The organism is Duganella sp. GW821-FHT07G03 (assembly GCF_059418605.1).
Window position 1 is genome coordinate 1 of record NZ_JBWKQE010000028.1, and the last position, 57,671, is coordinate 57,671.

The window sequence follows — 57,671 nt, forward strand, 5'->3', positions numbered from 1 at the left end:
GATCGACACGCTGCTACCGTTTCCAAACTCTACGCAGAACTAGCCTTGTGTGGAAGGTGGAGCGGCTGGACGCTTACCGTTCTCCTTGTGCGTTTGGTCTTGTTTTGTCTCGTTCTGTCTCGTTAGACCTTGTGCGCTGCACAAAGTTCAAACGAGTCAAAACGAGACAGAACCGGACAAGCAAACGAGCACGAATGCCGCAAGGGTCGAATTTCGGACCCCCCGCCTATACTGGCGGCATGAAATCCGACGGGGCTACGGTGCGGGAGCGAGTCGCAAGTTGGCAAGGATGGCGGCGTAAAGTTCCGGCGTGAGTGCGCCCGACAGGCTGTAAACATCGGGTGCGTTATCGACGACCAGGTAGGCATATTGGGAACTCGGCGGCGCGGACTGAATCCAATATGCATGCACCTTGTCGCGCGCGGTGTGGGTGTAACGGATGGCGTTGTCCAGGCCTTCTACCCTTCTGATTTTTGCCCATGGATCGGTGCTACTCACCGGGTGGCCCAGTTGCTCAAGGAACTGGTTCGCAGATAGCTTTTGCCTATACTTGTCCACCAGTTCCCGTACCGACGTGGAGGATAGGACGACGTCATGTCTGGGGTCTCCGTCGGGAGGAATCAGATGCACGGACGGGGCCATGCGGGTAGCGATAAAGATCTTGCTGACAAGTGCGGTCGGCAATTGTATTTCCAGCATTCCGAACTGGAGCACCGCGCAGCCGCCGCAGGCTGCGTTGCGTGGCCATTCGACTTGTTCCAGAACGACAGGGCTTACCCCCTGCGCAGGAGTAAGCCAACTGACCGCCGTCAGCAGCAATAGCGCGGAAGTAGGGCGTGTCAGACGCATTGTGACGACCTTGATAATAACCTCGAAGAGGCGATGCCGAGTGCCGCCAGGTCCAAAGCCGTTCTCCACTTGTAAATCACTGCACGAGCGCAGGTGAATGACAACCTTTTTCGATATGCGTTGAAAAGGCCGCGACCTAGCTGACGGATCAACCATGTAATGGATGCTTGGCCGCCGGGCGGCGAGGGGATCCAGCCAAACGCAGATGAACACTTTTGTGTCTCTGTCAGCATCATGCCAAATACTTTCGCGACGTCTTCGTTGACGTCGCCGTCCCAGACCGGCAGAACATTCGCGTACCGGTAAAGTGATTGAATCATTCCCTTGATTTCAGCCTTCTCAGCGTCTGTTGCCATTTTAACTCCCCATCTCGTCGGTCAATTCCAGCGGAATCTCCACTGTAGGCAGGTGCTTGGCGAGGATGTTGAGCGGAGTTAAAGACGCAGATAGTTGCGCACCGCGGATCGCCAAATGAAAACGCCCTGCCGGGCGGCAGGGCGTTGGGCTTAACGCGGCTTGCACCATCAGGCGGCGACGTCGCGCCCGCTCCTGGCCGACCAGCGGTACAGACCCCACACCATCGCCACGCCGAGGATCAGCGCGATGACCATGGCCTGCGCCTCGCTCAGCGAGTTGGCGATGGCCAGCGGCTCGCCCTTGCCGGAGACCACGATCAGGCCGGCCAGCGCGACGTTGAACAGGCTCTCGCCGACGATGAAGCCCGACATCACCAGCACGCCCAGGCGCTTGGCGGTGTCGCCGCCGACCTTGTGCTCCATCGCGCGGTCGAACAGGTAGCCGGCCACGGCGCCGATGCACACCGGCGTGATCACGGCGCTCGGCAGGTAGATCGCCAGGCCCACGCCCAGCGGCGGCAGCGAGTACTTGCCGTTGCTGGACTTCTTCAAGGCGAAGTTGATCGCCACCAGCAGCAGGCCGACCAGCGCGCCGTAGCCCAGCAGGTCCCAGCGCAGCTGGCCGCCGATGACGCCCTTGGCCAGGGTCGAAATCAGCAGCGCCTGCGGCGCGGCCAGCGGCTGGTCCGAGATCGAATTGAGGTTGGGCGCGCCGACGAAGCCGTTCGCATGGTTGAGCAGCTCGAGCACCGGCGGCACCACGCACGAACCGGCGATCACGCCGATCAGCAGGCCGACCTGCTGCTTCCACGGCGTGGCGTCGACCAGCTGGCCGGTCTTCAAGTCCTGCAGGTTGTCGTTGCCGATCACGGCCACGGCCAGCACCACGGTGGTGACGAACAGCGCATAGGCAATCAGCGCCTGGGCCACTTCAGGACCCATGATGCTGCGGCCGACCATGCCCACGCTCAGCGCGGCGCCGAGGATGGTCAGGATGGCGATGCCGGACACCGGCGAATTCGAGGAGCCGATCAGGCCCGCCATGTAGCCGCAGACGGCGGCGGCGAACATGCCGGCGATCAGGATGTAGCCGATGCCGACCGCCACCAGCGGCAACGCCAGCGACGCCAGCGGGCCGCCTTGCAGGAAGCTGGCCAGCAGCCAGCCGGCCGGCACCATCGACAGCAGCGTGACCAGGCCGACCACGAAGATCGGCAGGTCCTGTTCGGTGCGATCGAGCACGCCGCCATTGAGCTTGGCCTTGCGCGCCGAATCCATCGCCGACTTCAGGCCGCCGAAGATAGGCTTGGCCAGGCCGGCCAGGGTGATGATCGCGGCCATGCCGATCACGCCGGCGCCCATCATGCGCACTTCCTTGGACCAGATGCCCAGCGCGTGGGCGGAGGCGTCGACGCCGGCAGCGGCCGGGGACAGGGACGTCATCAACGGCACCATGATGCCCCAGGCGATGACCAGGCCGGCCAGCATCGCGATGCCGACCGTGATGCCCATCAGGTGGCCGGCGCCGATCAGCGCCAGCGAGCTCGATGCGCCGATGCCGGTGGCGCCCGCGTTGGCGCCGGCGCCGGTGCGGAAGTAGATCGCCACTTCGCCGGCCATCAGCTTGACGGCGGCGCCGGCGGCGAATACCGCGGAAGCGGTGCTGCCCCAGATCACGGCCCACAAGCCGGCCTTGCCCTCGGCGGCGCCGGCGCGCGAAGCCATGCCGACCTTGAGCACTTCAGCGGCGGCCACGCCTTCCGGGTAGGGCAGGTCGGACTGCGACACCAGCGCGCGGCGCAGCGGCATGGTGTACATCACGCCCAACACGCCGCCGATGGCGCAGGCGCCGAAGGTCGGCCAGAACGGCACCTTGGCCCACCAGCCTATCATCAACAGGCCAGGCAGCACGAAGATCACCGACGCCAGCGTGCCGGCGGCCGAGGCGATGGTCTGGACGATGTTGTTTTCCTGGATGGTGGCGTCCTTGAAGGCGCTCAGCAGCGCCATCGAGATGACGGCGGCCGGGATCGAGGTGGCGAAGGTCAGACCCACTTTCAGCCCCAGGTAGACCTGAGCCGCCGTGAAGACCAGCGTGATCAGGATGCCCAGGATGATGCCGCGAACGGTGATTTCCTTGGGGTTGGACGGTGCAGCTATGCTCATCTTCAGCACTCCGGTGGAGAATAATATTGTTTATATAATCAGAAAAAGGGAAAAGCGCCTCATGATATCCGAAGTCCAGTCGGGCCAGCAGGTAAAATAGCGGATTGTCAGAACGATTTTGAAGGTCACAGCATGTCGATACAATGGTACCCAGGGCATATGAACGCCGCCAAGAAAAAGGCGGCCGAGCAGATGGAGAACACCGATCTGGTGATCGAGGTGGTCGACGCGCGCCTGCCCGAGGCCAGCACCAATCCGATGGTGGAGGAGCTGCGCAAGTTCCGCCAGCGTCCGTGCCTGAAGATCCTCAACAAGATCGACCTGGCCGATCCGGCCGCCACGGCGGCCTGGGTGGCCTATTACAACGCGCAGGAAGGCGTGACCGCGTTCGCGATGACCACCAAGAAGCCGGCCGACGTCACCCGCGTGCCGGAACTGGCCAAGCAGCTGGCGCCGCACCGCGGCGTGCCGACCAAGCCGCTGCGCATCATGATCATGGGGATACCCAACGTCGGCAAGTCGACCCTGATGAACGCGCTGCTCAAGCGCAAAGTGGCCAAGGTCGGCGACGAGCCGGCGGTGACCAAGCAGCAGCAGAAGCTCTACCTGGACAAGAACACCATCCTGGTCGACACGCCGGGCATGTTGTGGCCGAAGATCGCGCTGCCGAGCGACGGCCTGATGCTGGCCGCCAGCCACGCGATCGGCTCGAACGCGCTGATCGAAGAGGAAGTGGCGGTGTTCCTGGCCGACGAGATGTTGAAGTACTACCCGCAGCTGCTGGTGGCGCGCTACGGCTTCAAGGATATCGAGAGCTTCGACGGCATCGCGGTGGTGGAGGGCGTGGCGGCCAAGCGCGGCTTCCGCCAGAAGGGCGGCGACCTCGATTTCGAGAAGGCCTCGCACACCTTCCTGGGCGACTACCGCAGCGGCATCCTGGGCCGCATCTCGCTGGAGACCCCGGCCAGCCGCAAGGGCCGGCTGGAAGTGCACGACGCCGAGATGGCCGTCAAGAACGCCGAGAAGGCCGCCATCGCCGCCGCCAAGGCCGCAGCCTACGCCAACGGCAAGCGCGGTACTTGAACCCGGATTAGCCGAAACGGAAGCTGGAGACTGCCAGCGCTCCCATGAACGCCTCCTCGTGGTAGGGCACGGCCGCCTGGTCGTTCTCCGCCGCGCCCAGCGCCACCATCAGCGGCAGCAGATGCTCCTCGCGCGGATGCGCCATGCGCGCGGCCGGCGCCTGTTCCCATTCCAATAAGCGCGCCGTGCGCTCCTGCGGCGGCAGCGCCATGGTCGCGCGCAGCCAGCCGTCGAACGCGTGCGAGGCCGCCGCGCCCTGCGCGTTGAAGGCGCGCAGGTTGTGGTAACTGAGCCCGCTGCCGACGATCAGCACCCCCTGCTCGCGCAAGGGCGCCAGCAAACGGCCCACTTCCAGATGCGTCAACGGATCGAGGCCGCGCTTGAGCGACAGCTGCACGATCGGCACCTGCGCATCCGGATAGATCGGATACATGGCGCTGAAGGTGCCGTGGTCGTAGCCCCGCTGCGCGTCCAGCCGCGCCGGATGGCCGCCCGCTTCGAGCAGCTGCCGGACCTGCTCCGCCAGCTCCGGCGAACCCGGTGCGCTGTATTGCACCTCGTAGGTATGCGGCGGGAAGCCGCCGTAGTCGTAGATCATCGGCGGTTTGGCCGACGACGACAACGTGAAATCGCGCTCCTCCCAATGCGCCGTAATCACCAGCACCGCCTTCGGCGTCACGCCGAGCTGGCGCGGGATGTCGCGCAGCGCGGCGTCCAGTTGGCCGTACAGATGGCCCACCTGGTCCATCATGAACGGCCACGGACCGCCGCCGTGGGAGAGGAAATAGCTGGGCAATGCATGCATGAAAAGCTCCGGTTTGAGTATGACCTCACTATAAGCACCGTCGCCGTTGCGATCAATGCACGAAATATAGATAGGTCCTATCTAAAATGTTAATGATCCGGGGCGCCCGCGTATAATGCCGGGGTTCTGGTGCTTGCCCATGTGCTCACATGCGCAGTTAAACGGGAAACACAAGGCCGCCCGCGCCCACGGCGCGACGGCCAAGGTGTGCTGCCCCCGCAACGGTAACGCGAGGCGTCGTTCAGCCTTGCCAGCCCGGATATCGGCCAGACTGGGGGGAGCGCGCAGTGACTACGTCCGCGCGGCTTCCGTACACTTCCAGCCTGCGGGGACGCGGGCGGATGTCTCTTTTGAAAATGACCTGACATGCAATCCTCCGCCTTCCAACCGCGCCTGCTGGCCGCCGCCGTCTCCCTGTGCTTCGCCGCCGCCGTTCCCGCCGCCGCCCAGATATCCGAGGTGCTCGCACCGGTCGTCATCACCGGCTCGCGCTTCGACGCCAATGCCGCGCTGACGCCGATCGGCGCCGTCGTCATCACGGCGGAAGAGATCCAGCGCGCCGGCGCCAACGACGTCAACACGGCGATCCGCAAGGTTGGTGGCGTGTACGGCCGCCAAAGCCTGGACGGCAGCCCGGACTTCAGCCTGGACCTGCGCGGCTTCGGCACCAACAGCGCCCAGAACATGGTGATCGTGCTCGATGGCGTGCGCCTGTCGGAAAATGAACTGAGCAACGCCATCCTGTCGACCATCCCGATCGACACCGTGGACCACATCGAAATCACGCGCGGCGGCGCCAGCGTCTTGTACGGCGACGGCGCCACCGGCGGCGTGATCAACATCGTCACCAAGCGCCCGGTCAAGAATACCCGTCGCGGCAGCGTGTTCGTCGAGGGCGGCCAGTTCCGCGCCGGCGAAGCGCGCGTCTCCGGTTTCCAGGCCTGGGACGGCTTCGCCGCCGACGCCACGCTCGACACCCAGCGCACCGACAACTACCGCGACAACAACGAATTCAAACAGACCCACTTCAGCGGCGGCGCGCAATGGTTCGACAACGCCGGCCGCGTGGGCTTCCGTTACGAAGGCGCGCGTCAGGACATGCACTTCGCCGGCGCGCTGGCGGAGGATCAATACAAGGCCAATCCGCGCCAGTCCACCACGCCGAACGACAGCGGCAAACTCGATAGCGACCGCTTCACCGCCTTCGGCCAGCGCCGCATCGGCGCTTACGAGCTGGCCGCAGACCTGTCGTTCCGCAAGAAGACGGCCGACGCGACTTACGTCAGCGTCAAAGGTCCGTCGACCTACACCCTCGACAGCAAGCAGACCCAGTTCTCGCCGCGCGTGCGCCGCCTGGGCGAGATCGGCGGCCTGCTGAACGAGATGGTGGCAGGCTTCGACTGGACCGTATGGAACCGCGCCGCCAGCGACACCAAGCTGTCCTCGGCGGCCGACGCCACCCAGCACTCGAAGGCGCTGTACGTCCGCGACGAGCTGCGTTTCGACGCCGCCCATGAAGGCCGCGTATCGGCCGGCGTGCGCCGCGAAATCTTCAACAAGGATTTCAACGATCGGCTCAACACCTATGGCCCCAACGCCTACAAATTGGCGCAAGGCCTGAACGCCTGGGAACTGCAGGCGAGCTACATGCCGGTCGCGCACCTGACCGTCTACAGCAAGACGGGCCAAAGCTACCGCGTCGCCAACGCCGATGAAAACGGCTACACCGTCGACACCAACAAGGTGCTGCTGGTGCCGCAGCAGTCGCATGACCTGGAGCTGGGCGTCAGCTACGGCACCGCCGCGCAGAAAATCACCGGCCGCGTATTCCGCCACAACCTGACCAACGAGATCTTCTTCGATCCGACCCTTAACCTCGGCTATGGCGCCAACACCAACCTGGCGCCGACCCGCCGCGAAGGCTTCGAAGTCGACGCCCAGCAGCGCATCAACGCCGACTGGAACCTCACCGCCCACTACCAGCACGTGGACGCCAAGTTCACCGAAGGCGCCAACAACGGCAAGCAGATGGTGCTGGTGCCGAAGAACACGCTGACCGCGCGCCTGAGCTGGACCCCGGCCAACGGCCACACCGCCGATGTCGGCGCGCAGTGGGTGGACAGCCAGCGTTACGGCGGGGACTTCAGCAACGACTGCTCGGCCCAGATCCCGTCCTACACCACGCTCGACGCGCGCTACGCCCGCAAGCTGGGCCGCTGGGAGTTCGCCGTATCGGGCCAGAACCTGGCCGACAAGCGCTACTTCTCGGAAGCCTACGGCTGCAAGTACGGCATCTACACCGCCGACGGCCGCCAGCTGAAACTCTCGGCCCGCTACGAGTTCTGATGCGCGCGGTGACCACGTCCATCCGCTGCACCGTGCTGGTGCTGGTGCTGGCGCTGGCTTGCGCGCCGCTGTGCGCGCAGGCCGCCATCACCGTGCAGGACGACGCCGGCAACAGCGTCGCCGTCGCCAAGCCGGCGCAGCGCATCATCTCGATGGCGCCGCACATCACCGAGCTGCTGTTCGCGGCCGGCGGCGGCGAGCGCGTGGTCGGCGTGATGAACTACAGCGACTACCCCGAAGCGGCCAAGCGCATCCCGCAGGTCGGCAGCAACGCCACCATCGACATGGAGCACGTGCTGGCGCTGCGTCCGGACCTGCTGGTGGTCTGGAAGAGCGGGAACACCGCGCGCCAGCTGGAGCAGCTGAAAAGCCTGGGCATCCCGATCTTCTACAGCGATCCGCAAAAGCTGGACGAAGTGGCCACCAGCCTGACCCGCCTGGGCCAGCTGATGGGCACCGAGGCCGCCGCCCACAAGGCGGCGCAGGACTATCGGCAGCGGATCGCCAAACTGACGGCCAGCTACGCGCAACGGCCGACGGTGCGGGTGTTCTACCAGATATGGGAAAAACCCATCTTCACGCTCAGCGGTGAGCACATCGTCAGCGATGCGATCCGCGTCTGCGGCGGCCAGAACGTGTTCGCCGCGCTCAAGCTGCCGGCGCCCACCGTCAGCACCGAGGCGGTGTTGCAGGAGAACCCGGAAGCGATCTTCGGCGGCGACCAGCACGACGCCGAATCCGGCATCAACATCTGGAAACAGTACAAGGGCATGCTGGCGGTCCAGCGGGGCAACCTGTTCACGCTGGACGGCGAACAGCTGGTGCGCGCCACGCCGCGCATCGCCGACGGCGTCGCCGCGCTGTGCGAACGGCTGGAGACGGCGCGCCGGCGCCGGCCCTGAAGCTTAACGCCGCCGTCATTTGCACATCGCGGAAAAGGTGGTAATCTCGCGGCGTTTGCCATTTACCTTGTTGAAGGACAGTTATGCGTTTCCTGAACTTGCTGCGCCCCCTGATTGCCACCGCTGCCTTCATGGCCTTCGCTGCCGGCGCCCACGCCGCCGAATTCAAGAACGGCGTCGATTTCACCACGCTCGACGCGACCACCCGTCCGGAGACCGGCAAGAAGGTCGAAGTGCTGGAAGTGTTCATGTACCACTGCCCACATTGCAACGCGCTCGAGGCGCCACTGGCGGACTGGGTCAAGAAACAGGGCGACAAGATCGTGTTCCGCCGCATGCACCTGGGCGAGGACGCGCAAGCCAAGGCCTTCTTCACGCTGGAAGCGATGAACGCGCTGGGCAACGGCTTGCACGAGAAGTTCTTCCACGCCGTGCACGTCGAGCACAACCGCCTCAACACCGACCAGTCCATCCTGGACTTCGTCGTCAAGAATGGCGTCGACAAGGCCAAATACCAGGAATTTTTCAACTCGTTCGCGGTCCAAACGAAGATGAAACGTGGCGTGCAACTGGCAAACCAGTATAAACTCGACAGCGCACCGGCCCTGGTGATCAATGGCCACTATACGACCTCGCCAGCCATCGCCGGCCACGGCCTGGCGACGGTTCCCGAGGCGCACGCCGCCATGTTTGCGGTGATGGACAACCTGGTTGCCAAGTCGGCACAGGAACGCGCCACTAAGAAGTAAGGAAAGCTATGAAAGAAATCAGCGATGAACGCAAGGCGGCCGAAGGTGAGGTCATGAAGATCTACAAGGAGTCCTCGCCGGTCATCGAAACCCTGTTCGAATGGGCCTACATCAACCACGTGGCATGGACCCTGGCGATGCTGGCGCTGGGCTTCATCGTCTGGCTGCTGATCGCCTTGAGCAATGCCGAGAACCAGCGCAACGCGCTGATGACCAAGCAGTGCGCCGATCCCGTCTTCAAGGGGGAGCTCGACAAGAAGTGCCTGCGCACCGTGCATTCGCGCGAGCATTGGTGGGAGCACGTAGGTTACGCGCTGACCCACGTCAGCCCGGAAAAATAAGCATGAAAAAATAAGCATGACCCCAGCCCGCAGCAGCGGGCTTTTTTCTGTGATAAGGCATCCGATGAAACAAGTGATACTGGTCACCGGCAGCAGCCGGGGCATAGGCGCGGCGACGGCGCTGATGGCGAGCCGCCGTGGTTATGCGGTGTGCATCAACTACCTGCGCGACGCGCAGGCGGCCGCGCAGTTGCGCGCGCAGATCGTCGCCGAGGGCGGCGAGGCGATCGCCGTGCAGGCCGACGTCAGCGTGGAGGCCGACGTGCAGCGCCTGTTCGAGACCATCGACGAGGAACTGGGTCCGCTGACGGCGCTGGTCAACAACGTCGGCATACTGGAGCAGCAGTGCCGCCTGACCGAGATGTCGGTGGAGCGCCTGCAGCGCGTGTTCAGCACCAATGTGATCAGCTACTTCCTGTGCTGCAAAGAGGCGGTCAAGCGCATGTCGACCGCCGACGGCGGGCAGGGTGGCGCCATCGTCAACCTGTCGTCCGGCGCGGCCCGGCATGGCGCGCCGAACGTCTACATCGACTACGCCTCGTCCAAAGGCGCGATCGACGTGATGACGCTCGGCCTGTCGAAGGAAGTGGCGGCCGAGGGCATCCGCGTGAACTGCGTCCGCCCGGGCATGATTTATACCGACATCCACGCCAGCGGCGGCGACCCTGGCCGCGTGGCGCGGCTGGAGGCCAACGTGCCGATGCTGCGCGGCGGCCAGCCGGAGGAAATCGCCGAGACGATCTTGTGGCTGCTCAGCCCACAATCGTCCTACGTCAGCGGCGCCATCATCGATGCCGCCGGCGCGCGCTAGTAATCCTTAGCCGCGGATCACCACCGTGCAGGTGGTGCCGGCCACCAGCTCCAACCCTTTCGGCTGCTGGTCGATGTGGATGCGCACCGGCACCCGCTGCGCCAGCCGCACCCAATTGAAAGTCGGGTTGACGTCGGCCAGTAATTCGCGGCCGGTGTTGGCGTCGCGGTCGGTGATGCCGTGGGCGATGCTCTCGATATGTCCTTGCAGCTGGGCCGCGCCGCTCATCAGATGGACTTCGACGGCGTCGTTCACCTTCAGCAGCGGCAGCTTGGTCTCCTCGAAATAGCCGACCACGTAGAACGAGGCGCTGTTGATCATCGCCAGCTTGGCCGCGCCGACGGCGGCGAAATCGCCCGCGTGCACGTTCAGGTTGGTGACGTAGCCGGTGACGGGCGCGCGCACCACCGTGCGTTCCAGGTTCAGCGCCGCCAGGTTGCGCGCCGCCAGCGCGGCCTGGTACTGCGCCGCCGCCGTGCCGACCGCGAATTCCGCCGTCTCCTTGCTCTCGGCCGAGATGATGGAATTGTCCAGCCCCGCGCGGCGATTGGCCTCCTTGCCGCGCCGGCCCTTCTCCACCTGCTGCGACGCCAGCACGGCGTTGGCCTGCACCAGCGCGCTCTGATAGCGCGCCTTGTCGACCACGAACAGCACCTCGCCCTGCTTGACCAGCTGGTTATCGCGCACCATCACCTCGGTGACGGTGCCGGCGACGTCGGCGCTGATGGTGACCACGTCGGCCTTGATGCGGCCGTCGCGGGTCCAGGCGGACTCCATGTAGTGGTCCCAGGCCGAACGTCCCATCCACAGGGCGGCCGCCAGCAACAGCATGGTCAGGAAAAAGCGGAAGATTTTGGAGGCACTCACGGCGGGCTTTCTGATTGAATTGAGTTTATTTGTACAGCGTGACCAGCAGGGCGCTGAAGATGCAGACGAACAGGCACAGTCGGACCAGCGCCGGATGCCAGCTGCGGCGGTAGGCGCCGAGGTGGCTCAGGGCGCTGTCGAGCGCCACTTGCAGCACCAGGCTGACGAGGAACAGCGGCAGCACGCCGGGCAGCAGTACGCCGAAAAAATCGATCTCACGCGGCATGGCCGGCTTCTCCTGTAGTGATCTGGTCCAGCAGGGACGTGTAAATGGAATGCAGGTCGGTCAGCGCGGTGTGCAGGCGCAGCTGGCGTTCCGGCGTGGCGGAGGGCAGGGCGGCGCGCACGCTGGCGCCGGCATCGAGTATCGATTGCAGCGCCGTCTCGCCGCTGGCGCGCGCCGGCGCCCGCAGGTAGGCGGCCAGCTGGCGCACCACCAGCTTCAGCGCCACCGGCACCGGGCCTGGCTGCGAGCTGGCGATCAGCTGGCGCAGCTCGATCACGGCGTGGCCCAGTTCCAGCAAGGTCAGGCCCTGGCGCACCACGGCGCGCGCGGCGTCGTTGGGCGCCGGGCCGGAGGCGGCGTTCAGTTGGCTGAGCAGGTCGCGCACGCGATTGTCGAAGCGCCGCTTCAGCCGGTATATCGACGCAGTGCAAGCGCCTTGCGCCTCGCGCCACAGCGCGGCGGCCACGTGGTCCTTCTGGCCCATGGTGTGCTCCGGCAGCACCACCTTGAACATCAGGTAAGCCACCGCCACGCCCATCGTCAGCGACAGTTCGCTGCTGATGAAGCTCTCGACGTCGTAGTGCATCAAGTTGGTCGGCACCACCAGCGTGGCGCAGAACATGCAGATGCCGATGCCCACGCCGGCCCAGCGCGGGCTGGTCATCAGATAACTGCCCAGCACGAAGATGGGCAGCGCGGCGATGATCAGCGTCGGGAAGTCGTTGGCGCGGGCGACCAGGAAGAATTCGGTGGCGAAGGCCAGCGGCGTGGCGAGCAGGAAGCCGATCAGCACCTGCCGCACCATGGCCGTCGGCCGCGGCGACGACGAGGCCAGCGCGCAGAAGATGGTCGCCATCAAAATGGCGTTGCCGAGAAAGGGCCACGCCAGCCAGTACCACACGCCGGCCGTCAGCAGCAGCGTGACGCCGGCGCGGAAGCCGCTGGCGACGATGATGGCCGGCGGCGTCTTCGGCGTGTAGGCGCCGGGATCGCTGACCTGTTGCCGCTTCTCCTGCGCCAGGCCGAGATACAAGCCGGCGAAGCCTTCCATGTCGCGCACATAGCGTTCCAGCAGTTCCACCGCCGTGTCGAAGTCGATCTGTTGCGCGCGTTCGACCGCCGCCGCCAGCTGGGCGCGGGCGGCGGCGATGTCGCTGGCCAGGCCGGCGCGCATCCGCGCCATGCGCTGCGGCGTCAGCTCGTCGCCCATGGCTTGCGCCAGGTGCGCGTGCATCGGCTCCACCAGTTCCAGCACCGGCCGCGCATGCGCCGGCGCCGCGCCGCGCAGGCGGTGGATCAGGCGATGCAGCGTGTAGAAGGTGGTCAGCACCGTCATGAAGGCGGCATTGAAGGCATGCAGCTGGCGCGTGTGCGAGCGCGGATGGTCGGCCTCGAAGAAGGCGGCGGCGCGACCTGATTCCAGCGCTGCGATGTCGGCGGCGAACTTCAGGTGGTTGAGTTCCGTCTCGGCCGGCGTCAACCGCTGCTCCAGCACCTGGGTGCAGAAGGTGATGAAGCTGGCGTAGCGCGCCTGCACGGTGCGCATCACGGCGCGCGAATGGCGGCGCGGGAAGACCACGTCGTGCACCACGGCGGCGCAGATGATGCCCAGTCCGACCTCGGTCACGCGCGTGACGGCCAGCGTGAACACGCGGTCCGGCGCGTCGATGGCGGGGACGGCGATCATGCAGGCGGTGTAGCCGGCCAGGACGAAGCTGTACGATTGCTGGTTGCGGTGCATGGCGGCGCCGCCGGTGCACAGGGCGATCCAGACCGCCACGCCGAGCAACAGCAGCGGCGGCGATTGCGGGAACAGCGCCACCAGCAGCAGCGAGGCCGAGCAGCCGACCAGCGTGCCGAGAAAACGGTAGAAAGCCTTTTCCAGCACCATGCCGCTGCTGGGCAGGGCCAGGATCACGGTGGTGGCGAGTGCGGTGTAGGGGGCGTCGAGGCCGAGGCGGAAGGCCAGCCACAGCGCGGAGAAGGACGCCAGCATGGTCTTGGCGACGAACATCCAGCGCTCGCCTTCGGTGTTGAACCAGTCGGCGGTTTGCGCCGCCAGCCAGCGCAATGTTCCCTTTGCCGCGCTGGGGTCCTGTTGGGGAGTGGCGGCTAGGGGAGGGTTCATGGCGTCAGTTCAGGCTATGTGAGTGCTTCGAGATTATCCAGCTGCCGTTTGAGCAGCGCTTCAAGTACTTTAACTTCTTCAGGGCTGTAGCCGTCGTAGGCGCGGGTGGTGGTCGCCCAGACTTCCGGCAGCACTTTGGCGGCCAGATCGCGGCCGGCGTCGGTCAGCGTGATCATCACGCAGCGGCGGTCGCCGGGGCGGTTGCCGCGCGAAATCAGGCCTTGCGACTCCAGGTCGTTGCATACGCGCGTCAGGTTGGCCGGCTTTTCCATGCAGGCCTCGCCCAGCGTGGATGCCGTCGATGTCTCGTCGTCCGAGCCGTACAGCACGGCCAGCACCATGTAACTGGCGTCAACCAGCTCATATTTGCGCAGCGCCGCGTTGCTCAGGTCTTTCATCCTTTTTTGGATGTGGTAAGTCATGCGCAGCACGCGCATCAAATCCTCGGGGAACTCCGGCATTCGGGCATGGATGTTTTTCAGGCGTTTTTTAGTCGCTTCAAAACTGCTCATTGCCTGCTCCTCACACTGTTTTTCAAAGGCTTTGATTGTACTATCTAAGCATCATGGCAATTCCAGTTTTATGCCGCCACCCAGCGCGGTCATCAACAATGTGTAGTTATCTAGTTGTTTGCTAGCCACTTGCGCCATCTGCTGTTCCTCGTTCAATAAGGTCAGCTGCGCATTGATCACGTTCAGCGCGTCGGTCATGCCGGCGCGGTAGGCGCGCTCCGCCAGCGCCTGCTGGCGGCGGGCCGAGGCCAGGGCGCGCCGCGCCAGCTGGTCCTGCTGCCTGACCGAAGCGATGCGCACCACCGCGTTGGCCACGTCGGCCATCGCCTGCACCACGGTGGCGTTGTACTGCTCGACCGCGCCGTCGTAGAGCGCGGTCTGGTTGCCGAGCTGACTGCGCAAGCGGCCGCCTTCGAAGATCGGCAGGCTGATGGCCGGCGTCACGCCGCGCATCGCCGAATTACTGTCCAAAAAATGCGTGAACCCCAGCGACTGGACGCCGACAAACGCCGCCAGGTTGATGTTCGGGTAAAAATCGGCCTTGGCGCCGGCGATGCGGGCGGTCGCCGCTTCCATCCGCCAGCGCTGGGCCGCGATGTCGGGCCGGTGGCCGACCAGTTCCGCCGGCAGCGAGGCGGGCACCGCTCCGCCATGGCCGGCGTCGAGGGCCAGCATCGGCCGGGCGATCGCATCGCCGTCGCCCGGTCCTTTGCCGATCAGTGCCGCCAGCTGGTTGCGCAGCAGGGCGATCGATACGCCGATCTGCTCATGCTCGCGGCGTCCGGCCGGCAGCGTGGTTTCTATGCTCGCGACGTCGATCTCGCTGGCCAGCCCCGCGGCCTGGCGCTTGCGCGTGATGTCCAGGATGCGCTGGCGCTGCGCCAGGTTCTGCGCCACGCTGTCCTGCAGCGAGTATTCCAGCGACAGCTGGATGTAGCTGCGCACGATGGCCGATTCCAGCGTCAGCCGCGCCATCTGCGATTCGGCCGACGCCATGTGCACCTCGTCCAGCGCGGCGGCCAGCGCATCGCGGTTGCGGCCCCACAGATCGAGGTCGTAGGTGCCGGACAGCGCGGCCGTGTTCTTCCAGGCGTAGTTGCCGGCCAAGGGAGCGGGCACGGTGCTGTGCGCGGAATACAGTTCACGGTCGGCACTGGCGGAGGCGCTCACCTGCGGCAGCGTGCCGGCCTTGGCGATGCCGGCCAGCGACTCGGCCTGGCGCACGCGCGCCTGGGTGGCGCGCAGCGTCGGGTTGTCGGCCAGCGCGGCGGCTACCAGATTGTTCAGCTGCCGGTCATGCAGCGCTTCCCACCATTGCTGCTCGGGCCAGGCCGCGGTGGCGCTGGCGCTGGCGATGGCTAGACCGGGATTGAGTTCGGCCGGTTTCAGCGCCACCGCCTGCGGCTTGATCTTGCCCATGTCGGCGCAACCGGCCAGCACCGCCAGCACGCAGGCTGCGAGGGCGAAGGACTGGACGGCGCGTGGCGATTTCATGGCGTTTGGTTCCAATGAAGGTTCCGATTACTTGACGGTGTGCTTCTTGGTCTGGGCGACATCCATGTCGGCTTCGGTCTCGATCAGCGTGCCGTTCTTGCGCGCTTCGAGGAACTCGGCCTGCACTTGGGCGCGGGTCAGGCCAACTGCTTGGGCTTTGGTGGCGGTGGCCAGCGCGCCGTTGGCGACGGCGGTTTGCGCGGCCGTGGTGGCGGCGGTGGTGTTGGCCGAGGTGGCCGCAGCCGGCGCGGTAGTCTGCGCAAACGCACTGGTGACGGTGGTGGCCGTGGCGGCGATAGCAAAGGCCACGGTGGCGGCGGCGGCGATCAGGTTCTTAGTCGTGATACTCATGGTGCTTCTCCTTGGGTGGGCTGCGGTATGAGTTAACTATAGAGATGAATAGTACACTTGTAAAGTAAAAAATTCCTATCGGCACGATAGCCTTTATGCGTGGTCGCGCACGGAACGGCCACGGCGGCGGTGGTCAAATAGGGGTTTTCATAGGGAGGGCAGATCATGTCTGACAGTACCTTGGACCCGGACAACATACCGGTAGGCACCGACCGCACACTGGGGCGCGGCCATGGAACGCGGGCGCTGGGCCCCAGCGACAATTCCGACAGCGGCAGCGATGTCCCCGGCGAACCGGACATCGGCCTCGATAGCGATACCGACGCCGAAGGCACCGGCGAGCGCGCCGGCGTGGAGATAGAGTCGCTGCGGGCGGATAGGGACATCGGCTTCGATCACATCGAGACGATACCGGTGGTGGACGGCGCCTTCCGCGACGATGCTCCGGACGAACGCCCGGAGCGGCGCGACTGGTCGCGGACCAATTAGCTGGCCTTACTTATGGCTGGACGATCCGGCCCACAGATTGATGGCTCCTTCCTTGGCCAGTGCATCGATGTCCGCCAGCTCCCTGGCGCTGAAGGCCAGGTTCTGCAAGGCCGCCACATTCTCGCGGATCTGCGCGCTGCTGCTGGCGCCGATCAGCGTGGACGTGACGCGCGCATCGCGCAGCACCCAGGCCAGCGCCATCTGGGCCAGCGTCTGGCCGCGCGTCTTGGCGATCTCGTTCAGGCCGCGCACGCGGTCGAGGTTTTCTTCGTTCAGGTGCGCCTTCTGCAAGGAGCCGCCGCCGGGACGATTCACGCGTGAATCTTCCGGAATCCCGTTCAGGTATTTGTCGCTCAGGATGCCCTGCGCCAGCGCGGTGAAGGTGATGCAGCCCATGCCCTGCGCGGCCAGCGTGTCGAGCAGGTCTTCCTCGATCCAGCGGTTCAGCATATTGTAGGACGGCTGGTGGATCAGGCACGGCACTTTCCATTCGGCCAGCAGGCGCGCCGCCTCGGCGGTCTTCTCCGCCGAATAGGACGACACGCCGACATACAGCGCCTTGCCCTGCTGGACCGCGTGGGCCAGCGCGCCCATGGTCTCCTCCAACGGGGTGTCCGGGTCGAAGCGGTGCGAGTAGAAGATGTCGACGTAGTCGAGGCCCATGCGCTGCAGGCTCTGATCCAGGCTGGCCAGCACGTATTTGCGCGAACCGCCGCCCTGGCCGTATGGGCCGGGCCACATGTCCCAGCCGGCCTTGGTGGAGATGACCAGCTCATCGCGGTAGGGTTTGAAGTCTTCCTTGAACACGTGGCCGAAATTGGTTTCGGCGGAACCGTAGGGCGGGCCGTAGTTGTTGGCCAGGTCGAAGTGCGTGATGCCCAGGTCGAAGGCGGTGCGCAGCATGTCGCGCTGCGAGGCGAGCGGATTGGCGTCGCCGAAGTTGTGCCACAGGCCGAGGGACATCAGCGGCAGTTTCAGGCCGCTGCGGCCGCAGCTGCGGTATTGCATGGCGTCGTAGCGTTGCGGCGATGCGAGGTAGCTCATGTTGTGCAGACTCCAGGAGGGAAGGGGGCGTCGGGGATTATAGGCATGCCGGTGAAATTTTGCTGTGCAATCCAGTCGTCGATTCCTGCAAATCGTCGCCGCTGCTGGCGTTTCGTCGCATTCCGGCGGCTTGCCGGGCCAGGTTTGGGCATGCTGCCCTTTTTATATCGGACGCGGCGCGATGTTCAGACTATCGGTTTCCATGTTGTTGCGCGACTGGCGCGCGGGCGAGTTGCGGTTCTTGCTGGCGGCGCTGATGCTGTCGGTGGCGGCGCTGTCGTCGGTGAACTTCTTCACCGCGCGCATGGGCGCCGGCATCGCGCGCAACGCCAACCAGGTGCTGGCCGCCGACCTGGTGCTGGCTTCCGACCAACCCTTGCCGGCCGACGTACGCGCCGAAGCGCAGCGGCGCGGCCTGCGCAGCGCCGACACGGTCGCCATGCTGAACATGGCCGTCGTCGGCCGGGACGAGCAGGGCATATCGATGCTGGTGGCGTTGAAAAGCGTCAGCGATGCCTACCCCTTGCGCGGCCACCTGAAGCTGCGCCGCGACGGCCAGCCGGACGCCGTCGCCACGGCCATGCCCGCGCCGGGCACCGTGTGGGTGGACGCGACGCTGGCGGCGGCGCTGAACCTGCACGCCGGCTCCATGCTGCGCATCGGCGACCGCAGCCTGACGGTGGCCGGGGTGATCGCCTCCGAGCCCGATGCCGCCGCATCCTTCCTGACGCTGGCGCCGCGCGCCATGATCTCCAGCGCCGACCTGATGTCCACCAAGCTGCTGCAACAGCATGCCATCGCCACCTACCGCCTGCTGCTGGCGGGCGAACCGGCGCAGGTGGCAGGCTTCGAACAATGGCTCACGGCGCACATCGCCGCCACGCCCAAGCTGGGCATCGAAATCAGTTCGCTGGCGTCGATGGGCAAGGATAGCCAGTCCATGCAGGATCAGGTGCGGCAGTTCCTGTCGCTGGTTAGCTTGTTGTCCGCGCTGCTGGCCGGGATCGCGGTGGCGATGGCGGCCGGCCGCTTCATGCAGCGCCACCTCGACGCCTGCGCCGTGCTGCGCTGCCTGGGCCAGACGCAGTCGCAACAGACGCGCATGTATTTGTTGGAGTTCCTGCTGCTGGGCGTGGCCGGCAGCGTGGCCGGCGTGCTGCTGGGATTTTGCTGCCACTTCGTGCTGTTGGAATGGCTGGGCAAGCTGGTCGACGCCGACCTGCCGCCGCCCGGCTGGCAACCGGCGCTGCAGGGACTGGCGGCGGGACTGGTGCTGCTGCTTGGCTTCGCGCTGCCGCCGCTGCTCCAGCTGCGCAATGTGTCGCAGGTGCGATTGCTGCGCCGCGAGCAGGAAGCGCCGCAGGCGCGCACCGTCGCAGCCTATGCGCTGGGCGCCGCCGCCTTCACCGCCTTGCTGGTGTGGCAGACCGAGGATGTGATGCTCGGCCTGATGGCGGCGGTCGGCTTCGCGCTGTGTGGAGGTGTGTTTGGCCTGGTGGCATGGCTGGGCGTCGGGTCGCTTGCGCGGCTGCGTCGCCTGTTCAATCATCCCGCCTGGCGCTTCGCCATCACCGACATGCGCCGCCGCCCGGCAGCCAGCGTGACGCAGATCGTCGCGCTGGCGCTGGGCCTGACCGCCTTGCTGCTGCTGACGGTGGTGCGCGGCGACCTGCTGGCGGCCTGGCATCAAGCCACGCCGGACGGCGCGCCGAATCACTACATCATCAACATCCAGCCGGACCAGCAGCAGGAGCTGGCGGCGCGCCTGAAAAAATACGGCCAGCCGCAGATGCATGTGCTGAGCCGTGGACGGCTGATCGGCATTAACGGCAAGCCCGCCAAATCGGACGATCCGCGCGCGAAGGAAATGATCGAGCGCGAACTCGAAATCGAGCAGGCCGACCAGCTGCGGGCGCCCAACACCATCACCGCCGGACGTTGGTACGACGGCGGCGCGGCGGAGGTCTCGGTTGATAGAGGGATCGCCGAAATCCTCGGCGTCAAACTGGGCGACACCCTGAGCTTCGACGTGGCCGGCGAAACGCTGCAGGTCAAGGCCACCAGCCTGCGCAAGATCGATTGGCGCTCGCACCAGGTGGGCGCCGCGTTCGAGGTGGCGCCCAAGCTGATGGCCGGCATGCCGATGACGCTGGCGACGACGGCGCACGTGCCGGCCAACGACCGGCGCTTCGCCTACCTGCTGGCGCGCGACTATCCGAACCTGAGCGTATTCGACATCAGCGCCTTCATCCAGCGCATGCAGGATACGCTGGCGCAGGTCAGCGCGGCGGTGGAATTCCTGTTCGGGTTCACGCTGATATCGGGATTGCTGGTACTGTACGCTGCGATGGCGGGATCGCTGGATGCGCGCAAGCGCCAGGCGGCCCTGCTGCGCGCACTGGGCGCCACGCGCAGGCAGCTGTCGCAGGCCCAATGGATAGAACATCTGCTGACCGGCGCCCTGGCGGGCTTGCTGGCGGCGGGCGGCGCAACGGCCGCCAGCTGGGCGCTGGCGCGCTTCAGCTTTCACCTGGAATGGCAATGGTCGCCGCTGTTGTGGATAGCCGGCCTGGCCGCCGGTGCGCTGTGCGCGCTGTTCGGCGGCTGGGCGGGTCTGCGCGGCGTGTTGAACCAGCCGCCTTTACTCAGTCTTCGGGAAACTTAGGAGTAGCAATGACCAATATGAATCTCGCCGCCAGCCTGCTGCGGCCCGCGATTGCTGTAAAAAACCTGTGCAAGCGGGTGGCCGACGCCACCGGCGAGCTGACCATCCTGCATGACGTCGACCTGACGGTGCAAGCCGGCGAGACGCTGGCCATCGTCGGCGCTTCCGGCTCCGGCAAGTCGACGCTGCTGGGCATACTGGCGGGGCTGGACCTGCCGACCAGCGGCACGGTGGAGCTGGAGAACACCGACATCTTCCAGCTCACCGAGGATGGCCGCGCCGTGTTCCGGCAGCAGAACGTGGGCTTTGTGTTCCAGTCGTTCCAGCTGCTGCCGCATCTGACGGCGCTGGAGAATGTCATGCTGCCGCTGGAGCTGCGCGGCGAAGGGCAGGCCAGCGAGAAGGCTGCGGCGATGCTGGAGCGGGTAGGCTTGTCGGCCCGCTTGCGCCACTATCCCAAGTACATGTCCGGCGGCGAGCAGCAGCGGGTGGCGCTGGCGCGCGCCTTTGTCTGCGAGCCGCCGCTGCTGCTGGCCGACGAACCGACCGGCGCGCTCGATGCCGCCACCGGCGCGGCGGTGATCGAATTGATGTTCGCGCTCAATCGCGAGCGCGGTTCGACGCTGGTGATGGTCACCCACGATCTGTCGATCGCCGCGCGCTGCGGCAGAACCGTTACGATGACCGCGGGCCGCCTGCGCCACGCTTGAGAAAGAGGAACGTATGCGTTTGTCACACCTGATGTTGATCCCGGCGCTGGCGCTGGCCGGCACCGCCCGCGCCGACGGCCTGGCCGACCTGAAGGCGGCGCTGGAGCGCTTGCAGGAACCGGTGCCGTTGAAGGCCTCGCTCGATTCGAGCGTATGGCGCCGCAACGGCGAAGGCAAGGATGCCGATGAAACCAGCGGCCAGGCTGTCGTCGCCATCGAGGACACCCAGCGCGGCATGCAGCTCAGCTACAGCCGCGAGATGCTGGCCAAGCTCGATGCCGAGGCCATGAACGTGGCGCGCAATCCCAACGCCAAGACGCCGACCTTGAACGCCGCCCGCGAATTCAGCCCGACCGACCTGCGGCCGATGATCTCGGCGGCCAGCAGTCTGTCGCACATGCTGGAGAAGACCAGCTTCCTGGCCGAGAAGGCCGACGTCTACCAGGGCAAGCCGGCGCGCATGCTGAGCTTCGCGCAGGGCATCGATGCGCTGGCCGACCGCGATCGCAAATACGTCAAGGAATTCGACGGCCGCCTGCACATATGGATCGCGGCCGACGGCACGCCGCTGGCCAGCCGCGTCACGCAGAGCGTCTACGGCCGCGCCTTCATCGTGGTCACCTTCGAGGCCAAGAATGAAGAGTCCAGCGTCTACGCGCTGGCCGGCAACCGGCTGGTCGCTATCCGCAAGGAGAGCCACAACAGCGCCTCCGGCGCCGGCGAGAAGAGCGACTTCAAAACCGTCAAAACCCTGCAGCTACAATAAAAAACGTTGGGGGTCAGTTCCGGCATCGTGCCACGCGTGGCACGATGCCGGAACTGACCCCCAACGTTACGCGGAGTGGCTACTCGGATCGCTTAAGCGAAGTTCGCGGCTGCGAAGTCCCAGTTGGCCAGCTTGAAGAAGGTCTCTACATACTTAGGACGTACGTTGCGGTAGTCGATGTAGTAGGCGTGCTCCCACAGGTCGCAGGTCAGCAGCGCTTTGGCGTCGGTGGTCAGCGGGGTGGCGGCGTTGGAAGTGTTGACGATGTCCAGCGTACCGTCAGCCTTTTTCACCAGCCAGGTCCAGCTCGAACCGAAGTTGCCGACGCACGACTTGGTGAACTCTTCCTTGAACTTGTCGAACGAACCCCACTTGGCGTTGATCGCGTCGGCCAGCGCGCCGTCTGGTGCGCCTTTGCCGGTCGGGGTCAGGCCGTTCCAGTAGAAGGTGTGGTTCCATACCTGGGCGGAGTTGTTGAAGATGCCGCCGGACGATTTCTTGACGATCTCTTCCAGGGACAGGTTCTCGAACTCGGTACCCTTGATCAGGTTGTTCAGGTTGGTCACATACGTTTGGTGATGCTTGCCGTAGTGGTATTCCAGCGTTTCTTGCGAGATGTGCGGCGCCAGGGCGTCGATTGCATAGGGCAGTGGTGGCAGGGTATGTTCCATTGTTCTTCCTTTTGTTGGTTTGACGATGTTAAAAGATCGAGGTGATTCTTGCCGAAACGTCCGTCATTGTAAAGCGGTTGGGGCTTCGCTGCAGAAAACACCAGTTTTCCGTGTGGCTACTGCGGTCAGCGTACGCGCCGCGTGGTTTCGCGCACGATCAGCTCCAGCGGCGGCACTTCGCCCCGTGCTTCCTCGCCGTTGATGATGCGCAGCAGCGCCTGGGTGGCGATGCGGCCGATGTCATACAAGGGCTGGCGTATAGTCGTTAGAGGCGGCGTGGTATATGAGGATCCGGGCAAATCATCGAAGCCGACCAGCGAGATGTCGTCCGGCACGCGGATGCCCTTGCGGTACAGCGCCAGCCGCGCGCCATACGCGCTCAGGTCGTTGGCGGCGAAGACGGCGGTAAATTGCTGGTGCGTGTCGAACAGGCGGTTCATGGCCAGCATGCCGCTGGACTCGTGGTAGTTGCCCTCGACGATCAGCTTGGCATCCAGCTCGATGTTGGCCTCGCTCAGCGCGCGGGTGTAGCCGGCCAGGCGCTCGGCGGCGTCGATGTTGTTGGCCGGACCGGAGATGAAGGCGATCTTGCGGTGGCCCAGCTCGATCAGGTGGTGGACCGCCAGGTAGGCGCCCGATTCGTTGTCCAGCTTGAAGCCCAGGGCGCTGCGGGTCTGCAGCGCGCGGCCGGTGGAGACGATGGGGCGCTGGCTGGAAAAGCCCAGCACGGCCTGGTCCGACATGCGCCCCGACAGCAGGATGATGCCGTCGACCTTGCGCGCCAGCAGCAGGCGCATGCGGTCCGCTTCCTCTTCCGCGTTCCAGTGGCCGCTGACGATCACCGAGGCGTAGCCGGTGCCTTTCAAGCCGTCGTCGACGCCGCGCAGCGTTTCGTCGAAGAAGGGGGAGGAGATGTCCTGCACCACGATGCCGATGGTCATCGAGCGGCCTTTTTTCAGGCCCTGCGCCATCTGGTTGGGCGCGAAGTTCATCTTGTCGATGGCGGCCAGCACGGCCAGGCGCTTGTCGTCCGACACCTTGGCGGTGCCGTTGAGGATGCGCGACACGGTGCTGGGCGATACTCCCGCCTGGCGTGCAACATCCATCAGGGTCGATGGGCCGGAGGTGTGGGGGGTGTCTGCCAAGGTGTGTCCTGTTCTTATCTGAAAACCTTTTCGCCGGAAGATTACCATAAATCTTGCGGCTTTCCGCCAATTCCATCCACGATCCCGCATTGACTTTCATCCGCGTACGGTATTTAATGAAAACGGCGCTTGAAAACGTTTTCATAAGCAGTGTGGCATATAATCAAGCCGCCGGCAAAAACAAGGAAGAGACCATGAAACGCGACGCTTTTTCGCACCTCGCTAACGGCCCGCGCCTGCTGGCCGACATCGGCGGCACCAGCGCCAGCTTTGGCCTGGAGACGGCCCCCAACCGCATCGAGGCGATCTGGGTGACCGATTGCGCGGCCTATCCGACGCTGGGCGCGGCGCTGGTGGCCTATCTGTCGCAGACGGCCACGGTGGCGGCGGGCGGTTACCAGGCGCGTTTCGCCGGCATCGCCATCGCCAATCCCATCGACGGCGACTGGGTGACGATGACCAATCACCACTGGTCGTTCTCGATCGAGGCGGTGTGTTCGCAATTCAGTTTGAAATCGCTGGTGGTGGTGAACGACTTCACCGCCCTGGCCAGCGCCTTGCCCTACCTGGCGCCGGACCACAAGCGCCAGATCGGCGGCGGCGTCGCGCGCAGCGGCGCCACCATCGGCCTGGTGGGCGCGGACGCGGGACTGGGCGTATCCGGCCTGGTGCCGGCCGGCGACCGCTGGATCGCCATCGACAGCGAGGGAGGCCACAGCACCTTCGCGCCGATGAACGAACGCGAGATCGATATCCTGCGCTATGCGCGCCGCTACCACGAGCACGTGTCGAGCGAGCGGCTGGTGTCGGGCATCGGCATCGCGCTGGTGTACCGCGCGCTGGCCGAACGGGCCCGCGTCGAACCGCAGGACCTGAACACCGCGCAGATCATGGAGCGCGGCCTGCATCGCCTGTGCCCCGTGTGCGAGGAAACGCTGGACGCCTTCTGCGACATGCTCGGCACCGTGGCAGGCAACGTCGCGTTGACGCTGGGCGCCAAGGGCGGCATCTACATCGGCGGCCGCGTCGTGCCGCAGATGAGCGAGTTCTTCGAACGCTCCGGCTTCCGCGCGCGCTTCGAGCAGAAGGGCCGCTTCTCGGACTACCTGTCGCACATCCCCACCTTCGTCATCACCGAACAATATCCCACGCTGATCGGCATGTCGGCCATGCTGTCGGCCGGTTGATCACAAATCCCTCTGCGGCTCGAGCGGCAGGCATAGCTCGCAATCCTGCGCCTCCACGCAGGCGTCGAGCCGATCCGGTTCATAGCGTTCGAAGCAGGGGAGGGCTGCGGCCTTGTAGCGGCCATACAGCACGCCGTCGCGCAGCAGCCGGTGCCAGGCGTCCTTGCTCAGCACACGCGGACCGATGAACCGCAGCACCGCATACGCGCCGCCAGCGATGGTCTTGATCGGCATGCCGGCCGGCGCCACAAAGCCGTCAGGCACTTCCACGCAAACGTCGTAACGGCACCTTTCCGGCGCGGTGATATCGGGATCGTCCAGCCCCATGCCGTAGCGCGGCGAGGGCGGCAGCCCATGCTCGCGGCACCAGGTATCGAGCTGCGACCATTGCGCCGCGCTGTCCTCGTCGTAGGGGCCGAAGTGGCGCGTGTAGGCCACGCGCGCGGTCGGCAGGCGGACGATGCGCACCGGCCCGTTCTGGCCTGCCACCGGCCCCTGGCTGCTGGCGGCGGCCATGTCGCGCCGCTCATCGCGCCAGCGCGACGGCGACAGGCCGAAGTACTGGCGGAAGGCGCGGGCGAAGCCGTCGGCGGTGTCGAAGCCGCAATTCTGCGCGACGGCGGCGATCGAATCGGACGAATACAGCAGCTGCGAGGCCCCGGTCTCCAGCCGGCGCCGGCGCACGTAGGCGTGCGGCGCCTCGGCGCTCCACTGCTGGAAGCGGCGCAGGAAATGGTAGCGCGACAAATGGGCTAGCCCGGCCAGGCAGTCGAGATTCAGGTTCTGGCCCAGATGCCCATCGATGTAGTCCAGCACCTGATTCAGTCGGTACTCCAGCGGCCGGGACGTGGGGGAGGGCATATGCATAAACTTGTTCCGTCCTGCTAGTTGATAAATGACAAATGCTGCTAATATAAAAAGATGAGTGAAACGTTTCCATCATAGTCATCTCTTTCTTGCAAGACCAGCACCGTTACATGTGCTGTGGTTGAAAAGACACTCCCCACGCTGCGCAACTTTGAACGGGTGGAGGGCGGGCAATCTGACTATGCTTTATCCGTATGCAATGTTGTTGTTTGGCATTACATACAGGGAGATCTCTTACAAAAATATGATGGAGACTAAGCAAATGGCATACACCACGTTTTCCAAATTGACGCTCGCGGCAGCCATCACGCTCGCCTACAGCGCACCCGGCATGGCCGCATCGAGCTGCGAGCGTTACGCCTCGTATCCGGTGCTGGGCGACACCTACACCGTCATCACCAACTTCTGGAACGACAAGGCCAGCGGTTCGCAGTGCATCAACGTCAATCCCGACACCGGCGAATGGAGCTTGAGCAGCGCGCCGTCGTCGCCGGACAGCACGCCGGCCTCGTACCCGGCCATCTACAAGGGCTGCCACTGGGGCTCGTGCACCAAGGACAGCGGCCTGCCGCTGCAAGCGAAGGCGCTGACCTACGCGCCGACCCGCTGGCGCATCGCGCCCGGCGCGGCCGGCAACTGGGACGTGGCTTACGACATCTGGTTCTCGTCCGGCCCGACCGCGCCGGCCAGCGGCCAGCCGGACGGCGCCGAGATCATGATCTGGATTAACCACAACGGCCCGGCGCAACCTGCCGGCAGCAAGACCGGCAACGTCAACCTCAACGGCATGAACTGGGACGTGTGGGTCGACTGGAAAAATCCGGGCGGCTGGCCGGGCTGGAACATCATTTCCTACGTCGCCACCTCGCCGGTGAACGAAGTCAATTTCGACCTGGTGCCGTTCTTCCGCGACTCGGTCGGCCGCAACGTGGTCAACAACAACTGGTACCTGTTGGACGTCGAAGCGGGCACCGAGATCTGGCGCAACGGCGCCGGCTTCACCAGCAGCGCCTTCGACGTGCAGTTCCACACCGACCCGGTCAAGGGCATCGACCCCAGCAAGTGGTACAGCGTGGTCAACAAGAACAGCGGCTCCTGCGTCGACGACGCCGGCTACTCGACCAGCAACGGCGCGGCGGTCCAGCAATGGGCTTGCGACAGCCGCGGCGCCGCCAACCAGCAGTGGCAGTTCACGCCCACCGACAGCGGCAACTACCGCGTCAGCACCCAGCAGGCGCCGGCGCTGGCGTGGGACGTGGCCGGCTGGGGCACGGCCAACGGTTCGCCGGTCCAGCTGTGGACCTACGGCGGCGGCAGCAACCAGCAATGGCAGGCGGTGGACCAGGGCGACGGCTATTACAAATTCGTCGGCCGCGCCAGCGGCAAGTGCCTGGATGTGCCGGCCGCCTCCACCTCCAACGGCGTGCAATTGCAGCTCTGGGACTGCAACGGCACACCGGCCCAGTCGTTCAAGCTGATCGCCCAATAAGGACCAGCGACAAGTTCATCGCTTCGCCCGCCGCGAAGTTGCCGGCCTCGATACAGGGGCCGGCTTTTTTACACCCATAAAAGCAGGAGACTTATTTTGCACGCGATGACCAAGAAAACATTAATGAGCCTGGCAATTGCCAGCGCCTTCAGCCTGACGGCGCAACACGCTTTTGCCGAGGACGCGGCCGCAGCCACAGCCGCGCCAAAAATCGTCGGCACCGACGTCGACAAGGACGGCATCCCGGAAGTGAAGGTAACCGCCACCCGCTACGCCACCTCGCTGCTGAAAACCCCGCTGGCCGTCACCGCCTTCACCCAGGACAAGCTGACCCGCCAGGGCATCACCACGCTCAAGGGCATTTCCGGCGAGCTGCCCAACGTGCAGATGAGCGAGGGTAATGATTCGGCGGTGCAGATCACCATCCGTGGCATCAGCGCCACCAACTTCACCGAGATCGGCGACCCGTCGGCCGGCCTGCACGTGGCGGGGCTGTACTCGCCGCGTCCGCAGGGCGCGCAGGCGCTGATGTTCGACCTCGAGCAGGTGGAAGTGCTGCGCGGCCCGCAAGGCACGCTGTTCGGCCGCAACTCCACCGCCGGCAGCATCAACATCATTCCGGCCAAGCCGGAATTCGGCAGCACCTACGGCAGCAGCTCGTACGAGATGGGCAGCCTGCACATGAAGCAGCTCAACATGATCCAGAACATCGCCGTCAACGACTGGCTGGCCTTGCGCGCCACCTTCATGAAGGTGAAGAAGGACAGCCGCCTGAACCAGCTGCAGGACTTCACCGGCTACAGCGACAAGGGCTTCGGCGCGGTATTTCCGGCCGGCACGCCGCTGGTGGACCAGCGCTACAACACCAAGGTCGACGCCACCCACGCCTACAACAACCAGGATGAATGGGCCGGCCGGCTGGCCGCGCGCATGAAGTTCGGGCGCGACGTCGAATGGCTGCTGACGGCGGAAAAATTCCAGAACAACGGCGCCGGCTACGTCAACGTGCGTGATTGCGACCAGGCCGCCGGCACCCGCTACGCCTGCACGCGCGGCCAGTGGGATGTGCTGATCAACGTGCCGGGCAAGACCGACATGACGATCAACACCGTGCGCTCGCAAGCGACGTGGAACGTCAACGCCAACACCACGCTGGACTACGGCTTCGCCTGGGCCGACCAGCAGCGCAGCCAGGTGCACGACGACGACAACGGCTTCCATCCGCTGCCGTTCCAGATCGAGGCGAGCCTGCCGCTGCCGTCGGGCGGCAACTGGGGCACCTGGCCGGTCAAGGACAGCGCCACCCGCACCCATGATTCGCGCTACAAGTCCACCGTCAACGAGCTGCAGTTGAAGCAGACTTTCGGCGCGCTCAAATACGTCGCCGGCCTGTTCTGGATGCACGAGAAAAACCAGATCAACTTCTCGCAGGAGAACCTGGTCTACGGCCCGTACGGCGCGCCGATCTCGCAGTACTACGCGCAGCCCGACCGCGAGATCGACGCCAAGGCCGCCTTCGCGCAGGCCGACTGGAGCTTCGCGCCGACCTGGACCGGCACCGCCGGCGCCCGTTTCAGCCGCGACAGCAAGTCCGACCAGGGCGGCATGAACTACGGCGGCGGCAGCTGGGGCGGCGGCTTCCCGAACGCCTACTACCTCGGCCTGATCAATCCCGGCGTGCCCGGTTCGCCCGGCTGGCGTCCGCACAACGGCAACGACCTGACTACGGCGATGGGCCCGAACAACGGCCCGCAAGCCTTGCTCGGCTTCGGCGATCCGACCCCGAACGACCACGCCGACAGCTGGCGCAAACTCACCTGGCGCCTGGGCCTGAGCAAGCAGATCAACGCGCAGGAGATGGCCTATGGTTCGATCTCGACCGGTTACAAGTCCGGCGGCTTCGGCGACAAGCACGACCTGTGCGGCGGCATGCAATGCGTGAGCGGGCCGACCCCCAACATCACGTACACGCCGTACGGCCCGGAGACGGTCATCAACTTCGAGCTGGGCTACAAGGCCAAGTTGTTGCAGAACCGCCTGGGCCTGTCGGTGGTGGCGTTCTTCCAGCGCTACAAGGACATGCAGATTACCGGCGATAACTTCTTCGCCCAGGTGATACCGAAGAGCCCTTGCACCTCCGATCCGGCGTGCGATATCCAGCACGGCTGGCAGACCGTCAACGTGGCCAAGGTCAACATCCCCGGCGTGGAAATCGAATGGGACTACAAACCGTGGGCCGGCGCCAAGCTGGGCGGCTTCGCCAGCTACATCAAGCCGACCATCCACGACTACGATTCCTACAACGACGGCTATCTGTGCAACGAGCGCATCGAGTTCAAGTCGGCCTCGCAATGCCCGGCGATGTACAGCGGACCGGAAGCGCGCCTGCGCGGCCGCCGCGCCCGCAACCTCGAAGGCAACACGCTGCCGAACGCGCCGAAGTACACCTTCGGCCTGAACCTGTCGCAGGACTTCAATCTCGACAGCGGCTACAAGCTGGTGGCCTGGGGCGGAATGCGTTACCAGAGCAAGATATACTTTGACCTGCTCAATTTCGACGACCCGCATATCGGCCTGTCGCAGAAGGGCTACGCCAAGGGTGACGTCTCGCTCAAGTTGATCAGCCCGGACGACAAGTGGAACCTGGAAGGCTATGTGCGCAACGTCAGCGATACCTGGGCCAAAACCTGGGGCGGTTCGGCGACCGGCGGCCAGATGCAGGCCGGCTATATCGAACCGCGCACGGTCGGCGTGCGGCTCGGCATCAACTACTAAATGCGGTGCGCCACGGCGTCTTATGGGCGCCGTGGTTTGCCTCGACCACAAGGAGACACTTTGAAATCTGCTTTGAATCTTCGTTTGCTGGCGCTGGCGCTGGCGATTGCCGGCGCGCTGCCGGCCAACGCCGCCGACACCGTGCCGGCCAACCGTCCGTGGCTGGACGCCAAGCTGGGCGCCGACCAGCGCGCGACGCTGGCGCTGCAAGCGATGACGCAGCAGGAAAAACTGGGCTGGGTGATGGGCTGGTTCGGCAACGACTTCGCCGACAAGAAACGCAATCCGGCCGCGCTGCCTTTATCGGCGGGCTATATCGCCGGCGTGCCGCGACTGGGCCTGCCGGCGTTGTTCGAGACCGACGCCGGCCTGGGTGTCGCCAGCCAAGCCGGCAAGACGCCGCGCGAACGCACCTCGCTGCCGTCCGGCCTGGCCACGGCGGCCACCTGGGACCGCAAGCTGGCCTACAGCGGCGGCGCGATGATAGGCGCCGAGGCGCGCGCCTCCGGCTTCAACGTCATGCTGGCGGGCGGCGTGAACCTGCTGCGCGAGCCGCGCAACGGCCGCAATTTCGAATACGCCGGTGAGGATCCGCTGCTGGCCAGCACCATGGTGGCGCAGCAGATCAAGGGCATCCAATCCAATCACGTGATCGCGACGATGAAGCACTTCGCCGTCAACGACCAGGAGACCGGCCGCTTCATTCTCGACAGCCGCATCGACGACGCCAGCAACCGCATGTCGGACCTGCTGGCCTTTCAGCTGGTGCTGGAGCAGTCCGATCCCGGTTCCGTCATGTGCGCCTACAATCGCCTGAACGGCGCGTATGCTTGCGAGAGCGATTACCTGCTCAACCAGGTGCTGAAGCAGGACTGGGGTTTCAAGGGCTACGTGATGTCCGACTGGGGTGCGGTGCACAGCACTGTGGCCGCCGCCAACAACGGCCTCGATCAGGAATCGGCCTGGGAGTTCGACCAGAGCGCCTACTTCGGCAAGCAGCTGGCAGAGGCGGTCGCCAACGGCCATGTACCGCAGGCCCGCCTGGACAATATGGTGTTCCGCATCCTGCGCACCATGTTTGACAAGGGCGTGGTCGATCATCCGGTGGCGGAGGGCGGGGCGATCGACTTCGCCGCGCATGCGCTGGTCAGCCGCAGCGACGCCGAGGACGGCATGGTCCTGCTGAAGAACGCTGGCAGCATGTTGCCGTTGAAGGCCGGCTCGAAGAAGATCGTCGTCATCGGCGCGCATGCGGATGTGGGCGTGCTGGCCGGCGGCGGCTCGTCGCTGGTGTATCCGGTCGGCGGCAGCGCCGTCACCGGCATCGCACCGACCACCTGGCCCGGTCCGGTGGTCTACCATCCGTCGTCGCCGTTGAAGGCGATCCAGGCGCGCGCGCCGGGCGCCAAGGTGGTCTACCTCGATGGCGTGGATGCCGCAGCCGCCGCCCGCGCGGCGGCCGATGCCGACGTGGTACTGGTGTTCGCGCAGCAGTGGATCGGCGAGGCGCTCGATGCGGTGTCGCTGTCGCTGCCGGATAATCAGGATGCGCTGATCGCCGCCGTCGCCAAGGCCAATCCGAAGACGGTGGTGGTGCTGGAGACTGCCGGTCCGGTGCTGATGCCGTGGCTGGAGCAGAGCGCCGCCGTGCTGCAAGCGTGGTACGCCGGCACCAGCGGAGGCGAGGCCATCGCCCGCGTGCTGTTTGGTGAAGTCAATCCGTCGGGCCGCTTGCCGGCGACCTATCCGGCGTCGGCGTCACAGCTGCCACGGCCGGTGTTGGACGGCGATCCGAAGGACGAGAAAACTCCCTTCGCCGTCACCTATCACGAAGGCGCTGCGATCGGCTACAAGTGGTTCGACCTGAAGGGCTTGAAGCCCTTGTTCCCGTTCGGTCACGGCTTGTCGTACACCCAGTTCGCGTATTCGGGCCTGGCCGCGAGCCAGAAGGACGGCAAGCTGCAACTGCGTTTCAAGGTGACCAACACCGGCGCGGTCAAGGGCAAGGACGTGCCGCAGCTGTACGTGGTGCCGCAGGATGCGAAGTGGGAAGCGCCGAAGCGCCTGGCCGGCTGGGACAAGGTTGAACTGGCGCCGGGCGAAAGCAGGGAAGTCAGCGTGACGGTTGATCCGCGCCTGCTGGCGACCTACGACAGCGGCAGCAAGAGCTGGCGCGTGGCCAAGGGCAGCTACAAGGTGCTGCTGGCACGCAGTGCAGCCGATGCGGGCGCGGCCAGCATCAACGTCGCACTGGAGGCGCGAGTGTTCAAGCCGTAAGAATGGTCCGTGCGGATTGGCGTGCGCCGTCGGTGCACATCAATCCGCCCCAAAAAGTTGTGTCAGTAAGCGGCTGGATTCGGCCATGCCATGCTCAGTAAGTGCGACAGACTTCGCTTTTCCGACCGGCTCTGAAATGAGACCTTTCGCATGAAGCCGATTCATAGCATCCCAATCAAAGGTCTTCCAAACCCGGTCGCCGTCGTGGAGTCCAAGTTGCAGCAGCGCTAGTATGGCGTCATCGATTTTTTGGGGATCAAGATTCATAATTCATCTCCTTGCGGCTGACGTAGAGGTAACTAGCTCGAGGATTCGCGCTTTGGCAAAAACATCTTCCCCTGCGACGCTCTGTATTTCTCCACTGTCGTATGCGGCCAAGCGCCGCTCAATCTCAGTAGCCCAAGCCGCCTCCACCTCGTTTGCAGGTGACTCGTGGAGTGACTCGAGCAAGAGGTCAACGAGGCGCGTACGATCTTCGGTCGATAGCGCTATGCCGCGCAGCGCGAGTTCTTTCACTTTGTCATTCATGACGATCTCTCCGAAACTAACAACAACAGTCTATACCGTTTGACACTTCGAAGCATTGAGACTTGGGATTGAGACGGCTAACACCTGAGTTAACCCGCTGCCGAGCCAACCAAAGATCGTGGTTGTTTTGCATGGCGAGCCAGCTCTCGGGAGAACGGCCAATGGCCATGAAAATGCGGAGCGCCATTTCGGGCGTGATGCGACTCGTGCCCTTGAGAATGCGGCCAAGGGGAGATTCCGCGCTCACCCTCTTGTGTTTGCCTTACTGTGAACATACCTTGATTGTATCCAAGTAGATACGAAATTCAAGTGAATGTGATCTTGCTGGACTGGTGCTTGCGTATCTCGCCTTTGATCACATACAAGCCAACAATGTCGACGGAGGCATGTGTGATCATCGCGGCGATCAGCCCGACGTGTATGGCCATCAGGCCGAAGCCCATGCTGCCAACGAAAATGGCGCATGCCTGTATCAGCACGCGCTTGTTGAAACCGTCGAAGCGGTAGGCTCGCGTATGAACAATGACAAAAAACGCGGACGCGAGCCAGATGCCAACCAGCGGCTGTAGCGCACCGCGAAATAGTAGTTCTTCCCCGAACCCCGCCGCCAGCGAAATCCAGATTGGATTTTTTCCGCTCAGGTCCAGGCGGCTATAACTCTCCACGGTACTTTTCGTTGCATTGGAGTTGGCTGCAAAACGGTAGCCGATTTGTGTGCAAACCCAGTACGTACAGCCTATTCCCAACCCTACTGCGACCTGAAAATACACCGACAGGCCGGCAAGCAGCGATGCGAGGTAGGGCGGCTGATGAAAACTAAAAATGATCAGCGCCGCCACTCCGGACAAAAGCGTACACGTGGCCATTTGTCGGCGTAATCCGATTTTCTTTATGGCCTGACTCATTCGCGCAGCAGCCGGTCGAGGGCTTTGTCGATATCGACGGCGTAAAACGCCGTGCGCATTTGATACGGCGTCTGGCAGGGCACTACCAGCTTGCCGCCGTCCTTCAGGCCGAACGCCACCTCGTGCCGCGCCTGGCAGGCGCTGGTCATGGCCGGGCCGGTGGCGGCGTCGCCGAATACCGGATGGCCTTCGATGCTGGTCGCGTAGCTGTCCTTGTGGATCGATTTGCAGACCGTCATGCCATCGAGGATGATGCCTTCCGGCGTCTCTGTGGTGCCGCTGCGGCCGGCGCAGTCGTCCACCATCAGCTTGACCACGGCGCGCAGTACCATCCGGTCCCGCAAGCCCTGGCTGGGCGTACGCAGCGTCGCCAGTCCGGTCTTGGGCAGCACTTCGTTCCATTGTTGTTCCATGGTCGCGGTGGAGGTCGGCAATGCCGGCAGCACCTGCGGCTTGCAGGCCGGCGTGTCGCCGCATTCCAATGCCTGCGCGAAGTCGGGCACCTGGCCCTGGCGCAGCTGATGGTAGAAGCGGTCGAAGCGCGCCAGCGCGGTGCCTGGTCCCTGGCGCGCCGCCAGGCCGTAGACGTAGGCCGGCAAGCCACACAGGTATTCAAGCCGCTGGCTGCCGATCTGGCGCGGCGTCAGCGCGCGCCAGCTTTTGCCATCGGTGTAGAGGATGCATTCGGCCAGCGCCTTGTCCAGTTGTGCCGCCGCCTCCTGGCGCGTGAGCCAACCCTGCTGCACCGATGTCAGCCAGCGCAGGAACTCGCCGCCGCCTTCGTTGATCAGGCGCGCGTCGGGATAGACGTCGACCGCGTCGCGCAGCTGGAAGCGATGGCTGAATTCGTGCGAGACCAATAGCGTCAACTTGGATTTTTCGTCCGGCCCTTGCACCTGCGGCCAATTGAACAAAGTCAGACGCAGGATGTTGCTGGCGTCACCGCCGATATTGGGGCCGCCTGGTTCGCTGGCGGCGATGGCGGCAATCACCGGCCGCGTGAAGCGCGCCAGCGGCAGCTGCTTGCTCAGATAGGAGATGGTGCCATCGGCCACCTCGCGGATTTGCGCGACGGTAGCCGCAGACAGGCGCGGATCGAAGTAGTCCAGCGACGCCGATGTCTGCGGCGCCAGCATCAGCATGGCGGCGGTGTCGCCGCCGGTGGCGGCGTTGGCGGTTGCCGTGTCGCGGTAGCGCTGGCCGTCCATGACGATATCCGGCGCCAGGTAGCGGTAGCGCACCGGCCCGCAGCTGTCGGCCAGCGCGTAGTTGGAGCTGTGGACGTACATGCCGCCGGGCGCGGGGAAGGAACCGGGATAGCCGCTGATCTTTTGCATCGTCGCCGGCACGCGGAAGCGCGCGGTGCAGGCGCCGGCGCTTTTCAGCAGATCGCCGTCCGGCACTGCGCAATCGTTTTGCTTCTGCCATGCGGCGCGGATCTCTTGACCGCCGCGTCCATCCTTGAGAAAGGCGAGGGCGGTGCAATGCTCCGGCAGCGCAAAGCTCACTTCCAGGGTGTCGGCGGAGGCCAGTTTGATGTCGACGTCGACCGTTGCTGCGTGGGCGGCGAACGGCAGCAATATCGCGCCCAGCAGATGCAACCAGATATGCGAATTTTTCATTTTTTAAAATGCGGTAGCGGGACATAAAAGTATCATAAATGCAACGCTGAAACAAGCATCCTGCGCTTACAATCCAGTCATGAAGATCTCATCGCCGATCATGCTTGCCGCGCTGTTGTTGGCGGGTTGCGCCGCCGCGCCGCAGCCCGCTCCTACCGTCGATGGCGAGATGCAGCGCCTGATGGTGGCAGCCAAGGTGCCGGGCTTGGCGCTTGCGGTCATCGACCACGGGCAGGTGGTGTATCGCCATGCCTATGGCTACGCCGACGTGGCCGCGGCCCGGCCGCTGCGCACGGACACCATCATGTACGGCGCTTCGCTGAGCAAGGCGGCCTTTGCCTACATGGTGATGCAGCTGGTGGACGAACAGGTGCTGGCGCTCGATGCGCCGTTGCCGGCCTTGCTGAACAAGCCGCTGCCCGACTATCCTGCCTTCGCCGACTTGCGCGACGATCCGCGCTGGCGCTTGCTGACGCCGCGCATGCTGCTATCCCACACCAGCGGCCTGCTGAACTGGCGCTTCATCAACCCGGACGGCAAGCTCGATTTCAAGTATCCGCCGGGCAGCCGCTATGTGTACTCGGGGGAGGGCATGCAGATCCTGCAAATCGTGGTCGAGGAGCGCACCGGCACGGCGCTGCAAACCCTGATGCGGCAGCGCGTGTTCGACCGCTTCGGCATGCGCGATACCAGCATGGTGTGGCGCGACGATTTCGCCGGCCGCGAAGCCATGCACTACGGCGCCGACGGTGCGCCCATCGCCCACCAGCACCGCCGTCGCGCGCGGGCGGCGGGCTCGATGGACACCACGCTCGACGACTATGCCAGCTTAATGGCCGGCGTATTGCGCGGGGATGGTTTGTCGGCCAGGGCGCGCGCGGAAATGCTGTCGCCGCAAATGGCCATCGTCTCGCCGCAGCAGTTCCCGTCGCACTGGCCGGGCGAGACGGCGGCGTATCGCGGCATCGGCTTGTCGATAGGCCTGGGCTGGCCGCTGTACAACTCGCCGCTTGGACCGGCCTTCTTCAAGGAGGGCAATGACAACGGCACCAACAACTTCGCGCTTGGCTTCCTGCAGCCGCAAAGGGGCATCGTCATGTTGAGCAACAGCTCCAACGCCGATCGGATGTTTTTTCCTGCAGTGGAATATATATTCGGCCAGACCTGCCTGCCGTGGTTCTGGATGAACTACATCCCTTACGACCGGCAGGTCTCGCGCGCGCAGCCGGTTGTCAGTCCGGGCTGCGGTCAGTCGGATGCACTGCCTCCACATTGATTTGCGCGCTGCCTTCGGCCAGGCGCAAGTTGAGCGTGCCGCGAGCTTTGATTTGCGCCGGCGTGCGCACGATGGCGCCCAGGTCGTCGGTGACGATGGCGTAGCCGCGTTCCAGCGTGCGCTGTGGGTTCAACAGCTCCAGCTGCGAGGACAGGGCCGCCAGCGCATCCCGGCGCTGCGCCAGTTGCGTGGAGACGCACATCGTCACGCGATGCTGGAAGTCCGACAGCTTGGAGCGCGCCGCCGTCACATCCGGCTTGCGTGCGCCGAGGCGGCCGCTCAAACGATCCAGTTGAAAGCGCACCTGTGACAGCGGGGCGCGGTTGGCGTGCGTCATCGCGGTCGACAGCGCCAGCAGCTTCAGGCGCTGCTGGCGGATCTGCGCGCCGGGGCTGAGCAGGCGCCGCGTGTAGTTGTCCAGGTTCTGCGACGCTTCGCCGACGCCGCGCCGCATCGCGCGCCGCAGGTCGATCACGTCGGCGCGCAGCGACGCCATCCAGTCCGCGCGCGGCGTCACGGCCAGTTCGGCGGCGGCGGTGGGCGTTGCCGCGCGCAGGTCGGCGGCGAAATCGCAGATCGTGAAGTCGGTCTCGTGGCCGACGCCGGAGATCACCGGCATGCGGCAGTTGGCCACGGCGTAGGCCACGTCTTCCTCGTTGAAGGACCACAGGTCCTCGATGCTGCCGCCGCCACGGCAGACGATCAGCACATCGCAATCGTTGCGCAGCGAGGCGGTATCGATGGCGGCGGCGATCTTGTCGCCCGCGCCCTGGCCCTGCACCGGTGTTGGATACAGCACCACGTTCACGTGCGGCGCGCGCCGCTTCAGCGCGGTCAGCACGTCGCGCAGCGCGGCCGCCTGCGGGCTGGTGACGATGCCCACCGTGCGCGGGAACAGCGGCAGGGCGCGTTTGCGCTCCGGGTGGAACAGGCCGGCCGCATCCAGCTTTTCCTTGAGCCGCTGGAAGGCTTCAAACAGCGAGCCGACGCCGGCGCGGCGTATGGCTTCCACATTGATCTGGTAATCGCCGCGCGCACCGTACAAAGTGACCAGCGCCCGCACTTCGACCTTGTCGCCTTCGCGCGGAATGAAGCCGGCATATTGGGCGCGTCCGCGGAACATCACCGCGCGCACCTGGGCCGCATCATCCTTGAGCGTGAAATACCAATGGCCGGAACTGGCCTTGGTGAAGTTGGACACCTCGCCGGAGATCCACGTCAGCGGAAAGCTGCGTTCCAGTAGCCGCGCGACCGCCTGGTTGAGCGCGGTAACGCTGATGACAGGGGCTGCGGCGGGGGCGGTGTCGGTACGGTCGTCGAAGTTCATAGATTTCAAAAATTGAAACTATCCACACTTTGTTATTTTTGTAACGCAGCGGTCATAGAGTATCTAAAGCGGTAGGTATTATAGGTAGGTATATGATTTTAAAGGGTAAACATTTCTGCCGTATTTACGTGCAACAAGGAAAAACCCTTACGTATCAAGCACTTTGCCACAGCCACCAGCAGTTACGCACAAAGTTATCCACAAAAGATGTGTGAAACTTTTGTGATCGATAGCTATTTTCTTCTTGTTGATTTTGTCATGCTTAAAATTTACGCAGAGAAAGTATATTGAGATAAATCAATGACTTAGATAGTGACGCAGGGCATTACACACACTTTTATCCACAGAAGGTGTGCAAAACTCCCGACTTGCCCCCAGGCGGCGCATGACGATGAATAAGGGCGATCCCGGCCGGCGCGCCGCTCGCCGGCCGGGCTGGGGATAAAAAATCGCTTGCTTCATTTTTACGCATGGCAATAAAAACGATATAAATCAAAGACTTTGCCTGCACTGTGCAGCCTTGCTAACAATCTTATCCACACAAAATGTGCAGAAGTGTCCGCTTTCCGGCGATAGGCAGGCATTATCGGTCGCGGACCCGGCGGGACCGGTGGGAAACTAGCTTTTAGCTATGAAAAGCGGTCAAAAACCGAGCTCTGCACTATTTTTACTCATGGCAAAAAATCCCTTATAAATCAAGGCTCTTTCACTATGTGGAAGGCGTTGCTCACAATCTTATCCACATTATGTGTGCAGAAGTCCACAGTCGAATCGGCGCCGCTGGCCGGCATTTTGGCTGGTTTTTCCCTGCGCTTTTTTTACGCATGGTGAAAATACCCTTATGAATCAATGACTTTGTATACAGTCTGGATCCTTGCTAACAATCTTATCCACATTATTTGTGCAGAACTCGGCCAGCCTCAGCCGTTGGCCACTTTTGGTGGCTGAAATTGGCGGAAAGGCAATGGATTGGGCATGGATATGGCCATATGCCAGATTTTTACGCAAGGGGATAAGTTTGATTGAAATCAATGACTTGGATGGTCGTGGCGTGTCTTGCTCACAATCTTATCAACAGAATATGGGCATAACTGGGCACAACTTTTGCTGAGCAAAAAGCGGGCCTAAGGCCGCCAACTGCGTTATTTTTAAGCTTTGAAATTATTTTCTTTAAAATCAATGGCTTGAATGTGCTTGGTGAGCATTGCACACACAATTGTCCACAGAAAATGTGCAGAACTCTTATGGTTGTGTGATGACTGTCTTGCGGACGGCGGTTCGGCAGTCATCCACCACTTGCCGAGGACGGCCCAACAAGATACATTGCGCCTTCGGGGTGTTTATCTAGACAGGAGTTACTTTTGCTCGCCATATTACAAGCTGCCGGTTGGCCTATCTGGTTGTTGCTGGTCGCATCGATCGTCGCGACAGCGCTGATCATCGAACGCTTGCTCTATCTGCGACGCAGCAAGATCCTGCCGAAAAAGTTGCTCGACGAAGTGGTGCAAGTCTACCGCGGCGGCAATATCACGCCGGACGTCATCGACAAGCTGGAGAAAAGTTCGCCGCTGGGCGTGGTGCTGTCGGCCGCGCTGCGCAACATCGATGCACCGCGCGACGTGATGAAGGAATCCATCGAGGAGGCCGGCAGCGGCGTGGCCCACACACTGGAACGCTTCCTGACCACGCTGGGCACCATCGCGACCCTGGCGCCGTTGATGGGCCTGTTCGGCACGGTGGTCGGCATGATCGAGATTTTCGGCGCCCAGAATGCGACCGGCGCCAACCCCGCGCAACTGGCGCACGGCATTTCGGTGGCCTTGTACAACACCGGCTTCGGCCTGGCGATCGCGATGCCGACGCTGGTCTTCTACCGTCATTTCCGCGCATTGGTGGACAGTTTCATCATCGAGATGGAACAGCTGGCGGTGAAGTTTGTCGATGTCGTGCACTGCAAGCGCAAATAGGGACGCCGCATGAACTTCCGCAAAGGCCGGCACCGCGAGGACCCCGAGATCAACCTGATCCCGTTCATCGACGTGCTGCTGGTGATCCTGATCTTCCTGATGGTGACCACTACCTACAGCAAGTTCACCGAGCTGCAGATCACGCTGCCGACCGCCGACGCGCAGAAGGCGACCGACAAGCCGTTCGAACTGAACGTGACGGTGGACGCCAAGGGCAACTACACGATCAACGGCGATCCGGTGTCCTTCCACGACGTGGCCGGCTTCGCGCAGGCCATGAAGAACGCCGCCGACAAGGGCGGGGCGGGCGGCAAGTCGCCGGTGGTGATCGTCAACGCCGACCAGTTCGCGATGCACCAGATGGTCATCAACGTGATGGAAGCGGCGCGCATCGCAGGCTACGAAAAGCTGACTTTTGCCGCGCAGACCAGTGCCGCCAAATAAGTGTCTACCTCTACTCCCACCAAGACGTCAGCGCTCGAAACGACGCTGACGCGTAACTGGCTGCGGCGCGGGCCGCTGGCGTGCGCCTTGTGGCCGCTGTCGCTGCTGTTCCGCGCGCTCAGCGGCCTGCGGGCGGCCCTGTTCCGCGCCGGCGTGCTGAAGTCCTCGCGGCTGCCGGTGCCGGTGGTGGTGGTGGGCAATATCTACATCGGCGGCACCGGCAAGACGCCGCTGACGATCTGGCTGGTGCAGGCCCTGCAGGCGGCCGGCATGCGGCCCGGCGTGATCTCGCGCGGCCACGGCAGCGACGGCGGCCACGCGCGCGCGGTGAACGCCGCGTCCACGCCGGCGCAGGTGGGCGACGAGCCGCTGCTGATCAAGCAGCGCACCGGCTGCCCGGTGATGGTCGGCCGCGACCGCGCCGCCACCGGCCGCGCGCTGCTGGCCGCCCATCCCGACGTGAACATCCTGCTGACCGACGACGGCTTGCAGCACTACGCCTTGCAGCGCGACGTGGAAATCATCCTGTTCGACGGCCGTGGCGCCGGCAATGGCTGGCTGCTGCCGGCCGGCCCGCTGCGGGAGCCGGTATCGCGCCGGCGCGATTTCACCGTCATCAACAGCCCGCAGTTGAGCCCGCAGCTGGCCGCGTCGGTCGGCGCCGCCGCCATGCCGATCCAGATGACGCTGGCCGGCGCCCACGCCGAACAGCTGCGCGACCGCAGCCTGCGCCGCAGCTTCGCCGAGCTGGCTGAAGCGAGCAGTGGTGGCGATGGCGCCGGCCTGCGCGTGGCCGCCGCCGCCGGCATCGGCAATCCGGCGCGCTTCTTCGGCATGCTGAAGGCCGCCGGCCTGCGCATCACCGAGCTGCCTTTGCCCGATCATCACGACTTCCAGGACCGCCCGTTTGCCGCGCTCGATGCGGACCTGATCTTGATGACCGAGAAGGATGCAGTAAAATGTGCGCAAATTGAAGAACTCAGAGACGACCCGCGACTATGGGTCGTCCCGGTGACGGCGCACCTCGACGGCGCGCTGGCCGACCAAATTGTGGAGAAATGTCGTGGACGCTCGATTGCTTGATATCCTGGTATGCCCGGTCTGCAAAGGCCCCCTGGAGTACGATAAAAAAGCCCAGGAAATGATATGCAAGGGCGACCGCCTGGCTTATCCGATCCGCGACGGCATCCCCATCATGTGGGCCGACGAGGCGCGCACCCTGCAGGACAAGGCGGATTAAGCGGTGTCCTCATTGTCCCCGTTCGTCGTCATCATTCCGGCCCGCCTGGCCTCGACCCGGCTGCCGAACAAGCCGCTGGCCGACCTGGGCGGCAAACCGATGGTGGTGCGCGTGGCCGAGCGCGCGCAGCAGGCCGGCGCCACCCGCATCATCGTCGCCACCGACCATGAAGACATCCGCGCCGCCTGCGCGCAGCACGGCGTGGAAGTGTGCATGACCCGCGCCGACCACCCGTCCGGCACCGACCGCATCGCCGAAGTGGCGCGCGCGCTGAACCTGCCGGCCGACGCCGTGGTCGTCAACCTGCAAGGCGACGAGCCGCTGATCGACCCGGCGCTGCTGCAAGCGGCCGCCGCGTGCATCAACGCCGACGTGCCGATGTCGACCTGCGCCCACCCGCTGCACGACGCCGCCGACGCCTTCAACCCCAACGTGGTCAAGGTGGTGCTGGACAAGGCCGGCCGAGCCCTGTATTTCTCGCGCGCGACCATACCCTGGAACCGCGACGCCTTTGCGCAGTCTAAATCAACGCTGCCGGATGGTTACGTGCCGCTCCGTCACATCGGACTGTACGCCTACCGCAACGACTTCCTGCAAGCCTACCCGGCGCTGGAGGTGTCGCCGCTGGAAGCGATCGAAGCACTGGAGCAGTTGCGCGTGCTGTGGCACGGTTATTCCATCGCGGTCCATGTGACCGATTCGGCTCCGGCGGCCGGGGTGGACACGCCGGAAGACCTGGTGCGCGTCCGTCAGTTCTATTGATTTGTATCAAACAGGCGCGTCAGCCAGTAGTCAGTTACGACTGATATAACGAAGACAACGGTGCGATATTCATACGGAATATCTCTCTGTTCCCCGGTTTCGCCAGCTAAGAACGGTTCAAACCGTCACAAATTGGCGTTGAGACGAAGTTTTGTGGTAAGTTTCGTACGATCCGATACCAACTAACCCATCCATATTGTTTTAGGAATTTTTCATGCGTCTTATTCTTTTAGGAGCACCAGGAGCCGGCAAGGGCACCCAGGCTAATTTCATCAAAGAAAAATATAACATCCCGCAAATCTCCACCGGCGACATGCTGCGCGCCGCGATCAAGGCGGGCACGGAAATGGGCATGGCAGCCAAGAAGGTAATGGATGCTGGTGGTTTGGTATCGGATGACATCATTATCGGCCTGGTCAAGGACCGTCTGGCCGAGCCGGATTGCGCCAATGGCTACCTGTTCGACGGCTTCCCGCGCACCGTGGCGCAAGCCGACGCGATGAAGGACAGCGGCGTGGCGGTCGACTACGTGCTGGAAATCGCCGTGCCGGACGAATCGATCATCGAACGCATGGACGGCCGCCGTTGCCATCCGGGTTCGGGCCGGGTGTACCACGTCAAATTCAATCCGCCTAAAGTCGAAGGCCAGGACGATGTCACCGGCGAGCCGCTGGTGCAGCGCGACGACGACAAGGCGGAGACCGTCAAGAAGCGCCTGGACGTCTATCACAACCAGACCGAAGTGCTGCTGGGTTATTACAATAGCTGGGCACAAACCGGTCAACCGGGTGCGCCGAAGTATCGCCGCATCGTCGGCGTCGGTCCGGTCGAGCAAATTCGCGACAGCGCGTTTGCCGCGCTCGCGGAATAAGCGTTAAAGTAGAGCGGACCGAGTGTCCGCTTTTTTTGCGCCCGACATCGGCTGGATGCCATCCCGTTTTATGAAGTGTTGCAGTTCGCAGGTTTAGTTGGCTGCGCTTGCCTACCCGGCGGGCGTTGGTTTTCTGAAGTGTGGGTTTGTAGGCTCGATCAATAAAAATAAGGGGACACTATGGCAGCTAGTCTTTGGTTTGCAGTGGCGTGCGGCGTTATCGCCGTGATTTATGGCTTATGGTCAAGAAGCTGGATTTTACGTCAGGACGCGGGCAACGCCCGCATGCAGGAAATTGCCCTGGCCATCCAGGAGGGCGCCGCCGCCTATCTGGCGCGCCAGTACCGCACCATCGCGATCGTCGGCGTGGTGCTGCTCATTCTCATTGCTGCTTTGCTCGACATGAAGACCGCCATCGGCTTCCTGATCGGCGCGGTGCTGTCCGGCGCCTGCGGCTTCATCGGCATGAACGTCTCGGTGCGCGCCAATGTGCGCACGGCGCAGGCGGCCACCAAGGGCATGAACGAGGCGCTCGACGTCGCCTTCAAGGGCGGCGCCATCACCGGCATGCTGGTGGTCGGCCTGGGCCTGCTGGGCGTGGTGCTGTTCTATATGTTCCTGACGGGGACGTCGCCGGGCGCGCCGAATCCGCCGCTCAATCCGCACGATGTGATCAAGCCGCTGATCGGCCTGGCCTTCGGCGCGTCGCTGATTTCGATCTTCGCCCGTCTGGGCGGCGGCATCTTCACCAAGGGCGCGGACGTCGGCGCCGATCTGGTGGGCAAGGTGGAGGCGGGCATCCCCGAGGACGATCCGCGCAACCCGGCGGTGATCGCCGATAACGTCGGCGACAACGTCGGCGATTGCGCCGGCATGGCGGCCGACCTGTTCGAAACCTATGTGGTGACCTTGATCGCCACCATGTTGCTGGGCGCCTTGCTGATCACCTCGGCGCCGACGTCGGCCATCGTCTATCCGCTGCTGCTGGGCGCGGTGTCCATCATCGCTTCCATCGTCGGCTGTTCGATGGTCAAGGCCAAGCCGGGCAAGAAAATCATGTCGGCGCTGTACACCGGCCTGTGGTGGGCGGCCGGCCTGTCGCTGATCGGCTTTGCCGTGGTGACCTGGCAGGTCTGGCCGGACGAGGCCATGCGCATGAAGATGATGGGCTGCACCGTGGTCGGCATCGTGCTGACCGGGCTGATGGTCTACATCACCGAGTACTACACCGGCACCGATTTCGCGCCGGTCAAGCATATCGCCGAGGCTTCGACCACCGGCCACGGCACCAACATCATCGCCGGCCTGGGCGTGTCGATGAAGTCCACCGCTTATCCTGTATTGGCGGTGTGCGCGGCTATCCTGGTGTCGTATCAGCTGGGGCAGTTGTACGGCGTGGCGATCGCCGCGACGGCGATGCTGTCGATGGCCGGCATCATCGTGGCGCTGGACGCTTACGGTCCGATCACCGATAACGCCGGCGGCATCGCCGAAATGTCGGGCATGCCGGAATCGGTGCGCGCCATCACCGATCCGCTGGACGCGGTGGGCAACACTACCAAGGCCGTCACCAAGGGCTATGCCATCGGTTCGGCCGGCCTGGCCGCGCTGGTGCTGTTCGCCGACTACACGCACGCGCTGGAATCGACCGGCAAGAGCATCACATTCGATTTGTCGAATCCGATGGTGATCGTCGGCCTGATCATCGGCGGCCTGATTCCCTACCTGTTCGGCGCGATGGCGATGGAGGCCGTGGGCCGCGCCGCCGGCGCCGTGGTGGTGGAAGTGCGCCGCCAGTTCCGCGACATCAAGGGCATCATGGAAGGCACGGCCAAGCCGGAGTACGACAAGGCGGTCGACATGCTGACCGCGTCGGCGATCAAGGAAATGATCATCCCGTCGCTGCTGCCGGTGGTGGTGCCGATCGTGGTCGGCATGCTGCTGGGGGCGGCCGCGCTGGGCGGCATGTTGATGGGGACCATCGTGACCGGCCTGTTCGTGGCGATCTCGATGACCACCGGCGGCGGCGCCTGGGACAACGCCAAGAAATACATCGAGGACGGCCACTTCGGCGGCAAGGGCTCGGACGCGCACAAGGCGGCCGTCACCGGCGACACGGTGGGCGATCCGTACAAGGACACGGCCGGTCCGGCGGTCAATCCGCTGATCAAGATCATCAACATCGTGGCCTTGCTGCTGGTGCCGCTGCTGCCGGCCTCGGGCTGGCTGGCGGTGTCCGTGCCGGCGCCGGTCAGCGCAATCACCGCGCCGGCGCCGACGATGATGATGGCGCCGGACAGGGGCATGATGAAACCGGCCGACGCGCCGCCGCCACCGGCCGGAGCGCCGATGACCGAAGGCCCGCCACCGGGCCAAGGGGCGGCAGCCGACCAACCGCCGCCAGCGGCGCCACCGCAAGGCAAGTAAGCGTTACCAATTGTTTCATTCGCTTCCCTCCGGTGCTACACCTGCTAATAATGAAGGTGTAGCACTTCGCGAGGTGATGCCATGAATATGTTGAAACCGGCGCTGACGCTGGCTTTCCTGCTGGGCGTGCTGATCAGCCCCAATGCCTGGGGGCAAAGAGGCGGCCATGGTCATGGTCACGCGCATGGCGGCGCTGGCCACGGCTACCATCACGGCCACGGTTATGTCCATGGTGGCATCTTTATCGGTGCGCCGCTGTACTGGCCGCGCTACGGCTACTACGGTCCCTACTACAACGGCTACTACTATCCGCCCGGCTACTACGCCGACGCGCCGCTGTACCTGCCGCCGTCCGATGCCGGGACGTTGTCGCGGCGCTGGTACTACTGCGACAATCCGCGCGGCTATTATCCCAACATCGCCGCCTGCCTGCTGCCGTGGCGGGTCATGACGGCCACCGTGGCGCCGCCGCCATGACGCCGCGCGCCTTCCTGGGCCTGATGCTGGTCTTGCCGGTCGCGCTGGCCGCCGCCCAGGCGCCGTCGCCGGACGCTGCCAGGAGCGCCGCTTCCGCCAGCCCCGAGTTGCGTGAATACGCCAAACTACCGGTCTGTACGCTGAGTGCGGACGGCCTGCGGCTGGCCGTCGAACCCTGCCGCACCGCGCCGGCGCGCAAGCCGATGCCGCGCCGTCCGGTCACGCAGATCATCCAGCGCATGCCGGCAGTCAAGCAGGCGCCGCAGGTCGCGATGCCCGCCGCACCGCCATCGCCATCGCTGCAAACCTTGCTCGATCCTCCCAATGCGCCCAAGGCGCTGAACAACTGCGGCCCCACCGGCTGCAACGACGCCAGCGGCGCGCGCATCAACAACGCCGGCCCCGGCGCGGCAATCTCGCCCTCCGGCAAAGTCTGCAATCGCAACGGCGTTTGGTTGCAATGCTAATGTGCAACTTACCGGGTTGTGGTGACAATGTGAGTAACTTTTGTACCCTGTGGTCAAGTATTCTGTGTGCTTATTAATGAATACGGGCGTAGCGTACATGAAGTTCAACTTAGTCAGCCTTGGTGCACTTGTGGTCTGCGCCTCGGTCGTTTCCCACGCCGCCGCCGTTGGTGAAGCAAGCCCCGGCATGGTCGCCGACAGATTCGTGGATGCGCTACAGCATCAGCGGTACAAGGACGCGGCGGCGCTGTTCGCGCCGGAGTCAACGCAAAAAGCCGGGACGACCGAGCGTGCCTTGAAGCGCGTCAACGATAGCCTTGGCGGCTTTGCGACGATACATCCTGTCGCTGCACTGCCCGACGGGAAAAGCATCCGGTTGGAAGTTCCCGCGCATAAAAATCTCCCGTTCAAAGTCCAGAAGTTTGTTCAAGTCCGCTACGCATCCACCGCCAGCGACGGGCAACCGGTTTTTTACGAATTGAACCTTAGCGCCGACAACACGCCGCCGCAGCTCCTGTCGTTCAGGCTGCATCTCCCCGCGACAGATGCCAAGTCCACCAAACGTGCGCATCAACTGGTGGCTGTCATCAAGCGCTGAAGCGGCGCCGCCGCGTTTCAAACGCGCGAAAAATTGACGGGTTTGTTTGATGTATTCGACATCGGCACCTGACGCCAATGCCATAGTGATAGAGCTGGTTCGTCAAACCCAGGACTATCTAGAACTCCCATGACCATCGACTCGAGCCAAGCGCAAGAAGTCAACGACTTGGCCCAGGCCAACGCAGCGGCCGCTTGTCCATTGGTGGTCGATCTCGACGGCACATTGACGCCTACCGATACGCTGCTTGAGTCGGTCATCCAGCTCGTCAAGCAATCCCCCTTCAATTTACTGCGCCTGCTTGTCTGGCTAATGAAAGGTCGTGCCGCCTTCAAGGAAACGGTCTCATCCCACACAAGGCTCTCGGCCGCCCACTTGCCTTACCGTGAGGCCTTTCTGGCCTATCTCTACGACGAAAAAAGCAGGGGACGCCAGATCATCCTGGCCACGGCGGCGCACCGATCAATCGCCCATGACGTATCCGACCACCTGGCGTTGTTCGACGAGGTACTGGCTACGGACATGGGCTGCAACCTCAAGGGCAACATCAAACTGGCAGCCATCCGGCAAAAGGTTGGAGCCGAGTTTGTGTATGCCGGCGATAGCCGCGCGGACATTCCGATCTGGAACGCGGCGCAGGCAGCTATTTTGGTTGGGGCCTCAGCCGGCCTAAGCAAATCCGTCCGACGCCGCAACACGGTTGAGCAAGAGTTCCCGAAGGATAGCATCGGTTTTTCCACCTGGCTGAAGGCACTGCGGGTTCACCAGTGGCTGAAAAACCTGCTGTTGTTTGTCCCCTTGCTGACTGCTTTTTCATTCATGGATATCGCCAGGCTTGCGACGATCGCGATGGCCTTCCTGGCATTTTCGTTGGCCGCGTCTGCAACGTATGTGGTCAACGACTTATGGGATTTGGAAAGCGACCGGGCGCATCCACGGAAAAAGGACCGCCCGTTTGCCAGCGCCAGGATACCGATACTGACTGGACTTGCTGTCGCCGGCGGCTTGCTCATCCTGGCGATTGGGCTGGCGCTGGTCGTCTCCCAGGCTTTCTTTTTCATGCTGCTGTTGTACGTCATTCTCACCAGCACCTACAGCTGGCTGTTCAAGGAATATGTGCTGATAGACGTGATCATGCTGTCCCTTCTTTACACCCTGCGCATCCTTGCCGGCTCGGTGGCCGCCGCGATTGTCACCAGCGCCTGGCTATTGGCCTTCTCGGTGTTCATGTTCTTGAGTTTGGCACTGGTGAAACGCTGCGCCGAATTAATCTCATTGGAACAGATCGGGAAGGTGGCCGCCCGCGGCCGTGATTACCGGGTAACGGACTTGGCAGTATTATCGCCGCTGGGACTGGCGTCGGCCATGTCCGCAGTCGTTGTGTTCGGGCTGTTTATCAATTCCGCCGATACCCAATCGCGCTACGCGACACCAGATTTGTTGTGGCTGGTGGCCATAGGATTGGTCTATTGGCTAGCCCGGCTTTGGATCAAGACTGCGCGCGGAGAGATGCACGACGATCCCTTGATCTATGCGATCAAAGACCAGGGCAGCCGGAGCACCATCATCGTCATGGGTGTCACGATGCTGATCGCGCACTTTTTCGTCTTGACTTAGGGGAGTGCTATGCGTGAAAGGCATGGGCTGGTTCTGATTTTGCTGGTCGCGTTTCTGGTACGGATCGCGACGGCTTTTGCTTTTCAATTCCAGCCTGTCAGCGACTATGCCGGATACGAACGCATGGCGCTGAGCCTGTTGGCGGGCAAGGGTTTGCTTGACGGGGGAAATGCCGCATTTTTGAGTGCCGGATACCCCTTGTTTGTTCTGGCGCCGGTGTTTGCCATCTTCGGCCACCATTTGTTGGCGGCGCTACTGGCCAACGCATTGCTGTGCACCGTCAGCGCGTGGCTGGTTTATTTGATCGCGCGGGACGCCGGCGCCGGCAAGGTGGGGCGGCTGCTCAGTGCCGGCCTGTACGCTGTGTATTTGCCGTCGTGGATATATGCGGCATATCTTTCCAAGGAAAATCTCATGACGCCGCTGATGCTCGGCGTTGTCCTGCTTTCTTTGCGATGCGCAGCGCGGCCGTCGGCGCGGATAGCGATCTCGGTTGGCGCGGTTCTTGGCTTGCTTGCAATCACCGGAAATTCCGGTCTGGCCCTTGCCCCGATATTCGCGATCGCGCTGATGACGACATCCTGGCCGCTTCCCCGGAAGCTGGCAACGCTGGGCCTGGCCGGATTGGTGGCCATGCTGGTGGTGGCGCCCTGGCTGATGCGCAACTACCAGGTCGTAGGCGCCCCCGTTTTGAATACCAATGGAGGTTTTAATCTCTACATAGGCAATAATTCCTCGGCCGACGGCATGTTTGTCTCCATTGCCGACACACCAAGAGGCGCCACCTGGCACCAGTTGCGCAAGCAAGGCGAGGTCGTGGCAAACGACACACTGAAACACGAAGCGATCGACTGGATCAAGCAGCATCCGGCCCGGTTCCTGACTCTTGCATTGAAGAAAGTTGTTCTGTTCTGGATGCCGCCGGTACACGAGGGGGAGGGCCCCCAGCCCAGAGGCGAGGCTTTGACGCGGCTGGCCTGGCTGGCACAATACCTGTTGATCTGCGGCGCGGCGCTGGCCGGCGTTGTTGATCAGCGGCTGCGCAGCAAAAATACTGGCCTGCTCTGGCTTGCGGTCCTGTGCTACACCGGCGTGCACATGATGTTTTACGTGATTTATCGCTACCGGGAGCCGATCATGCCCTTGTTGATCGTGCTTGCCGCGATGGCGATTGAGCAGGCGCTTCAAGCGCGCATGCAGGCGAAAAAAACGGTACAGCAAACGACTTACTCGAAGATGAAAAATTAGCTACAATTGCGATGTGACGTTTACGTAAACGTCAAATAAAAACGAGATAGGGACAGACATGCAAATTCAGAACAATGTATTCATCGTCACCGGCGGCGCGTCGGGCCTGGGCGCCGCCACCGCGCGCATGATCGTCGAGCAGGGCGGCAAGGTGGTGCTGGCCGACGTGCAGGTGGAGCCGGGCGAGGCGCTGGCCGCCGAACTCAAGGCCGTCTTCGTCAAGTGCGACGTCACCTCGGAAGCCGACGGCAAGGCCGTGGTCGACGCCGCCGTCGCACTGGGCACGCTGCGCGGCCTGATCAACTGCGCCGGCGTGGCGCCGGCCGTCAAGACCGTCGGCAAGGACGGCCCGCACCCGCTGGACGTGTTCCAGCGCACCGTCAACATCAACCTGGTCGGCACCTTCAACATGGCCCGCCTGACCGCCGACGCGATGGGCAAGACCGCCGCCACCGATAGCGGCGAACGCGGCGTGATCATCAACACCGCCTCGGTCGCTGCCTTCGACGGCCAGATCGGCCAGGCCGCCTACGCCGCCTCCAAGGCCGCCGTTGCCGGCCTGACCTTGCCGATGGCGCGTGACCTGTCGCGCAGCGCCATCCGCGTGATGACCATCGCTCCCGGCATCTTCGAAACCCCAATGTTGATGGGCATGCCGGAAGAAGTGCGCACCGCGCTGGGCAATATGGTGCCGTTCCCGCCGCGCCTGGGCCGCCCGGACGAATACGCCCACCTGGCCAAGGCCATCATCGAGAACACCATGCTGAACGGCGAAACCATCCGCCTGGACGGCGCCATCCGCATGCAGCCGAAGTAAACGGTTTACTCGATTTCGTGTAGGATGCCAGAGTGATCGGGCGCGCGGCCCTGGCCGCGCGCCTCTTATTTTGGAGAGTCCATGTATTGTTTGAAGCCTTTGGCGCTGCGCCTCGCGCTGTCCCTTCCACTGCTGGCCGCGCTGCAGTTGCCGGCCTACGCACAACGCACCGGCGCCGACGTGGCGCCCGAAATCGCCACCGGCTACGCCGAAAAAGCCGGCAGGTCCGCGCAAAAATTCATGGTGGCGGCGGCCAACCCGCTGGCCACCCAGGCCGGCTACCAGATGCTCAAGCAGGGCGGCAGCGCGATCGACGCCGCCATCGCCACCCAGCTGGTACTGACCCTGGTCGAGCCGCAATCGTCCGGCATCGGCGGCGGCTCCTTCCTGCTGTACTCCGACGGCAAGCGCGTGCAATCCTACGACGGCCGCGAAACCGCGCCCGCCGCGGCGGACGAGCACCTGTTCCAGGACCAGGACGGCAAGGCCGTCTCGCGCGAGATCGGCGTGATCGGCGGCCGCTCGGTCGGCGCGCCGGGCGTGTTGCGCATGCTGGAGCTGGCGCACAAGGAGCACGGCAAGCTGGCGTGGAAAGCGCTGTTCGCGCCGGCCATCAAGCTGGCCGAAGACGGCTTCCATGTCAGCCCGCGCCTGAACGCGCTGCTCAGCTACGACCGCTATCTGGCGCGCGACCCGGTCGCCAAGGCCTACTTTTTCGGCGGGGACGGCAAACCGCGCCCGGTCGGCTACCTGCTGAAGAATCCCGAACTGGCGCGCACGCTGCGCGAGATCGCCGACGGCGGCGCCGACGCTTTCTACAAAGGCCGCATCGCCCGCGACATCGCCGCCAAGGTGGCCGCGCATCCGACCAATCCCGGCAAGCTGACCGCCGCCGACATCGCCGGCTACCAGGCCAAGGAACGCGCGCCGGTCTGCAGCGACTACAAGGCATGGACCGTGTGCGGCGCGCCGCCGCCTTCGTCCGGCGGCATCGCCATCGCGCAGATGCTGGGCATCCTGGAAGTGAAGGACATCAGCCCGTATAAGCCGCAGCTCAACGGTGGCATGCTGGCCGCCGAAGCCATCCACCTGTTCACCGAGGCCGGCAGACTGGCCTACGCGGACCGCAACCGCTACGCCGCCGACACCGACTTCGTGCCGCTGCCCGGCAAGGGCGTGGCGGCCTTGCTGGACAAGGGCTACCTGAAGCAGCGCGCGGCGCTGATCGGCGAGAAGTCCATGGGCCGCGCCAACTACGGCGTGCCGGCCACCATGCAGGTCGCATGGGGCGCCGACACCGCCATCGACAAGCCATCCACCTCGCACCTGGTGGCGGTGGACGCCTTCGGCGGCGGCCTGTCGATGACCACCTCGGTGGAAGACGCCTTCGGCGCGCGCCAGATGGTCGACGGCTTCATGCTGAACAACCAGCTGACCGACTTCTCCTTCGATTCGCAGGATGAAAACGGCCCGATCGCCAACCGCGTGCAGGCCGGCAAACGCCCGCGCAGCGCCATGTCGCCGACGCTGGTGTTCGACAAGGGCACGCACCAGCTGGTGCTGGCCACCGGTTCGCCGGGCGGCTCGGCCATCATCAACTACGTGGCCAAGGTGCTGGTCGGCACGCTGGACTGGAAGCTCGACGTGCAGCAGGCCATCAGCCTGCCCAACATTGGCAGCCGCAACGGCCCGACCGAACTGGAAGCGGGGCGGGTCAGCCCGGCGGTGGTCGAGCAGCTCAAGGCGCGCGGCCACCAGGTACGCGAGTTCGAGCTCAACTCCGGTCTGCAGGGCATCCAGCGCCGCACCGTCAACGGCAAGCAGGAGTGGTTCGGCGGCGCCGATCCCCGGCGCGAAGGTGTCGTATTAGGCGAATAATGCCTCCAAACTGCGGCCAAACGCGCCCCAAACCCGGTAGACCCTGCTAATCTTGTCGTATGGGAATTCAAAAGAAAACAGGGTTGATCCTGACGGGCGGCGGCGCCCGCGCCGCCTACCAGGTGGGCGTGCTGCAGGCGATCTCGGAGATACTGTGGGAAGCGGGCTGGCCGCCCGCGCGCAATCCGTTCGACATCATCTGCGGCACCTCGGCCGGCGCCATCAACGCCACCGCGCTGGCCTGCCGCGCCGATAACTTCGGCGAGGGCGTGCAGAAGCTGCTCGACGTCTGGCAGAACATCGAGGTCGAACAGGTCTACCGCGCCGATTCGCTGGGCGTGATCCGCTCCGGCGCGCGCTGGCTGTCGCTGCTGTCGTTCGGCTGGCTGCTGCGCAAATGGCGCGCCGCGCCGCCCGCCTCGCTGCTGGACAACACCCCGCTGGTCGGCCTGCTGCACCGCATGCTGGACCTGCCGCGGCTGGACGCGGTGCTGTCCGAGGGCCTGCTGCACGCGCTGGCCGTCACCGCCTCGTCCTACACCGCCGGCAACCACTTGACCTTTTACCAGACCGCCGCCGACATCGCGCCGTGGATACGCATGCAGCGCGTGGCCCTGCAGGACCAGATCGGCGTCGAGCATTTGCTGGCGTCGTCGGCGATCCCCTTCATCTTCCCGGCCACGCCGCTGTACATGGGCGGCCACCGCGAATACTGCGGCGACGGCTCGATGCGCCAGCTGGCGCCGATCTCGCCGGCGATCCACCTGGGCGCCAGCAAGGTGCTGGTGGTCGGCGCCGGACGCCTGACCGAACCGGCCCGCAGCGCCGCCGAAAAAAGCGCGGCCCGCTATCCCAGCCTGGCGCAGATCGCCGGCCACGCCATGTCGTCGATCTTCCTCGACAGCCTGGCGGTCGACATCGAACGGCTGGAGCGCATCAACAAGACGCTGTCCATGCTGCCGCCTGAGCTGCTGGAGAAGACCCCGCTCAAGCCGGTGCAGCTGCTGGTGATCGCGCCGTCCGAGCGGCTCGACGATATCGCCAGCCGCCACATCGCCAGTTTGCCGGCGCCGATACGCACCATGCTGTCGGGGATAGGCGCGACCGAAACCCGCGGCGCCGCACTTGCGTCATACCTATTGTTCGAATCGACTTATACTTGCGAGTTGATCCGCCTCGGACAGCGCGACACGCAAGCGCGCAAGGACGACGTGCTGGCCTTCTTCGAGTCCTGACGTGCGCGCGATTTCTGGATAAACGGGGCTTCCCTTGCTGTTTTTAATACGCCTCTGTAGCCGTTTGCTGTTGCCCGTCCTGCTGTTGTGGGGCCTGGGCGGAGCCGCTGCATGGGCGGGGGCGCCGCCGCGCACGCTGCGCTTCGATCAGCTCAGCGTCGAGCACGGGCTGGCGCAGGAATCGGTGCTGGCCATCGCCCAGGACAAGCAGGGTTTCGTCTGGCTGGGCACCCAGGCCGGCCTGACCCGCTTCGACGGCTACCGCACCATCACCTACAAGAGCGCGGTCTCCGACCCGCGCAGCCTGGCCGACAACTGGGTGCGCGTGCTGCACCTGGACCGCAGCGGCCAGCTGTGGGTCGGCACCGACGGCGGCCTGGATCGCTACGACGCCGCCACCAAGGGCTTCACCCACTACCTGCCGCACGAATCGGCGCAGCGCGGCAACGGCAACCGCCACGTGCGCGCCATCGCCGACGACGGCGCGGGCGGTCTGTGGCTGGCCAGCGCCGACGGCCTGCATCACTTCGACCCGGCCAGCGGCCGCTTCACCAGCTGGCACCACGATCCGGCCGATGCCGGCAGCCTGGCCAACGACCAGGTCAACGCGCTGGCGCGCGACGCCGCCGGCCGCCTGTGGGTGGCCACCGCCACCGGCCTCGATATGCTGGCGCCGGGCGACTCGCGCTTCCAGCACTTCACCATCGACGCCCGCGGCGACAGCAAGTACAACGCGGTGCTGGCGCTGCAGGTCGACAGCGCGCAGACGCTGTGGGTCGGCACCCTGGGCGGCCTGGAACAATGGCGCTTGCTGGGCAAGGAACCGCAGCGCCGCCGCCTCGGCCCGCGCGAAGGCATGAAGCCGGGCATGAGCATCACCACCCTGTACGTCGACGCCGAAACCAACGTCTGGATCGGCACCCAGGCCGACGGCCTGCTGCGCTGGCTGCCGTCGGAGAACCGGCTGGTGCAGTATCTGCATCAGTTCAGCGACAGCCACAGCGTGGCCGACAACCAGATCTCGGCGCTGTTCCGCGATCGCGTCGGCACCTTCTGGGTCGGCACCTGGAACGACGGCGCCAGCCGGGTCGACCTGGGCAGCGGCGGCTTCGCCCGCATCGTGCGCCAGGCCGACATCCCCAACACGCTGTCGGACAACAAGGTGCGCGCCATCGTCGCCGAGGCGCGCGGCCAGCTGTGGCTGGGCAGCAGCGGCGGCCTGAATCTGTATGATCCGGTCGTCGGCGAGGGCAAGGTGTGGCGCCACGATCCGCAGCGCGCCAACAGCTTGAGCGACGACCAGGTCACCGCGCTGTGGCGCGAGAAGAACGGCAATATGTGGATCGGCGGGCGGGCCGGCGTCAACCACCTGAACGTGGAGAGCGGCGCGATCAAGGCGCTGTCCTTCGTGCGCGGCGACCCGGCCAGCGACACCATCCGCAACATCGTCGGCGACCGCGGCGGCATCCTGTGGATCGCCTCGCGCGGCGGCCTGCACCGGCTCGACCCGCAGACCATGGAGGTGCGCACCTTCCGCCACGACCCGTCCGACGTGAACAGCCTGTCCGACAACGTGGTGCGCCCCATCCTGGAAGACCGCAAGGGCCAGCTGTGGATCGGCACCTTCAACGGCCTCGATCTGCTGGACCGCAAGAGCGGCACCTTCCGCCACTTCCGGCGCGACCCGGCCGACCCGTTCAGCCTCAGTCACGACGAGGTGCACTACCTGTACGAGGACGGCCGCGGCACCATCTGGGTCGGCACCGCGGCGGGCCTGAACAAGATGGAAGTGGCGGCCAACGGCGCCATCCGCTTCCGGCGCTACTTGCGCAAGGACGGCATCGCCGACGACGCCATCGCCTCCATCCTGCCCGACGACGCCGGCAACCTCTGGCTGAGTACCAACAGCGGCCTGTCGCGCCTGAACACCGGCACGGGCCTGGTGCGCAACTACAGCGGCGCCGACGGCACCATCGAAGGCGCCTACTTCGACGGCGCGGCGCTGCGCACGCCGGACGGCACGCTGTACTTCGGCGGCTTCAACGGCATCACCGCCTTCGTGCCGGCGGAGGTGCGCGAGAACAGCGTGGCGCCGACCGTCGCCATCACCGATTTCCAGATCTTCAACAAGTCGCTCAAGCCGGGGCAGGGTGAACATCCCGACGTGCTGAAGGTGGCGATCGAATACACCAACGCGCTGACGCTGCTCGAGAGCGATTCCGTGTTCTCGCTGGAGTTCGCGGCGCTGCACTACGCGGCGCCGCAGCGCAACCGCTTCGCCTACCAGCTGCAGGGCTTCGACGAGGACTGGGTGGTCACCGACTCCACCAAGCGCTTCGCCACCTACACCAATCTCGATCCGGGCCAGTACACCTTCCGCGTCAAGGCCGCCAACAAGGACGGCATCTGGAACGATAACGCCGCCACGCTGGAGATCACCATCCTGCCGCCGTTCTGGAAAACCTGGTGGTTCCGCAGCGTGTTCGGCCTGGCCCTGCTGGGCGCCGCCTATGCCGCCTACGCCGCGCGCGTGCGCAGCCTGCACCACCAGCAGCAGCGGCTGGAGGAGCTGGTCGGCTCGCGCACGGCCGAAGTCGAACATAAGAACCTGCTGCTGCAACAGCAAAAGCAGGAACTGGAGCAGCGCCGCCTGGAAGCGGAGGCGCAGCGCGCCGAGGCCGAGCAGCGCCGCGTCGACACCGAACGGCAAAAAGAGGAGGTCGAGCGGCAGAAGGAAAACGTCGAGCAGGCGCACCGCAACATCTCGGTGCTGAGTGAACTGGGTCGCGAGATGAGCGCCACGCTGGACATGGAAACCTCGATGCGCACGCTGTACCGCCACGTGCACCACCTGATGGATGCGCAGATCTTCGGCATCGGCTTCGTGCGTGAGGAGCAGGGCGTGATCGACTTCCCGTTCGCCATCGACGCCGGCGTGCGCACCTTGCCCTACCAGCGCAGCCTGGAGCAACCCAACCAGCTGGCCGTATGGTGCCTGAAGCAGCGCAAGCCGGTGTTCATCAACGACTTCGACGCCGAGTTCCGCAACTACATGGACGAATCGGGCCTGGACACGCTGGTGACCTGCGTGCGCGAAGACGGCCTGCCGGCGGCCGTGGCGCAATCGATGATGTACGCGCCGCTGGTGGCCAACGACAAGGTGGTCGGCCTGCTGTGCGTGCAGAGCGTCGAGAAGAACAGCTACCAGCAGGTCCACATGGACATGCTGCAGACGCTCGCCTCGCATGCCGCCGCCGGCCTGGAAAACGCCCGCGCCTACCAGCAGCTGGAAGAGACGCTGCAAACCCTGCGCCAGACCCAGGCCCAGTTGCTGCAACAGGAACGCCAGGTGCGGCTGCACACCGAGGAGCTGGCGCTGGCCAACCGCGCCTTGCAGGACAACGACGAGCGCCTGCGCCTGGCCAAGCAGAAGGCGGAAGACGCCACCCGCCAGAAGTCCGAGTTCCTGGCCAATATGAGCCACGAGATGCGCACCCCGCTGGCCGGCGTGATCGGCATGCTGGGCTTCGCGCTGCGCGACAGCCGGCTGGCGGTCAGCACGCGCGAGCAGATCCTGCGCGGCCAGGCCAGCGCGCAATCGCTGCTGTCGATCATCAACGACTTGCTGGACTTTTCGAAGATCGAGGCCGGCAAGCTGACCATCGAGAATATCGACTTCTCGCTGTCGTCGGCGGTGGAGAACGTGGTCAGCCTGTTCGAGGAGCAGGCCGCCGCGCACAGCGTGCAATTTTGCCTGGAGTTCGGCGAGGGCCTGCCGCAGTTCGTCGTCGGCGACCCGACCCGGTTGCGCCAGGTGCTGGTCAACCTGGTCGGCAACGCCTTCAAGTTCACCGAGCACGGTTCGGTGCGGATGCGCGTCGAACGCGTGCCGCA

50 protein-coding genes and 1 riboswitch (1 of these 51 running past the window's edge) are annotated in these 57,671 nt (G+C 64.4%); of the genes, 31 read left to right on the forward strand and 19 right to left on the reverse strand.

The window, feature by feature from the left end:
* Positions 1–255: 255 nt before the first annotated feature.
* Positions 256–1,005 (reverse strand): hypothetical protein, encoded by a 750-nt coding sequence (locus AC07OK_RS26570; RefSeq protein WP_494693077.1) that lies wholly within the window; start codon positions 1,003–1,005, stop codon positions 256–258.
* 368 nt (positions 1,006–1,373) lie between these two features.
* Positions 1,374–3,371 carry an OPT family oligopeptide transporter gene (locus tag AC07OK_RS26575; protein ID WP_494693078.1) on the reverse strand — a complete coding sequence of 666 codons (1,998 nt, stop codon included), beginning with the start codon at positions 3,369–3,371 and terminating at the stop codon, positions 1,374–1,376.
* A 132-nt stretch (positions 3,372–3,503) separates the two neighbouring features.
* Here AC07OK_RS26575 and ylqF point away from each other — a divergent pair, with 132 nt between their 5' ends.
* Positions 3,504–4,454: a ribosome biogenesis GTPase YlqF gene (gene ylqF, locus AC07OK_RS26580; protein ID WP_494693079.1), complete on the forward strand. Its 951-nt coding sequence runs from the start codon at positions 3,504–3,506 to the stop codon at positions 4,452–4,454.
* Between the two features lie 7 nt (positions 4,455–4,461).
* Here ylqF and AC07OK_RS26585 read toward each other — a convergent pair whose 3' ends face one another.
* Positions 4,462–5,259 (reverse strand): DODA-type extradiol aromatic ring-opening family dioxygenase, encoded by a 798-nt coding sequence (locus AC07OK_RS26585; RefSeq protein ID WP_494693080.1) that lies wholly within the window; start codon positions 5,257–5,259, stop codon positions 4,462–4,464.
* A 110-nt stretch (positions 5,260–5,369) separates the two neighbouring features.
* Positions 5,370–5,544, forward strand: a riboswitch (cobalamin riboswitch).
* Between the two features lie 81 nt (positions 5,545–5,625).
* Between AC07OK_RS26585 and AC07OK_RS26590 the strand changes: the two genes are divergently transcribed.
* The 5 genes from AC07OK_RS26590 to AC07OK_RS26610 all read left to right on the forward strand — a co-directional run bounded on the left by AC07OK_RS26590 (position 5,626) and on the right by AC07OK_RS26610 (position 10,408).
* Positions 5,626–7,605, forward strand: coding sequence for a TonB-dependent receptor (locus AC07OK_RS26590; RefSeq protein ID WP_494693081.1), 1,980 nt, complete (start codon positions 5,626–5,628; stop codon positions 7,603–7,605).
* The gene (locus AC07OK_RS26595) at positions 7,605–8,507 is read left to right on the forward strand and encodes a cobalamin-binding protein (protein WP_494693082.1); all 903 of its coding nucleotides are present in this window, start codon (positions 7,605–7,607) and stop codon (positions 8,505–8,507) included. Before AC07OK_RS26590 ends, AC07OK_RS26595 begins: the two co-directional genes overlap by 1 nt.
* Before the next feature lie 83 nt (positions 8,508–8,590).
* The gene (locus tag AC07OK_RS26600) at positions 8,591–9,256 is read left to right on the forward strand and encodes a thiol:disulfide interchange protein DsbA/DsbL (protein WP_494693083.1); all 666 of its coding nucleotides are present in this window, start codon (positions 8,591–8,593) and stop codon (positions 9,254–9,256) included.
* 8 nt (positions 9,257–9,264) lie between these two features.
* Positions 9,265–9,597, forward strand: a complete 333-nt coding sequence (locus tag AC07OK_RS26605; protein ID WP_494693084.1) for a hypothetical protein — start codon at positions 9,265–9,267, stop codon at positions 9,595–9,597.
* Positions 9,598–9,661: 64 nt separating this feature from the next.
* Positions 9,662–10,408, forward strand: coding sequence for an SDR family oxidoreductase (locus tag AC07OK_RS26610; RefSeq protein WP_494693085.1), 747 nt, complete (start codon positions 9,662–9,664; stop codon positions 10,406–10,408).
* Positions 10,409–10,414: 6 nt separating this feature from the next.
* Here AC07OK_RS26610 and AC07OK_RS26615 read toward each other — a convergent pair whose 3' ends face one another.
* Genes AC07OK_RS26615 through AC07OK_RS26640 form a run of 6 tightly spaced genes read right to left on the reverse strand, consistent with a single transcriptional unit; the run spans position 10,415 to position 15,986 of the window.
* Positions 10,415–11,275 (reverse strand): efflux RND transporter periplasmic adaptor subunit, encoded by an 861-nt coding sequence (locus AC07OK_RS26615; RefSeq protein ID WP_494693086.1) that lies wholly within the window; start codon positions 11,273–11,275, stop codon positions 10,415–10,417.
* 25 nt (positions 11,276–11,300) lie between these two features.
* Positions 11,301–11,501 (reverse strand): DUF1656 domain-containing protein, encoded by a 201-nt coding sequence (locus tag AC07OK_RS26620; protein WP_116992902.1) that lies wholly within the window; start codon positions 11,499–11,501, stop codon positions 11,301–11,303.
* Entirely contained in the window at positions 11,491–13,629 is a 2,139-nt protein-coding gene (locus AC07OK_RS26625; RefSeq protein ID WP_494693087.1) for an FUSC family protein, read from the reverse strand. Before AC07OK_RS26625 ends, AC07OK_RS26620 begins: the two co-directional genes overlap by 11 nt.
* Positions 13,630–13,643: 14 nt before the next feature.
* Positions 13,644–14,141 (reverse strand): MarR family winged helix-turn-helix transcriptional regulator, encoded by a 498-nt coding sequence (locus AC07OK_RS26630; protein ID WP_494693088.1) that lies wholly within the window; start codon positions 14,139–14,141, stop codon positions 13,644–13,646.
* A 51-nt stretch (positions 14,142–14,192) separates the two neighbouring features.
* Positions 14,193–15,635, reverse strand: a complete 1,443-nt coding sequence (locus tag AC07OK_RS26635) for an efflux transporter outer membrane subunit (RefSeq protein ID WP_494693089.1) — start codon at positions 15,633–15,635, stop codon at positions 14,193–14,195.
* 27 nt (positions 15,636–15,662) lie between these two features.
* The gene (locus tag AC07OK_RS26640) at positions 15,663–15,986 is read right to left on the reverse strand and encodes a DUF4148 domain-containing protein (RefSeq protein WP_494693090.1); all 324 of its coding nucleotides are present in this window, start codon (positions 15,984–15,986) and stop codon (positions 15,663–15,665) included.
* Positions 15,987–16,151: 165 nt separating this feature from the next.
* Here AC07OK_RS26640 and AC07OK_RS26645 point away from each other — a divergent pair, with 165 nt between their 5' ends.
* The gene (locus AC07OK_RS26645) at positions 16,152–16,475 is read left to right on the forward strand and encodes a hypothetical protein (RefSeq protein ID WP_494693091.1); all 324 of its coding nucleotides are present in this window, start codon (positions 16,152–16,154) and stop codon (positions 16,473–16,475) included.
* Positions 16,476–16,481: 6 nt separating this feature from the next.
* Here the strand turns inward: AC07OK_RS26645 and mgrA are convergent, their stop codons facing one another.
* Positions 16,482–17,519 carry an L-glyceraldehyde 3-phosphate reductase gene (gene mgrA / locus AC07OK_RS26650; RefSeq protein ID WP_494693092.1) on the reverse strand — a complete coding sequence of 346 codons (1,038 nt, stop codon included), beginning with the start codon at positions 17,517–17,519 and terminating at the stop codon, positions 16,482–16,484.
* A 181-nt stretch (positions 17,520–17,700) separates the two neighbouring features.
* Here mgrA and AC07OK_RS26655 point away from each other — a divergent pair, with 181 nt between their 5' ends.
* The 3 genes from AC07OK_RS26655 to AC07OK_RS26665 are packed head-to-tail and all read left to right on the forward strand — an operon-like array spanning position 17,701 to position 21,660.
* A complete protein-coding gene (locus AC07OK_RS26655) occupies positions 17,701–20,184 on the forward strand; it encodes an ABC transporter permease (RefSeq protein WP_494693093.1) in 2,484 nt (827 codons plus the stop codon).
* Between the two features lie 8 nt (positions 20,185–20,192).
* Positions 20,193–20,894 (forward strand): ABC transporter ATP-binding protein, encoded by a 702-nt coding sequence (locus tag AC07OK_RS26660; protein ID WP_494693094.1) that lies wholly within the window; start codon positions 20,193–20,195, stop codon positions 20,892–20,894.
* Positions 20,895–20,907: 13 nt separating this feature from the next.
* The gene (locus AC07OK_RS26665; protein WP_494693095.1) at positions 20,908–21,660 is read left to right on the forward strand and encodes a hypothetical protein; all 753 of its coding nucleotides are present in this window, start codon (positions 20,908–20,910) and stop codon (positions 21,658–21,660) included.
* Between the two features lie 92 nt (positions 21,661–21,752).
* Here the strand turns inward: AC07OK_RS26665 and sodB are convergent, their stop codons facing one another.
* Both sodB and AC07OK_RS26675 read right to left on the reverse strand, forming a co-directional pair.
* Positions 21,753–22,331, reverse strand: a complete 579-nt coding sequence (gene sodB / locus AC07OK_RS26670) for a superoxide dismutase [Fe] (protein ID WP_492932231.1) — start codon at positions 22,329–22,331, stop codon at positions 21,753–21,755.
* Positions 22,332–22,456: 125 nt separating this feature from the next.
* A complete protein-coding gene (locus tag AC07OK_RS26675) occupies positions 22,457–23,437 on the reverse strand; it encodes a LacI family DNA-binding transcriptional regulator (protein ID WP_494693149.1) in 981 nt (326 codons plus the stop codon).
* Between the two features lie 233 nt (positions 23,438–23,670).
* Here AC07OK_RS26675 and AC07OK_RS26680 point away from each other — a divergent pair, with 233 nt between their 5' ends.
* Positions 23,671–24,663, forward strand: coding sequence for a glucokinase (locus AC07OK_RS26680; protein WP_494693096.1), 993 nt, complete (start codon positions 23,671–23,673; stop codon positions 24,661–24,663).
* Here AC07OK_RS26680 and AC07OK_RS26685 read toward each other — a convergent pair whose 3' ends face one another.
* Entirely contained in the window at positions 24,664–25,530 is an 867-nt protein-coding gene (locus tag AC07OK_RS26685; protein ID WP_494693097.1) for an AraC family transcriptional regulator, read from the reverse strand.
* Between the two features lie 262 nt (positions 25,531–25,792).
* On the opposite strand from AC07OK_RS26685, the gene AC07OK_RS26690 reads away from it, so the two are divergent.
* From AC07OK_RS26690 to AC07OK_RS26700, 3 genes are all read left to right on the forward strand, one after another.
* Positions 25,793–27,019: an RICIN domain-containing protein gene (locus AC07OK_RS26690; RefSeq protein ID WP_494693098.1), complete on the forward strand. Its 1,227-nt coding sequence runs from the start codon at positions 25,793–25,795 to the stop codon at positions 27,017–27,019.
* A 123-nt stretch (positions 27,020–27,142) separates the two neighbouring features.
* Positions 27,143–29,794, forward strand: a complete 2,652-nt coding sequence (locus AC07OK_RS26695; protein ID WP_494693099.1) for a TonB-dependent receptor — start codon at positions 27,143–27,145, stop codon at positions 29,792–29,794.
* A gap of 60 nt (positions 29,795–29,854) precedes the next feature.
* On the forward strand, positions 29,855–32,071 hold the full coding sequence (locus AC07OK_RS26700; RefSeq protein WP_494693100.1) for a glycoside hydrolase family 3 C-terminal domain-containing protein: 2,217 nt from the start codon (positions 29,855–29,857) through the stop codon (positions 32,069–32,071).
* Positions 32,072–32,110: 39 nt separating this feature from the next.
* On the opposite strand, the gene AC07OK_RS26705 is transcribed toward AC07OK_RS26700, so the two are convergent.
* Genes AC07OK_RS26705 through AC07OK_RS26725 form a run of 5 tightly spaced genes read right to left on the reverse strand, consistent with a single transcriptional unit; the run spans position 32,111 to position 35,126 of the window.
* Positions 32,111–32,338, reverse strand: a complete 228-nt coding sequence (locus tag AC07OK_RS26705) for a DUF6429 family protein (RefSeq protein WP_494693101.1) — start codon at positions 32,336–32,338, stop codon at positions 32,111–32,113.
* 3 nt (positions 32,339–32,341) lie between these two features.
* A complete protein-coding gene (locus tag AC07OK_RS26710) occupies positions 32,342–32,599 on the reverse strand; it encodes an addiction module protein (RefSeq protein ID WP_494693102.1) in 258 nt (85 codons plus the stop codon).
* A gap of 16 nt (positions 32,600–32,615) precedes the next feature.
* Positions 32,616–32,846 (reverse strand): HigA family addiction module antitoxin, encoded by a 231-nt coding sequence (locus AC07OK_RS26715; protein ID WP_494693103.1) that lies wholly within the window; start codon positions 32,844–32,846, stop codon positions 32,616–32,618.
* A gap of 58 nt (positions 32,847–32,904) precedes the next feature.
* Entirely contained in the window at positions 32,905–33,504 is a 600-nt protein-coding gene (locus tag AC07OK_RS26720) for a CPBP family glutamic-type intramembrane protease (protein ID WP_494693104.1), read from the reverse strand.
* A complete protein-coding gene (locus AC07OK_RS26725; RefSeq protein WP_494693105.1) occupies positions 33,501–35,126 on the reverse strand; it encodes a hypothetical protein in 1,626 nt (541 codons plus the stop codon). The genes AC07OK_RS26720 and AC07OK_RS26725 overlap by 4 nt, the downstream gene beginning before the upstream one ends.
* A 79-nt stretch (positions 35,127–35,205) precedes the next feature.
* On the opposite strand from AC07OK_RS26725, the gene AC07OK_RS26730 reads away from it, so the two are divergent.
* Positions 35,206–36,402: a serine hydrolase domain-containing protein gene (locus tag AC07OK_RS26730; RefSeq protein WP_494693106.1), complete on the forward strand. Its 1,197-nt coding sequence runs from the start codon at positions 35,206–35,208 to the stop codon at positions 36,400–36,402.
* On the opposite strand, the gene xseA is transcribed toward AC07OK_RS26730, so the two are convergent.
* Positions 36,359–37,729: an exodeoxyribonuclease VII large subunit gene (gene xseA / locus AC07OK_RS26735; RefSeq protein WP_494693107.1), complete on the reverse strand. Its 1,371-nt coding sequence runs from the start codon at positions 37,727–37,729 to the stop codon at positions 36,359–36,361. The two genes, AC07OK_RS26730 and xseA, sit on opposite strands and share 44 nt — an antisense overlap.
* Before the next feature lie 1,361 nt (positions 37,730–39,090).
* Here xseA and AC07OK_RS26740 point away from each other — a divergent pair.
* The 16 genes from AC07OK_RS26740 to AC07OK_RS26815 form a co-directional block, all read left to right on the forward strand.
* The gene (locus tag AC07OK_RS26740; protein WP_494693108.1) at positions 39,091–39,696 is read left to right on the forward strand and encodes a MotA/TolQ/ExbB proton channel family protein; all 606 of its coding nucleotides are present in this window, start codon (positions 39,091–39,093) and stop codon (positions 39,694–39,696) included.
* 9 nt (positions 39,697–39,705) lie between these two features.
* Positions 39,706–40,140: an ExbD/TolR family protein gene (locus AC07OK_RS26745; protein ID WP_494693109.1), complete on the forward strand. Its 435-nt coding sequence runs from the start codon at positions 39,706–39,708 to the stop codon at positions 40,138–40,140.
* Positions 40,141–41,223, forward strand: coding sequence for a tetraacyldisaccharide 4'-kinase (lpxK, locus tag AC07OK_RS26750; RefSeq protein ID WP_494693110.1), 1,083 nt, complete (start codon positions 40,141–40,143; stop codon positions 41,221–41,223).
* Positions 41,204–41,380 (forward strand): Trm112 family protein, encoded by a 177-nt coding sequence (locus AC07OK_RS26755; protein ID WP_081632595.1) that lies wholly within the window; start codon positions 41,204–41,206, stop codon positions 41,378–41,380. Before lpxK ends, AC07OK_RS26755 begins: the two co-directional genes overlap by 20 nt.
* Before the next feature lie 3 nt (positions 41,381–41,383).
* The gene (gene kdsB, locus AC07OK_RS26760; RefSeq protein ID WP_494693111.1) at positions 41,384–42,142 is read left to right on the forward strand and encodes a 3-deoxy-manno-octulosonate cytidylyltransferase; all 759 of its coding nucleotides are present in this window, start codon (positions 41,384–41,386) and stop codon (positions 42,140–42,142) included.
* Between the two features lie 214 nt (positions 42,143–42,356).
* Positions 42,357–43,013: an adenylate kinase gene (adk, locus tag AC07OK_RS26765; protein WP_494693112.1), complete on the forward strand. Its 657-nt coding sequence runs from the start codon at positions 42,357–42,359 to the stop codon at positions 43,011–43,013.
* A gap of 180 nt (positions 43,014–43,193) precedes the next feature.
* The gene (locus AC07OK_RS26770) at positions 43,194–45,440 is read left to right on the forward strand and encodes a sodium-translocating pyrophosphatase (RefSeq protein ID WP_494693113.1); all 2,247 of its coding nucleotides are present in this window, start codon (positions 43,194–43,196) and stop codon (positions 45,438–45,440) included.
* Between the two features lie 81 nt (positions 45,441–45,521).
* Complete coding sequence (locus tag AC07OK_RS26775) at positions 45,522–45,917, forward strand: hypothetical protein (RefSeq protein ID WP_494693114.1); 396 nt, start codon at positions 45,522–45,524, stop codon at positions 45,915–45,917.
* Complete coding sequence (locus AC07OK_RS26780) at positions 45,914–46,384, forward strand: hypothetical protein (protein ID WP_494693115.1); 471 nt, start codon at positions 45,914–45,916, stop codon at positions 46,382–46,384. Before AC07OK_RS26775 ends, AC07OK_RS26780 begins: the two co-directional genes overlap by 4 nt.
* Positions 46,385–46,481: 97 nt before the next feature.
* On the forward strand, positions 46,482–46,982 hold the full coding sequence (locus tag AC07OK_RS26785; protein ID WP_494693116.1) for a hypothetical protein: 501 nt from the start codon (positions 46,482–46,484) through the stop codon (positions 46,980–46,982).
* 129 nt (positions 46,983–47,111) lie between these two features.
* Entirely contained in the window at positions 47,112–48,599 is a 1,488-nt protein-coding gene (locus AC07OK_RS26790) for a UbiA family prenyltransferase (protein ID WP_494693117.1), read from the forward strand.
* Positions 48,600–48,608: 9 nt separating this feature from the next.
* Complete coding sequence (locus AC07OK_RS26795; protein WP_494693118.1) at positions 48,609–49,847, forward strand: ArnT family glycosyltransferase; 1,239 nt, start codon at positions 48,609–48,611, stop codon at positions 49,845–49,847.
* 58 nt (positions 49,848–49,905) lie between these two features.
* Positions 49,906–50,664 carry a 3-hydroxyacyl-CoA dehydrogenase gene (locus AC07OK_RS26800; RefSeq protein WP_494693119.1) on the forward strand — a complete coding sequence of 253 codons (759 nt, stop codon included), beginning with the start codon at positions 49,906–49,908 and terminating at the stop codon, positions 50,662–50,664.
* Positions 50,665–50,745: 81 nt separating this feature from the next.
* A complete protein-coding gene (gene ggt, locus AC07OK_RS26805; RefSeq protein ID WP_494693120.1) occupies positions 50,746–52,542 on the forward strand; it encodes a gamma-glutamyltransferase in 1,797 nt (598 codons plus the stop codon).
* A 59-nt stretch (positions 52,543–52,601) separates the two neighbouring features.
* Positions 52,602–53,777 carry a patatin-like phospholipase family protein gene (locus tag AC07OK_RS26810; protein ID WP_217940660.1) on the forward strand — a complete coding sequence of 392 codons (1,176 nt, stop codon included), beginning with the start codon at positions 52,602–52,604 and terminating at the stop codon, positions 53,775–53,777.
* Between the two features lie 67 nt (positions 53,778–53,844).
* A protein-coding gene (locus AC07OK_RS26815; RefSeq protein ID WP_494693150.1) for a two-component regulator propeller domain-containing protein crosses the window boundary here: on the forward strand, positions 53,845–57,671 show its 5' portion. The gene runs 1,126 nt beyond the window's last position; only the first 3,827 of its 4,953 coding nucleotides appear in the window; it begins with the start codon at positions 53,845–53,847; its stop codon lies beyond the right edge, outside the window.

Bases quoted from the DNA above. Each gene is read 5' to 3' on its own strand.
- AC07OK_RS26570 (WP_494693077.1), bottom strand. From the start codon at position 1,005: ATGGTTGATCCGTCAGCTAGGTCGCGGCCTTTTCAACGCATATCGAAA.
- AC07OK_RS26575 (WP_494693078.1), bottom strand. From the start codon at position 3,371: ATGAGCATAGCTGCACCGTCCAACCCCAAGGAAATCACCGTTCGCGGC.
- ylqF (WP_494693079.1), top strand. From the start codon at position 3,504: ATGTCGATACAATGGTACCCAGGGCATATGAACGCCGCCAAGAAAAAG.
- AC07OK_RS26585 (WP_494693080.1), bottom strand. From the start codon at position 5,259: ATGCATGCATTGCCCAGCTATTTCCTCTCCCACGGCGGCGGTCCGTGG.
- AC07OK_RS26590 (WP_494693081.1), top strand. From the start codon at position 5,626: ATGCAATCCTCCGCCTTCCAACCGCGCCTGCTGGCCGCCGCCGTCTCC.
- AC07OK_RS26595 (WP_494693082.1), top strand. From the start codon at position 7,605: ATGCGCGCGGTGACCACGTCCATCCGCTGCACCGTGCTGGTGCTGGTG.
- AC07OK_RS26600 (WP_494693083.1), top strand. From the start codon at position 8,591: ATGCGTTTCCTGAACTTGCTGCGCCCCCTGATTGCCACCGCTGCCTTC.
- AC07OK_RS26605 (WP_494693084.1), top strand. From the start codon at position 9,265: ATGAAAGAAATCAGCGATGAACGCAAGGCGGCCGAAGGTGAGGTCATG.
- AC07OK_RS26610 (WP_494693085.1), top strand. From the start codon at position 9,662: ATGAAACAAGTGATACTGGTCACCGGCAGCAGCCGGGGCATAGGCGCG.
- AC07OK_RS26620 (WP_116992902.1), bottom strand. From the start codon at position 11,501: ATGCCGCGTGAGATCGATTTTTTCGGCGTACTGCTGCCCGGCGTGCTG.
- AC07OK_RS26625 (WP_494693087.1), bottom strand. From the start codon at position 13,629: ATGAACCCTCCCCTAGCCGCCACTCCCCAACAGGACCCCAGCGCGGCA.
- AC07OK_RS26630 (WP_494693088.1), bottom strand. From the start codon at position 14,141: ATGAGCAGTTTTGAAGCGACTAAAAAACGCCTGAAAAACATCCATGCC.
- AC07OK_RS26635 (WP_494693089.1), bottom strand. From the start codon at position 15,635: ATGAAATCGCCACGCGCCGTCCAGTCCTTCGCCCTCGCAGCCTGCGTG.
- AC07OK_RS26640 (WP_494693090.1), bottom strand. From the start codon at position 15,986: ATGAGTATCACGACTAAGAACCTGATCGCCGCCGCCGCCACCGTGGCC.
- AC07OK_RS26645 (WP_494693091.1), top strand. From the start codon at position 16,152: ATGTCTGACAGTACCTTGGACCCGGACAACATACCGGTAGGCACCGAC.
- mgrA (WP_494693092.1), bottom strand. From the start codon at position 17,519: ATGAGCTACCTCGCATCGCCGCAACGCTACGACGCCATGCAATACCGC.
- AC07OK_RS26655 (WP_494693093.1), top strand. From the start codon at position 17,701: ATGTTCAGACTATCGGTTTCCATGTTGTTGCGCGACTGGCGCGCGGGC.
- AC07OK_RS26660 (WP_494693094.1), top strand. From the start codon at position 20,193: ATGACCAATATGAATCTCGCCGCCAGCCTGCTGCGGCCCGCGATTGCT.
- AC07OK_RS26665 (WP_494693095.1), top strand. From the start codon at position 20,908: ATGCGTTTGTCACACCTGATGTTGATCCCGGCGCTGGCGCTGGCCGGC.
- sodB (WP_492932231.1), bottom strand. From the start codon at position 22,331: ATGGAACATACCCTGCCACCACTGCCCTATGCAATCGACGCCCTGGCG.
- AC07OK_RS26675 (WP_494693149.1), bottom strand. From the start codon at position 23,437: ATGGATGTTGCACGCCAGGCGGGAGTATCGCCCAGCACCGTGTCGCGC.
- AC07OK_RS26680 (WP_494693096.1), top strand. From the start codon at position 23,671: ATGAAACGCGACGCTTTTTCGCACCTCGCTAACGGCCCGCGCCTGCTG.
- AC07OK_RS26685 (WP_494693097.1), bottom strand. From the start codon at position 25,530: ATGCATATGCCCTCCCCCACGTCCCGGCCGCTGGAGTACCGACTGAAT.
- AC07OK_RS26690 (WP_494693098.1), top strand. From the start codon at position 25,793: ATGGCATACACCACGTTTTCCAAATTGACGCTCGCGGCAGCCATCACG.
- AC07OK_RS26695 (WP_494693099.1), top strand. From the start codon at position 27,143: ATGAGCCTGGCAATTGCCAGCGCCTTCAGCCTGACGGCGCAACACGCT.
- AC07OK_RS26705 (WP_494693101.1), bottom strand. From the start codon at position 32,338: ATGAATCTTGATCCCCAAAAAATCGATGACGCCATACTAGCGCTGCTG.
- AC07OK_RS26710 (WP_494693102.1), bottom strand. From the start codon at position 32,599: ATGAATGACAAAGTGAAAGAACTCGCGCTGCGCGGCATAGCGCTATCG.
- AC07OK_RS26720 (WP_494693104.1), bottom strand. From the start codon at position 33,504: ATGAGTCAGGCCATAAAGAAAATCGGATTACGCCGACAAATGGCCACG.
- AC07OK_RS26725 (WP_494693105.1), bottom strand. From the start codon at position 35,126: ATGAAAAATTCGCATATCTGGTTGCATCTGCTGGGCGCGATATTGCTG.
- AC07OK_RS26730 (WP_494693106.1), top strand. From the start codon at position 35,206: ATGAAGATCTCATCGCCGATCATGCTTGCCGCGCTGTTGTTGGCGGGT.
- xseA (WP_494693107.1), bottom strand. From the start codon at position 37,729: ATGAACTTCGACGACCGTACCGACACCGCCCCCGCCGCAGCCCCTGTC.
- AC07OK_RS26745 (WP_494693109.1), top strand. From the start codon at position 39,706: ATGAACTTCCGCAAAGGCCGGCACCGCGAGGACCCCGAGATCAACCTG.
- adk (WP_494693112.1), top strand. From the start codon at position 42,357: ATGCGTCTTATTCTTTTAGGAGCACCAGGAGCCGGCAAGGGCACCCAG.
- AC07OK_RS26770 (WP_494693113.1), top strand. From the start codon at position 43,194: ATGGCAGCTAGTCTTTGGTTTGCAGTGGCGTGCGGCGTTATCGCCGTG.
- AC07OK_RS26775 (WP_494693114.1), top strand. From the start codon at position 45,522: ATGAATATGTTGAAACCGGCGCTGACGCTGGCTTTCCTGCTGGGCGTG.
- AC07OK_RS26780 (WP_494693115.1), top strand. From the start codon at position 45,914: ATGACGCCGCGCGCCTTCCTGGGCCTGATGCTGGTCTTGCCGGTCGCG.
- AC07OK_RS26785 (WP_494693116.1), top strand. From the start codon at position 46,482: ATGAAGTTCAACTTAGTCAGCCTTGGTGCACTTGTGGTCTGCGCCTCG.
- AC07OK_RS26790 (WP_494693117.1), top strand. From the start codon at position 47,112: ATGACCATCGACTCGAGCCAAGCGCAAGAAGTCAACGACTTGGCCCAG.
- AC07OK_RS26795 (WP_494693118.1), top strand. From the start codon at position 48,609: ATGCGTGAAAGGCATGGGCTGGTTCTGATTTTGCTGGTCGCGTTTCTG.
- AC07OK_RS26800 (WP_494693119.1), top strand. From the start codon at position 49,906: ATGCAAATTCAGAACAATGTATTCATCGTCACCGGCGGCGCGTCGGGC.
- ggt (WP_494693120.1), top strand. From the start codon at position 50,746: ATGTATTGTTTGAAGCCTTTGGCGCTGCGCCTCGCGCTGTCCCTTCCA.
- AC07OK_RS26810 (WP_217940660.1), top strand. From the start codon at position 52,602: ATGGGAATTCAAAAGAAAACAGGGTTGATCCTGACGGGCGGCGGCGCC.